At 35.5% G+C, this 57671-nt stretch carries 53 protein-coding genes, 1 tRNA gene and 1 pseudogene (1 of these 55 running past the window's edge); 37 read left to right on the forward strand and 18 right to left on the reverse strand.

Annotation, left to right across the window (positions count from 1 at the left end; genetic code table 11):
* The 5 genes and pseudogenes from DRF65_RS28825 to DRF65_RS09880 all read left to right on the forward strand — a co-directional run.
* A pseudogene (locus DRF65_RS28825) lies at positions 1-189 on the forward strand (methyltransferase type 11); the annotation flags it as partial.
* Positions 190-306: 117 nt separating this feature from the next.
* Positions 307-867, forward strand: a complete 561-nt coding sequence (locus tag DRF65_RS09865; protein WP_123947310.1) for a hypothetical protein — start codon at positions 307-309, stop codon at positions 865-867.
* Positions 868-950: 83 nt separating this feature from the next.
* Entirely contained in the window at positions 951-1448 is a 498-nt protein-coding gene (locus DRF65_RS09870; protein WP_115970593.1) for a hypothetical protein, read from the forward strand.
* Between the two features lie 90 nt (positions 1449-1538).
* Complete coding sequence (locus DRF65_RS09875) at positions 1539-2672, forward strand: Shedu immune nuclease family protein (protein WP_115970594.1); 1134 nt, start codon at positions 1539-1541, stop codon at positions 2670-2672.
* A 670-nt stretch (positions 2673-3342) separates the two neighbouring features.
* On the forward strand, positions 3343-3873 hold the full coding sequence (locus tag DRF65_RS09880; protein ID WP_115970595.1) for an antirestriction protein ArdA: 531 nt from the start codon (positions 3343-3345) through the stop codon (positions 3871-3873).
* A gap of 171 nt (positions 3874-4044) precedes the next feature.
* Here the strand turns inward: DRF65_RS09880 and DRF65_RS28420 are convergent.
* A tRNA-Ala gene (locus tag DRF65_RS28420) sits at positions 4045-4122 on the reverse strand.
* Positions 4123-4129: 7 nt separating this feature from the next.
* Positions 4130-4999: a helix-turn-helix domain-containing protein gene (locus DRF65_RS09885; protein ID WP_115970596.1), complete on the reverse strand. Its 870-nt coding sequence runs from the start codon at positions 4997-4999 to the stop codon at positions 4130-4132.
* Between the two features lie 99 nt (positions 5000-5098).
* Here DRF65_RS09885 and DRF65_RS09890 point away from each other — a divergent pair, with 99 nt between their 5' ends.
* The 7 genes from DRF65_RS09890 (at position 5099) to DRF65_RS09920 (ending at position 13274) form a co-directional block, all read left to right on the forward strand.
* Positions 5099-6514 (forward strand): aldehyde dehydrogenase family protein, encoded by a 1416-nt coding sequence (locus tag DRF65_RS09890; RefSeq protein ID WP_115970597.1) that lies wholly within the window; start codon positions 5099-5101, stop codon positions 6512-6514.
* A gap of 10 nt (positions 6515-6524) precedes the next feature.
* The gene (locus DRF65_RS09895) at positions 6525-8075 is read left to right on the forward strand and encodes a GMC family oxidoreductase (RefSeq protein ID WP_115970598.1); all 1551 of its coding nucleotides are present in this window, start codon (positions 6525-6527) and stop codon (positions 8073-8075) included.
* Between the two features lie 163 nt (positions 8076-8238).
* On the forward strand, positions 8239-8661 hold the full coding sequence (locus DRF65_RS09900) for a PaaI family thioesterase (protein WP_115970599.1): 423 nt from the start codon (positions 8239-8241) through the stop codon (positions 8659-8661).
* Positions 8662-8780: 119 nt separating this feature from the next.
* The gene (locus DRF65_RS09905; RefSeq protein WP_068944002.1) at positions 8781-9125 is read left to right on the forward strand and encodes a phage holin family protein; all 345 of its coding nucleotides are present in this window, start codon (positions 8781-8783) and stop codon (positions 9123-9125) included.
* Positions 9126-9403: 278 nt separating this feature from the next.
* A complete protein-coding gene (locus DRF65_RS09910) occupies positions 9404-11398 on the forward strand; it encodes a S9 family peptidase (protein ID WP_115970600.1) in 1995 nt (664 codons plus the stop codon).
* 196 nt (positions 11399-11594) lie between these two features.
* Complete coding sequence (locus tag DRF65_RS09915; protein WP_228438609.1) at positions 11595-12650, forward strand: poly(ethylene terephthalate) hydrolase family protein; 1056 nt, start codon at positions 11595-11597, stop codon at positions 12648-12650.
* Between the two features lie 123 nt (positions 12651-12773).
* The gene (locus tag DRF65_RS09920; RefSeq protein ID WP_115970601.1) at positions 12774-13274 is read left to right on the forward strand and encodes a DNA-deoxyinosine glycosylase; all 501 of its coding nucleotides are present in this window, start codon (positions 12774-12776) and stop codon (positions 13272-13274) included.
* A gap of 171 nt (positions 13275-13445) precedes the next feature.
* Here DRF65_RS09920 and DRF65_RS09925 read toward each other — a convergent pair whose 3' ends face one another.
* The 7 genes from DRF65_RS09925 to DRF65_RS09955 form a co-directional block, all read right to left on the reverse strand.
* Positions 13446-14477 carry a phosphotransferase enzyme family protein gene (locus tag DRF65_RS09925; protein WP_115970602.1) on the reverse strand — a complete coding sequence of 344 codons (1032 nt, stop codon included), beginning with the start codon at positions 14475-14477 and terminating at the stop codon, positions 13446-13448.
* Positions 14468-15373: a sugar phosphate nucleotidyltransferase gene (locus DRF65_RS09930; protein WP_115970603.1), complete on the reverse strand. Its 906-nt coding sequence runs from the start codon at positions 15371-15373 to the stop codon at positions 14468-14470. The genes DRF65_RS09925 and DRF65_RS09930 overlap by 10 nt, the downstream gene beginning before the upstream one ends.
* Positions 15363-16760: a Gfo/Idh/MocA family protein gene (locus DRF65_RS09935; RefSeq protein WP_115970604.1), complete on the reverse strand. Its 1398-nt coding sequence runs from the start codon at positions 16758-16760 to the stop codon at positions 15363-15365. The genes DRF65_RS09930 and DRF65_RS09935 overlap by 11 nt, the downstream gene beginning before the upstream one ends.
* Before the next feature lie 233 nt (positions 16761-16993).
* Positions 16994-18067, reverse strand: a complete 1074-nt coding sequence (locus DRF65_RS09940; RefSeq protein WP_185018699.1) for a serine hydrolase domain-containing protein — start codon at positions 18065-18067, stop codon at positions 16994-16996.
* 49 nt (positions 18068-18116) lie between these two features.
* Positions 18117-19652: a M61 family metallopeptidase gene (locus DRF65_RS09945; RefSeq protein ID WP_115970605.1), complete on the reverse strand. Its 1536-nt coding sequence runs from the start codon at positions 19650-19652 to the stop codon at positions 18117-18119.
* Positions 19653-19707: 55 nt separating this feature from the next.
* Positions 19708-20400: an AIM24 family protein gene (locus tag DRF65_RS09950; protein WP_115970606.1), complete on the reverse strand. Its 693-nt coding sequence runs from the start codon at positions 20398-20400 to the stop codon at positions 19708-19710.
* Between the two features lie 29 nt (positions 20401-20429).
* Complete coding sequence (locus tag DRF65_RS09955) at positions 20430-21134, reverse strand: hypothetical protein (RefSeq protein ID WP_115970607.1); 705 nt, start codon at positions 21132-21134, stop codon at positions 20430-20432.
* Positions 21135-21310: 176 nt separating this feature from the next.
* On the opposite strand from DRF65_RS09955, the gene queA reads away from it, so the two are divergent.
* The 6 genes from queA to DRF65_RS09985 all read left to right on the forward strand — a co-directional run bounded on the left by queA (position 21311) and on the right by DRF65_RS09985 (position 27058).
* The gene (gene queA, locus DRF65_RS09960) at positions 21311-22360 is read left to right on the forward strand and encodes a tRNA preQ1(34) S-adenosylmethionine ribosyltransferase-isomerase QueA (RefSeq protein ID WP_115970608.1); all 1050 of its coding nucleotides are present in this window, start codon (positions 21311-21313) and stop codon (positions 22358-22360) included.
* A 38-nt stretch (positions 22361-22398) separates the two neighbouring features.
* Complete coding sequence (locus DRF65_RS09965; protein WP_115970609.1) at positions 22399-22746, forward strand: four helix bundle protein; 348 nt, start codon at positions 22399-22401, stop codon at positions 22744-22746.
* Between the two features lie 33 nt (positions 22747-22779).
* The gene (gene rlmN / locus DRF65_RS09970) at positions 22780-23814 is read left to right on the forward strand and encodes a 23S rRNA (adenine(2503)-C(2))-methyltransferase RlmN (protein WP_115970610.1); all 1035 of its coding nucleotides are present in this window, start codon (positions 22780-22782) and stop codon (positions 23812-23814) included.
* 78 nt (positions 23815-23892) lie between these two features.
* On the forward strand, positions 23893-24837 hold the full coding sequence (locus tag DRF65_RS09975; protein WP_394337816.1) for a sterol desaturase family protein: 945 nt from the start codon (positions 23893-23895) through the stop codon (positions 24835-24837).
* A 291-nt stretch (positions 24838-25128) separates the two neighbouring features.
* Positions 25129-26007, forward strand: coding sequence for a hypothetical protein (locus DRF65_RS09980; RefSeq protein ID WP_115970612.1), 879 nt, complete (start codon positions 25129-25131; stop codon positions 26005-26007).
* A gap of 73 nt (positions 26008-26080) precedes the next feature.
* Positions 26081-27058, forward strand: a complete 978-nt coding sequence (locus tag DRF65_RS09985) for a polyprenyl synthetase family protein (RefSeq protein WP_115970613.1) — start codon at positions 26081-26083, stop codon at positions 27056-27058.
* Between the two features lie 51 nt (positions 27059-27109).
* On the opposite strand, the gene DRF65_RS09990 is transcribed toward DRF65_RS09985, so the two are convergent.
* Together DRF65_RS09990 and DRF65_RS09995 are read right to left on the reverse strand one after the other, a co-directional pair.
* Entirely contained in the window at positions 27110-27901 is a 792-nt protein-coding gene (locus DRF65_RS09990; RefSeq protein WP_115970614.1) for a hypothetical protein, read from the reverse strand.
* A gap of 182 nt (positions 27902-28083) precedes the next feature.
* A complete protein-coding gene (locus tag DRF65_RS09995; RefSeq protein WP_115970767.1) occupies positions 28084-28377 on the reverse strand; it encodes a hypothetical protein in 294 nt (97 codons plus the stop codon).
* A gap of 136 nt (positions 28378-28513) precedes the next feature.
* Here DRF65_RS09995 and DRF65_RS10000 point away from each other — a divergent pair, with 136 nt between their 5' ends.
* On the forward strand, positions 28514-30946 hold the full coding sequence (locus DRF65_RS10000; protein ID WP_115970615.1) for an alpha-ketoacid dehydrogenase subunit alpha/beta: 2433 nt from the start codon (positions 28514-28516) through the stop codon (positions 30944-30946).
* A gap of 116 nt (positions 30947-31062) precedes the next feature.
* Here the strand turns inward: DRF65_RS10000 and DRF65_RS10005 are convergent, their stop codons facing one another.
* Positions 31063-31479, reverse strand: a complete 417-nt coding sequence (locus DRF65_RS10005; RefSeq protein ID WP_115970616.1) for a carboxymuconolactone decarboxylase family protein — start codon at positions 31477-31479, stop codon at positions 31063-31065.
* Positions 31480-31583: 104 nt separating this feature from the next.
* Here DRF65_RS10005 and DRF65_RS10010 point away from each other — a divergent pair, with 104 nt between their 5' ends.
* Positions 31584-31871 carry a hypothetical protein gene (locus DRF65_RS10010; protein ID WP_115970617.1) on the forward strand — a complete coding sequence of 96 codons (288 nt, stop codon included), beginning with the start codon at positions 31584-31586 and terminating at the stop codon, positions 31869-31871.
* Between the two features lie 37 nt (positions 31872-31908).
* Here the strand turns inward: DRF65_RS10010 and DRF65_RS10015 are convergent, their stop codons facing one another.
* Entirely contained in the window at positions 31909-32301 is a 393-nt protein-coding gene (locus tag DRF65_RS10015; protein ID WP_115970618.1) for a winged helix-turn-helix transcriptional regulator, read from the reverse strand.
* Between the two features lie 122 nt (positions 32302-32423).
* On the opposite strand from DRF65_RS10015, the gene DRF65_RS10020 reads away from it, so the two are divergent.
* Positions 32424-33485, forward strand: a complete 1062-nt coding sequence (locus DRF65_RS10020) for an NADH:flavin oxidoreductase (RefSeq protein ID WP_115970619.1) — start codon at positions 32424-32426, stop codon at positions 33483-33485.
* A 194-nt stretch (positions 33486-33679) separates the two neighbouring features.
* Here DRF65_RS10020 and DRF65_RS28425 read toward each other — a convergent pair whose 3' ends face one another.
* Both DRF65_RS28425 and DRF65_RS10025 read right to left on the reverse strand, forming a co-directional pair.
* The gene (locus DRF65_RS28425; RefSeq protein WP_165852200.1) at positions 33680-33835 is read right to left on the reverse strand and encodes a bacteriocin-like protein; all 156 of its coding nucleotides are present in this window, start codon (positions 33833-33835) and stop codon (positions 33680-33682) included.
* Positions 33836-33893: 58 nt separating this feature from the next.
* A complete protein-coding gene (locus DRF65_RS10025) occupies positions 33894-34169 on the reverse strand; it encodes a bacteriocin-like protein (protein ID WP_123947311.1) in 276 nt (91 codons plus the stop codon).
* A 38-nt stretch (positions 34170-34207) separates the two neighbouring features.
* On the opposite strand from DRF65_RS10025, the gene DRF65_RS10030 reads away from it, so the two are divergent.
* Both DRF65_RS10030 and DRF65_RS10035 read left to right on the forward strand, forming a co-directional pair.
* Complete coding sequence (locus DRF65_RS10030) at positions 34208-34687, forward strand: hypothetical protein (RefSeq protein WP_115970621.1); 480 nt, start codon at positions 34208-34210, stop codon at positions 34685-34687.
* Between the two features lie 4 nt (positions 34688-34691).
* Entirely contained in the window at positions 34692-35141 is a 450-nt protein-coding gene (locus DRF65_RS10035) for a hypothetical protein (RefSeq protein ID WP_123947312.1), read from the forward strand.
* A gap of 106 nt (positions 35142-35247) precedes the next feature.
* On the opposite strand, the gene DRF65_RS10040 is transcribed toward DRF65_RS10035, so the two are convergent.
* Complete coding sequence (locus DRF65_RS10040) at positions 35248-36450, reverse strand: C1 family peptidase (protein ID WP_115970623.1); 1203 nt, start codon at positions 36448-36450, stop codon at positions 35248-35250.
* A 197-nt stretch (positions 36451-36647) separates the two neighbouring features.
* Between DRF65_RS10040 and DRF65_RS10045 the strand changes: the two genes are divergently transcribed.
* The 12 genes from DRF65_RS10045 (at position 36648) to DRF65_RS10100 (ending at position 54223) form a co-directional block, all read left to right on the forward strand.
* Positions 36648-37166, forward strand: a complete 519-nt coding sequence (locus DRF65_RS10045; protein WP_115970624.1) for an RNA polymerase sigma factor — start codon at positions 36648-36650, stop codon at positions 37164-37166.
* A 12-nt stretch (positions 37167-37178) separates the two neighbouring features.
* On the forward strand, positions 37179-39647 hold the full coding sequence (locus DRF65_RS10050) for a vWA domain-containing protein (RefSeq protein ID WP_115970625.1): 2469 nt from the start codon (positions 37179-37181) through the stop codon (positions 39645-39647).
* 58 nt (positions 39648-39705) lie between these two features.
* Positions 39706-42477, forward strand: coding sequence for a hypothetical protein (locus DRF65_RS10055; RefSeq protein ID WP_115970626.1), 2772 nt, complete (start codon positions 39706-39708; stop codon positions 42475-42477).
* Positions 42478-42482: 5 nt separating this feature from the next.
* Positions 42483-47000, forward strand: coding sequence for a TonB-dependent receptor plug domain-containing protein (locus DRF65_RS10060; protein ID WP_115970627.1), 4518 nt, complete (start codon positions 42483-42485; stop codon positions 46998-47000).
* Between the two features lie 195 nt (positions 47001-47195).
* Complete coding sequence (locus DRF65_RS10065; RefSeq protein WP_115970628.1) at positions 47196-49196, forward strand: YfbK domain-containing protein; 2001 nt, start codon at positions 47196-47198, stop codon at positions 49194-49196.
* Between the two features lie 251 nt (positions 49197-49447).
* Entirely contained in the window at positions 49448-49951 is a 504-nt protein-coding gene (locus DRF65_RS10070) for a GbsR/MarR family transcriptional regulator (RefSeq protein WP_115970629.1), read from the forward strand.
* A 426-nt stretch (positions 49952-50377) separates the two neighbouring features.
* Positions 50378-50779, forward strand: a complete 402-nt coding sequence (locus DRF65_RS10075; protein WP_115970630.1) for a hypothetical protein — start codon at positions 50378-50380, stop codon at positions 50777-50779.
* A 78-nt stretch (positions 50780-50857) separates the two neighbouring features.
* Positions 50858-51229: a hypothetical protein gene (locus tag DRF65_RS10080; RefSeq protein WP_115970631.1), complete on the forward strand. Its 372-nt coding sequence runs from the start codon at positions 50858-50860 to the stop codon at positions 51227-51229.
* A gap of 5 nt (positions 51230-51234) precedes the next feature.
* The gene (locus DRF65_RS10085) at positions 51235-52047 is read left to right on the forward strand and encodes a DCC1-like thiol-disulfide oxidoreductase family protein (protein ID WP_115970632.1); all 813 of its coding nucleotides are present in this window, start codon (positions 51235-51237) and stop codon (positions 52045-52047) included.
* An 11-nt stretch (positions 52048-52058) separates the two neighbouring features.
* On the forward strand, positions 52059-52520 hold the full coding sequence (locus DRF65_RS10090; protein WP_115970633.1) for an SRPBCC family protein: 462 nt from the start codon (positions 52059-52061) through the stop codon (positions 52518-52520).
* A gap of 33 nt (positions 52521-52553) precedes the next feature.
* Positions 52554-53258, forward strand: coding sequence for a YqjF family protein (locus DRF65_RS10095; protein ID WP_115970634.1), 705 nt, complete (start codon positions 52554-52556; stop codon positions 53256-53258).
* A gap of 65 nt (positions 53259-53323) precedes the next feature.
* A complete protein-coding gene (locus DRF65_RS10100) occupies positions 53324-54223 on the forward strand; it encodes a TIGR01777 family oxidoreductase (RefSeq protein ID WP_115970635.1) in 900 nt (299 codons plus the stop codon).
* 20 nt (positions 54224-54243) lie between these two features.
* Here DRF65_RS10100 and DRF65_RS10105 read toward each other — a convergent pair whose 3' ends face one another.
* Together DRF65_RS10105 and DRF65_RS10110 are read right to left on the reverse strand one after the other, a co-directional pair.
* Positions 54244-54618, reverse strand: a complete 375-nt coding sequence (locus DRF65_RS10105; protein ID WP_115970636.1) for a hypothetical protein — start codon at positions 54616-54618, stop codon at positions 54244-54246.
* Between the two features lie 188 nt (positions 54619-54806).
* A complete protein-coding gene (locus DRF65_RS10110) occupies positions 54807-55697 on the reverse strand; it encodes a hypothetical protein (protein ID WP_115970637.1) in 891 nt (296 codons plus the stop codon).
* Positions 55698-56098: 401 nt separating this feature from the next.
* Here DRF65_RS10110 and DRF65_RS10115 point away from each other — a divergent pair, with 401 nt between their 5' ends.
* On the forward strand, positions 56099-56362 hold the full coding sequence (locus tag DRF65_RS10115; protein ID WP_228438611.1) for a hypothetical protein: 264 nt from the start codon (positions 56099-56101) through the stop codon (positions 56360-56362).
* A 227-nt stretch (positions 56363-56589) separates the two neighbouring features.
* On the forward strand, positions 56590-57671 hold the 5' portion of the coding sequence (lpdA, locus tag DRF65_RS10120) for a dihydrolipoyl dehydrogenase (protein WP_115970638.1). The gene runs 307 nt beyond the window's last position; only the first 1082 of its 1389 coding nucleotides appear in the window; it begins with the start codon at positions 56590-56592; the stop codon falls past the right edge of the window.

Below are 57671 nucleotides of genomic sequence, written 5' to 3' on the forward strand. Positions count from 1 at the left end.
CTGAAGCATAATGGTACAATAATTATATCAGAACAATTTAGAGATTTTACCAATTTTATTTTCTTTAATATTGGGGCATTCCACTTTATAAGTCAAAAGAAATGGAAACAAGCAATTAATAATGCTGATTTGAATATTTTAAAAAATATAAAAATTACTCCATTTGCAAATATGTTAGTTGTAAAATAACGATATGCCATTGGAGAAATATATCATAAGAATATTGTTGGGAAGTGGAGTTAATAGCTATTTGCATGAAAAAAAATATTACTCTTTACTATTATGAATAAAAGAAATATTTAAGTTGTGAAAACTCCACCCCAGAAACATGATTATCTTAGAATTTTATTCCTAGTATTATTTTTACTAGGATTAACTTTGTTTGGGTTAGTTGAGGATAGCCTTAAAATTCTTTATATTGCCATTCCTTTTATACTACCTTATATTTTTGTCGTTATTTATGAATATTTCAGAGATACGAATAGCCCACAAGAAGATTTTCAATGTAATGAAATTCAGGTTGAAGAACTTCTAAAAACTGGCATTCCTATTACAATTAATTTTGAAAAAGCAATAAAAGACATTACTGAATTAAGTTCTCAAAGAAACGAAGATATTGAAATACTTCAGCAGTATTTTTTTCCATTTAAAGAACTTGTTAGTAAAAGTGGTGAGGAAACATTTACCTTGATTCAGTTAAAATACAAAATAGGAAGAAAGTCTTTTCAAAAAAAGATTATTTTTCCTTTCTCAAAGCAAAGTACAATTTATATCTTAAAGATGAATAAGAGTACGATTTTATATTATAATGAAGAGTCTCCTCATGAATCTATTATTGATCTAGGTTTTTTAGAGAGTTATATTTAATTGATACTTTATTACAGTTATTGTACAGTTTGCTCAGAATTTTGTTGAAGAACAAAGGATCTTAATTTTTTATAAGATATAAAATGTACACATTTAGAATTGATAAAAGGGATTTTACAGTTGGTGATAAAATATTACCACAAAATGTCTATCAAAATAGATTAGATGCTAAGAGAAGATTAGTAGAAGATATTCTTGAGCAATTTCGACCAGAAAATAAGCCAGCTAGAAATTCAATCTTGATGGTTTTCGAATTGCTTAATGATGCAAAAGAATTATGGTGGAAAATAAGCGATTCCAAATTATATAAAACTGAAATTTTAGAAACTGAAATTCTTCATATTGGTGATTATAATAAAGTTGAAGAACTTTATAAATGTATTTTAGAAGGTAGAAATGGAGATCTTATAGCACAAGAATATTGGAATAGTATATTAACAGAAAATCCAATAATAGAGATTTTTGTTAATCAAGCAACTGTTAGTGAGGTTTTTTCTAATCCTGTACAAGAACGACATAGTATTTTAGCAAAAAAAATTGGAACCTCTATTTCTGATATCCAAATTATCGAAGATGATTAAAATGGATATTTGTATCAATTTAAAATAACTATTTAATTTAAATATTGAACTGATTATTTAAATGTGGAAATAATCTAAAATTTATTTAACATGAAACTTATATATGAAGATAGAACTCCAATTTTAGTACTCGATCAATACGTAATAGAAGGATGGGATTCTATGCCAAGAAAATACCCCAATCAAAATGCTATAGTATTTTCAAATGATGTAGATGATGATTTTCTGCAATATAATTTATTTGATTTAATAAAAAAGTATAGAATTAATGATTTTCCAGATCACAGAATAGAAATAATAATTGAGAATATAAAAGCAAAATCAGAACCCAAAATACTTGAGTCAATTCCATATCCTTTTTGGGGAATTAAAATTGGTGTTTCTGATAATGAATTTGTTATCACTTTTGAAATGATACAGAATATTAATCATTATGAAGAAGAATGGGATAAAAAATGGACAAATGAGTTCTATTTTGACAATATTTCCAGAATGCTTGAAAAAGAAGATGACTTGGAGGTATTATATGAAAAAGATGATTACTTGATTCTGGATTTAAGTGTAAAATTAATAGCTGTAAATATTGAATCTGCAGTAGAAAAAGCAATAATTAGGATTAAAGAAGTGATAATGAAGGTTGAAGCCTCAATTAATGGATTGGGAGGTTTTTTTGAAGTTATAGAAATATGGAATAACAAAAAAATAAATAAAAGTGAAATATTCTGGCATAGATTGTTAAAAAAATATTCATGGCTTCTTTCATTAATAATTAATGAGCCTGTCATTATAGTGGAAGATGAAGCATACATTGGGGGCAAATCAATTCAAAATAAGAAAGGTAATGTTATAGACTTTATTTATCAAAATAGACTTTCTGAAAATTTAGCGCTTATAGAAATTAAGACACCTCAAACAAAAATAATTGGTAAGGGATATCGAAACACATTTTGCTTAACAAATGATTTAACAGGCTCAATTAACCAATTATTAAATTATAAAGAACATTTTCAAAAAAACTATTACTCTTTAAATAAAACATCTGAATTAAGTTTTAATCTAATTTCTCCGAACTCGTATTTAATTATTGGAAATCAAGAAAATTTAAGAAAGGAAGAAAAGGAATGCTTTGAGCTTTATCGCAAAAACCTCAATGGTATTACGATAATAACATTTGATGAACTTTTTGAGAAAGCATTCTTTGTCTTAACAATGATGAATAAGTAGTTATATAAATCTATAAATTAAGATTGACTTTGAAAGTTTAAGACTCCTATAAGCACTCACAAACCTTGCTCTACCTATAAGTCTTAATAAATCAACTTTCAAAAAGATATTTTATGGAATTTTCAATGTAAAAGGACAATGGTAAATCCTCACCCATAAAAATTCCCCAACCAATTTCTCTCAAAAATTCAAATCAGCTTTAAGTAGATTTTGTGTCAATTTAATACCAAAACTTATTTTTGAATGTAAGGACAGAAGGTACTAAGGATAAGGAAGGGGGATATCGAGAAACTTTTTTTTGCTACCCCCACCAATCTGTAAAGTTTTTTCTCATACAGTAGTTTTTGTTGTATGTGGTTTATGTAGATCTAATTTTATTTTCCACTTATTCTTTTGTAATAGTTATACTCTTTAAACTATATGTTTATTATTGTTTTGTTGGACAGTTTTTGTTGGTGTGGTTTGTAGTTAAAAATATTTTAAAAACTTTAATTTTAAAGTTAAAATCTTTGTCAAATGGCATGAATATTGACTTTATTAATATATCTAAGAACTGATTTAGGTTCTTTTTTCTACATAGAATTTCACAATACAACATAAAAATGCCTAAAGTGCTACGAACACGATAGGCAAGTCAATAAATTTTAAAACCAACTTAAAACTTATCAACATGGCAAATTTAACAAATTGTCCTGATACTATGTGTATCTATGTAGGAACTTACAAAAAGTATAATGAAGGCTCATTATTTGGGAAATGGCTTAATTTAGCTGATTATTCAAGCTATGACGAGCTAATTAAAGTAATGAAAAAACTTCATAATGATGAAGATGATCCCGAATTTATGTTGCAGGATTATGAAAACTGCTCTTTTTTTGAAAAATTAGGGTTAATAGGAGAAAGTTATATATCAGATGAAACGTTTGAGATAGTACACCAAATAAACGATTCTGGACACGATTTAGAAGTTTTTGAAGCTTATGTCGACTGTGTTGGGAAAATGGATTTTCAGAGTATTTATGAAGGTGTAGTAGATTATTACATGGGAGAGTATTCAGACAATGAAGCATTTGCTCAATATTTATTAGAAATGGATATTCCTGAAAGTCTACCCAACTATATTTATATTGACTGGGAAACCACTGCAAGAAATCTTATGTTTGATTATTTTGAGAGTAACGGACATTATTTTAAATCGTAGTATATTTGCATTATAATGAACTCAGTTTTAACTCTTAAAGTTCAAATAAGTTTAATTAGATTCAAACAGATTCAAAAAAGCATTTTTCAAAAGTTTGGGTACAAAAACAAAAAAGATAAAATGTAATTATTTATTTTTCAATAATTTACAAATTATCTTTTATTTGAAAAGTGGAGAGTACGGGATTCGAACCCGTGACCTTTTGACTGCCAGTCAAACGCGCTCCTTATAAAGTAATATTCAGCTCTCAAAGGTATTAATTTATGGTAAACTTCTTCGGCGATTTTCCGGTGATCTGGGTGAACTTTCTGTAAAAATATTCCAGGGTATTAAATCCGGATTCAAAACATATATTTTTAATTCCTATTTCCGGATTGTTGATCAAGAGCTGTTTGGCATGTTCTATCCTTAACTGAATAATATATTCGACCGGAGTACAGTGGTAAGAATGCTTAAACTTTTTAAACAGATTGGCTTCACTCATTCCTGCTAAGGTTGACAGTTTCTTTATGGTAATGGGTTCTCTGTAGTTGTGTTTGATAAAATAAACCACTTCCTGAAGTCCGTTTTGTGGATCATCTGTCTTATCAGAATGGAGCAGGATATGCTTTGCGTTGGTTTTCATCAGTTCGTAAATCAATTCCTTAAGGCTTAAACTCAAAAGAAAATCTGACGTATTATAAATACTTTCATCCACTCTTCTGTTGTAAAGATTGGTGAGGCATCTCCATAAAGATTCATCAGAGCTTACAAACTTTTTCACAGTATTTTCCTTCATCATGATTCCTGTTCTGTCCCAGTCAGGGTGCCAGTTTTCAATAACTTCATGGAAAACACTGTCGATATATTCCTGTTCTATATTCAAGACCAGGCATTTGGTAGGTTCCCGGAAAACAGGATGGATATCAATACTCAATTCTTTATTGCAGGGTGGGATGAATACACTTCTTTCATTAAACTCAAAAGTTTCCTCCTCACTTCGGATGATTTTATTGCCACTCAGCATAAGGGTGATGACAGGCTTTTCAAAAAAGAAAGGAAAATCATGGCACACTACATTCGTTTCAAATACATTCAGTTCACCAAAAGGAATGCTGAAAACGGTTCTTTCTTCGATCTTTTCCATAAGATAGAGTTTAGGTTAAAAAAAATAGAGAATAGGTAAATGAATTACATCATGTTTTCGCCATTTTCGAATTGTGTAAAATACAAAATATTTAAAATAATGGAAAAAACATCGTTAGAAAAAGAAAACAATACATTAAATACTGATTTTTTATCTCTGAATCCCTCTACATTAGAGGTTATTGGCAAAGTAGAAAATACATCCAGTGAAGAAATAGACGCTATCATTGTGAAAGCAAAAAAAGCCCAAAAATTATGGGCAGCAAGACCCGATGCTGAAAGAAAAGAAATTTTATTGAAAGTAGCAGAAGCTTTGCAGACTCATTCAAAACATCTTGCAGAATGGATTACCAAAGAACAGGGAAAGCCACTTAACGGGCCGGGTGCTCATTTTGAAATGCAGGCTTGTGTTGGTTGGACCCAAGTGCCGGCATCACTGGATCTGCCTGAAGAAATAGTCTTTGAAGATGAAACCCGAAAAGATATCCTGTACAGAAATCCGATTGGGGTAGTTGCTGCAATTGCCCCCTGGAACTGGCCATTAATGATTGCTATCTGGCAGATTATTCCATCATTGAGAATGGGAAATGCTGTTGTCATAAAACCTTCAGAATATACAACTTTCTGTAGCCTGGAGATGATAAAAGTAATCAATAGTGTACTTCCTGAGGATATTTTGCAGGTAGTTACAGGAAAAGGAGAAGTAGGAGCTTATCTTACAGGCCATCCGGAAATAGGAAAAATTATGTTTACAGGCTCCATTGCAACAGGAAAAAAAGTCATTGAAGCTTCTGCTAACAATATGGCACGTCTGACACTGGAATGTGGTGGAAATGATGCTGGAATCATTTTACCTGGCTTAGATGTTGCCAAACACATAGAAAGCATTTTCTGGGGCGCTTTTCTGAATATGGGACAAACCTGTGCCTGTTTGAAAAGATTATATGTACATGAAGATGATTACGAAAAAGTAGTTCAGGCTTTGGCTGGATATTCCTCGAATATTCCAATGGGGAACGGAGCTGATGAAACTATTGTCCTGGGACCTATACAGAATAAAATGCAATACGATAAAATTCAGGATCTGATTCATGATGCTGAAAATACTGGAGCAGAATTTCTATTCAAAGGACAAAAGCCTGATCTGAAAGGATACTTTATTCCCGTAACCCTTATCGGAAATGTTGATAACGGTGATAGAATTGTTGACGAAGAACAGTTTGGACCTGTCTTACCAATTATTAAATATAAAACAGTGGAAGAAGCCATCTGGAAAGCTAACGATTCAGAAAACGGACTGGGCGCTTCAGTATGGAGTGATAATTCTGATGAGGCAGAAAAAGTAGCTGCACAGTTGGAGGCAGGAACAGTTTGGATCAATCAACATGGAGCTATTCATCCGTTCGTTCCTTTTGGCGGTGCAAAACAATCCGGGTATGGTGTAGAATTCGGTATCGAAGGGTTGAAAGCAGTAACCACACCTAAAGTAATCAGTATCAAAAAGCAAACATCTTAAATTAAAACTCATGAAATACGATTTTATAATAGTTGGGTCTGGCTCTGCAGGAGCTGTTATTGCCAACAGATTAAGTGAAAATAATAATATAAGTGTTCTCCTGTTAGAAGCAGGACCGAATGATAAAGTTAATGAAGTACAGGACCAAGCCGGCTGGCCAGCCATATGGAATACTGAAAGGGATTGGGCTTATCATACCGTTGCTCAGGAAAATGCGGGCGGAAATACACGATATTGGCCACGTGGAAAAACATTAGGAGGTTCAAGCTCTATTAATGGGATGATCTATATCAGAGGGCATCAGCAGGATTATGATCATTGGGCGTATAATGGATGTGTGGGCTGGGACTGGGAAAGCGTTCTGCCTTACTTTAAGAAATCCGAGAATCATGAAGATGGAGAGGATGATATGCATGGAGGAGAAGGTCCCCTTTTTGTAAGCCGTATCAAGCGTCCGAATGCCATTTCAGCAAGTGCTATTGAAGCATGTAAAGAATTAGGATATCCATTGACAGATGACTTTAGCAAGGAAATTTGGGGTGCGGGTCTGAATCACCTTAGTGTAGGTAAGGATGGTAAAAGATGTTCTACTGCCAAAGCATTTTTAGACCCTGTCTCATCACGTTCCAATCTGCATATACAAACAGATGCGCTAGCTCAGAAGCTAATTTTTGAAGGAGATCAGTGTGTAGGGGTTCAGTATGTAAAGAATGGAGAATTATTAGAAGTCAGAGCAGGCAAAGAAGTGATTGTATCCTGTGGAACTATAGAATCTGCGAAACTTCTGATGATTTCCGGAATTGGGGATAAAGAAGAATTGGAATCTGTTGGGATTTCAGTGATAAAAGACCTGAAAGGAGTAGGGAAAAACCTTCAGGATCATCTTTTGACAAGTGTTATTTTTAAAGCGAAAAAAGAAATTCCAGCACCCCAAGCCAACTTATTGGAAGCACAGCTTTTCTGGAAAAGTAAAGAAGAAATGGTTTTCCCTGATTTACAACCTTTGTTTATGGGGCTTCCTTATTACAGTCCAGGATTTACGGGTCCCGAAAATGCATTCACATTCTGTGCTGGATTTATCAGACCTCAGAGTAAAGGGTATATCAAATTAACAGCTTCAGATCCGGCTTCACCGCTGGAAATCAATCCAAGATATTTATCCGAAGAATCTGATTTGGAAGCGCTGTACAAATGTGTGGAAATTTGCCGTGAAATGGGTCGTACAGAAGCAATGAAAGAATGGAATGATGGCGAAATCTATCCAGGTGAAGGGAAAACAAAAGAAGAAGTGATAGATTATATCAAAAAATCATGCTCCACTTATCATCACATGACGGGAACCTGTAAAATGGGAATAGACAGCCTTTCTGTGGTTGATCCAAGATTAAGAGTATATGGAATAAAAGGTCTTCGTGTAGCAGATGCTTCCATCATGCCGGATGTAGTTTCCGGAAATACCAATGCTCCTACTATCATGATCGGCGAAAAAGCAGCAGATATGATTAAAGAAGATCATCATATGAAAGAATCAGGAGTAGAAGGAAAGTTATCGTTCGTTTAAATAGAGTTTGAAACTCAGAAACAGTCACTTCTTCAATGTTGAAGTGGCTGTTTTCTTTTCTGTTGAAAGATGTGAATGAATACAGTAGATTAATCTGGTGAAAATTATCCGTGTATCCATGGCTGAGTACAGCAATCTCTTATCTTTGTTTAAAATAAAATTCATGACCCCAGAGAAAAAGAAACTCATGACCGATAGCTTCGGCCGTTCGGAAACCCTGAAATTCTATAAAGCGGAACTGTTGGAAGTTGAAACGGACTTTGTTTCCATTAAAATTCCCAAAATGGAAATGATGACCAGAAAAGCAGGAATGTTCAATGGAGCGATGATTGCTTCCCTGGTAGATGTTTCCGCAGGGTATGCTGCAGTGAGCCATTATCCGGAAGACTGTTATGTGGTGACGGTTGAATTAAAAGTGAACTATCTTCGCCCGGCCATGGGAGATGCGTTGGTTTCAAAAGCTTATGTTATTAAAGGAGGTTCCAGGATCAGCGTTATCAGGGTAGAAATCTATATTCAGAATGAAGGCTCCGGATCAGAAAGCCACGTAGCGACTTCATTAGTAACCATGATGAAGATTAAATAACACATTTTTTGAAGTGATTGAGTAAAATCTTCCCTGAATAAAGGGTTTAATGAAATTTTTTTCCCAAAAATGGAATGGCTTTTGCTCCTTACACCCCATAACTATTAAAAAATAACGAAATGAACTTAATTATCCGTTTGTTCGTCACAGCAATAGTGGCGTATCTTTTAACTAAAATTTTACCAGGAGTACAGTTTGAAAGTTTTTCTACAGCAATTATCTTCGCCATTGTACTTGGGGTTTTGAACATATTTGTAAAGCCTATTTTAAGTCTGTTCGGGCTTCCGCTTACCATTCTTACCTTAGGGTTCTTTGCATTGGTGATTAATGCAGGTATTATCCTGATTGCTGATTATTTTATAGACAGTATGGTGGTAGACGGTTTCTGGTGGGCATTTATCTTCAGTATATTACTATCAATCGTGACATCTCTGGCGAACTCAATGTTCTCTGATGGAGATTAATCGATAAAAATAAAAATTGAAAAGTCCGTTGGTGTTATGCTGGCGGACTTTTTTATTGGGTTTGAAAGTAAGAATGTTTTAGGGACTGGAGTGAAGTGCTCTTTATTTTGTGATCAACCTTCTCTGCTTTTCAATATTTTGTTTTAAAGCTTCAATTTTAATGTTAATTCTTTCGGTAATTTTTATTTTAAATACTAACTTTGGCAATCTTTGAATTTAATGAAAGGATTTGATGAAATCACTACGGTTTCTTAGATCTGCTAAAAAAGAATGAACATATGAAACTTAAGTACAGTCTGCTGGCTCTGGCAGCTCCGCTTTTAATGAATGCACAACAATTAATGACGCCTGAAATTCTTTGGACTTTGAAAAAAGTAGGAGTACAGGCAGTTTCGCCGGATCAGGCATCCCTTATTTACAAAGTAGGACAGGTAGATCTGAAAACAGAAAAAACAAAAAACGAGAACTACTTTCTGAATGTTCTTAATCACCAGGCTTCCAAAATCGATTTCGGTAAAAAAGCATTAATCCAGTGGGATAAAAACGGGATCTATGCTCAGGAAGGAGATAAAATTTATCTTTCAAAAGACGCCGGGAAAACATGGGCAGAATTCTATACCATTGGAGAGGCTGACAATATCGTTATTTCTCCTGATGGGAAGAGAATTGCTTTCAGTAAGCAGGTTTTGGTAGAAAAATTAATGGGGAAAGACAAATACAGTGATACTCCTAAAACTACCGCTCAGGTATATACAGACCTAAACCACAGACACTGGGATTATTTCAATGAAGGGAAATATAACCACGTATTTGTAGTGAATACTTCAGATAAAGCAGAAGCAGCTAAAGATTTATTGGAAGGAAAAACATGGGATTCTCCTCAAAGACCTTTCGGAGGTGCCGAAGACTTTGTATGGAGCCCGGATTCTGCACAGCTTTTATATGTTACCAAACCGAAAAGCGGTAAAGAGTACTCTACCAGTACCAATACAGATATCTTTGCTTATGATTTAGCTACAGGAACTACTAAAAACCTTACAGAATCAAACAAAGGATATGATGTCAATCCAAAATTCAGCCCGGATGGAAAATCTTTGATCTGGCAGAGTATGGCCAGAGACGGATATGAAGCGGATAAAAATGATGTGAAAATCCTGGACTGGAAATCAGGAAAGACTACAAACCTTACAGCAGGTTGGGATGACAGCGTTTCCGGAGATGTACTTTGGGGTGCAGATTCAAAAACAATCTATTTCACAGCGGCTTACAGAGGTACAAAACAGTTGTTCTCTTTAGATTCAAAGTCTGCAAAAGTACAGCAGATCACCAAAGGAGATTTTGATGTGAATGAAATTTTCACAGACAACAAAACTTCAGTATTAGTAGGAAGAACAGATGTAAACCATGCTACAGAATTATTCTCTGTAAACCTTAAAAACGGGGAAATGAAGCAGGTTACTGAAGCAAATAAAGATACCTATGCTAAGCTAGCACAAGGAAAATCTGAACTTAAAATGGTGAAAACTTCGGATGGTAAAGAAATGGGCGTATGGTTCCACTATCCACCGAACTTTGATCCCAATAAAAAATATCCGACACTGGTATACTGTCAGGGAGGACCACAATCTGCATTAACACAATATTTCAGCGTAAGATGGAACTTTGCCCTGATGACAGCCAACGATTATATCGTAGTAGCTCCAAACAGAAGAGGTATGCCGGGCTGGGGAACAAAATGGAATGAAGACATCTCAAGAGACTGGGGTGGACAACCAATGAGAGATTATCTTGCAGCCACAGATTATGCCAAAACATTACCGTATGTAGATGGGGAAAGAGTTGGAGCGGTTGGAGCAAGTTATGGAGGATACAGTGTATTTATGCTGGCTGGAATCCACGAAAACAGATTCAAAACATTCATTGCTCATGACGGATTATTCGATATGAAATCATGGTATCTGACGACTGAAGAACTTTGGTTTGCGAACTGGGATCTTGGTTCTCCATGGGAAAAACCATTGCCAAAAGCATATACAGAGTTCAATCCAAGCAACTTCGTAGAAAAATGGAACAAGCCAATCATGATCATTCAGGGAGGAATTGATTTCCGTGTACCTTATGAGCAGGGGCAGGAAGCCTTCCAGGCAGCGAAATTAAGAGGACTAAAATCTAAAATGGTTTACTTCCCGAATGAAAATCACTGGGTACTTCATCCACAAAACGGATTGGTATGGCAGAGAGAATTCTTTGACTGGTTAAAGGAAACTTTGTAATACAGAATTATTTCTCGATATAAAAAAACGGACTTGTTCCGTTTTTTTTATGCCTGATTGGCAAATGATTATAATGATGAACTCATTATGAAACCCATAACAAATAAAACATAATGCGTTTCTTTTTTCTTTATATTTGGAAAGATTGTTCCGTTGGTGTTTAAAATCAATACATTGAATTTAAATCCAAAAAAATATGAAGAAAAGTATTGTAACTACAGTATTGATCTCTTTACTTATGGCTTCCTGCCAAAGAGAAGAGGAAGTGTTTAAAAGTGATCCGGCCGGAAAGATCAGTGAAGTTTCAGCAGATAAATCTGTCCTTTTCCCTTCCAAAGGCACTGCCAATATCCAATATGGAAAGCCTGGGCCTCATCAGGTAAGTACGAATGCTGTTGTAGGAGACTGTAATCAGCTTGCAGGTCTTGTGATTCCTATCTTACAGACGATAGGGATATTGGATCAGAGTATTAAATGCAGTAACAATTTTCCGTATGGTTTCGAAAGTCCAATTTCTACCGCTGTTTATTATCCGTCAGATATTGCAAATATGAATAAGCTTCCCGTTGTCAATTTTGTAGGCGGTATTCTTTCCAGTCAGGGGAATTATGACCAGATGGTCAGATTATGGGCTAGCTATGGTTTTATTGTTGTGATCTCTTCCAATTTTATCAATAGTATGCCGGATATGCATATTTTGGGAGCGGCTAATGTTGCTAAATTAAACAAAGATCCACAATCTCCCCTTTTCGGAAAAGCAGACCTCTCAAAAATGATTATTGCAGGTCATTCTGCAGGAGGAGGAGCTACTCTTTTAACATCCAGTATTTCAGAAACGGCTGTGAAACTGATTGATCCTGATCTGAAAATTGTAGCTGCTTTACCTATTGAGCCGGGGCCTGTGGCTATAGGGTCAACAGTGAAAGTTCCCACTTTTACGCTTACGGGAAGACTGGATTTTGTAGTTCCGGCAGATACCTGGCCGAATCTTTGGCAAAGTAATTTGATTAAAAATGTACCAGCCTGGTCGGCTACAGCCACTACAGCCACTCATTTCAGTCCAACGATGGATATTACAAAGAATGAATTTGCAGGTATTTCTGTAGCATGGTTAAAATATATGGGCTATAATGATGGTGAGGCCAAATCTTATTTTGTAGGACCACAGTATAAACTGAAAGATGATGTTCAATTTATAGGTCTTCTGACTCCACCGGTAAAACGAAATGCAAAAGCAGATCTCCTTCAGTAATGGTGTCAAAATATTTAACAGCCGGTTTTTCCGGCTTTTTTAATAATGAAAAATTCAATAGAAGCCCGCTTTATTCATAATGGTTAATTCCAACGGCTTTAGCCAAAATGTATATATTTGAATATGCAAAACCGTATTTCTTCTTTCCCACCACTCATTGATGATCAGTCTGAAATTTTAATTCTGGGTTCTATTCCCGGAGTAAAATCCCTGGAAATGCAGCAGTATTATGCCCATCCGCAAAACAAATTCTGGAAAATCATCCTTGAATTGCTGAATGAAGAATTTACCGAAGATTATTCCAAAAGAATTGAAATCTTAAAGAAACATCACATTGCCCTTTGGGATGTCATCGATTCCTGTGAAAGAAAAGGGAGTCTGGATTCAGAGATTAAAAACGAAGAAGCCAATCAGATTGCTGAACTGCTGGAAGAGTATCCGAATGTGAAAGCCATCTTCTGTAACGGTGGGAAATCGTATAAAAACTTGCAAAAGCTTTTAGGAAAAAACTATAAGCTTCCCATTTTATTAATGCCATCCACAAGTCCGCTTCATACCATTTCCTTTGAAAAGAAGTTTGAAGAATGGAAGAAGGTTCTGGAGTTTTTGAGTGGGAGAGGCTGAGCATTATAGAGGGGAAAAGGGCTTCTAATTTTTTTGTAAAACTATATTTACCTGATAAAACAGAGGTTTCTACGGAATGACAAAGTGTATGAATAACTAAAACGTTCTGTTTGTCATTCCGCAGGGAATCTCAATATTGTATTTTACTTTTTTAGTAAGAAAAGAATAAAATTAACATTCCAAATAAGCTCTCAAGCCTTTCAGTAATTCCAGTTGATTTCTCGTTCTGTCCAGATTATGGTCAGGATATTTCGTAGAATAATAAACACTTCCATTGAGGTAATCAGTTAAAAAACGAACCTCCTGAATATAAATGGCGACTTGTGCAGCATAATCAAGGTGAGAAGCCTCTTCCTGAGTCAGTTTTTCCTTTAGATAGAAAAGAAATCCTTCTTTTACAACCTTATACATTTCAGGATTGAAATTGTTTTTAGCACTTCCGTCATCTTCATGGGTTGTATTGGTATAGGACTGAATCATCGTTCCGAAATCATATAAAATAGTGGAAATCATTACGGTATCCAGATCGATTACAGCTAACGGATGATGATTTTGATCAAAGAGGATATTGCTGATTTTTACATCAGCATGGATGATTCTTTTAGGAATCTGATTGGTTTTCTCCATTTCTATCCATTGATCAGGTAAGGAAATAAGCTGGTTGGTGATTTCTATTTCAGCCTTTGCATTTTCCTTTAACTGTGGAGCTGCATTTTCTAATGCCTTTTTATAATCTGCAATTCTTTTTTCGAAATTGAGGAAATTAGGAAGAGTGTCTTCAATAGCTGGCAGCTTTTCAGTATTTACGATACTAAGGAAATAACTGAAGGTTTTAGCTGCCTCAAAAGCCGTCTGTAAAGATGGAGCGGTAAGAAAGGTAATGCTGTTTTCTACAAAACTTAACATCCGCCATGGTTCATCATTTGCATCTTTTACCAGAAGTTTATGGGTAAGAGAATGAATAGGTTCTATAACTTGAAATTGATAATTATTGGACCTGAGAAGTTCATTAATCATTAAATGATTGTTGACAATAACTTCCGGCTGTCTGAAGACATGATGATTGATCTTTTGCAGAATAAACTTTTCATTCCGGTCCCTATCTTCCAAAAGATAAGTTGTATTAATCAGTCCATCTGTAATAGGGGAAAGATTGTAATTCTCTGTACCGATGAATTGCATTACGATATCGTTTATTTCCATAAATCTTCCGGGTATCTGTTCTTTTGAATTTCTGACATCAGAAAGTCCTTAATATTGTTTTTATCATCAGCATAGGTTACACCCATCCACTGAGAAGGGGATGCTTTTACCATTACTTTCACCTTTTTTTCATCAATCATTCTCTGAACAGCAGAAGGAATATAAAATTCCTGAGTAGATCCAGGTTTTGATGCGATAAAATCATAAAAATATTTCTCTAACGAATTAAAAATACTGGGATGAAAAATGAAAAAATTCATGGAAACCAAGGTGTCTGGTGCTATTTCTATATTTCCCCCATTTTCAGTATAAATAATAGTGTCATTTATCTTTTGTATGGAAGTTTGCTCTTCCACATGAACCAGATAATTTTCTGAGTCTAATGTACAGATTCCTCTTGCGACAGTTCCGTTACCGCTTAATGTTGTATCCACAGGATAAGCAGCCAGCCCAAACTGTGTTTCCGAAATATAGGGAGCGAATCCTTCTGCGGTCAGTTGATAAACCTCTTTTCCATAGAAATCATCCGCATTAATCATAACGAAGGGTTCCTGAATAACATCTTTAGCACAAAGTACAGCATGTCCCGTTCCCCAAGGTTTCTGACGTTCTGAATAATCAAAATCAGAGATAGAAATACTATCCATTTCCTGATATACCCAATGGAGTTCAAAACCTTTGGCTTCAGAAACTGCATTGAGGCGCTCAATATAACTTTGAGGAATCAATCGGTTAACGATAATAACCACTTTGGAAAAATCGGCTGCCAGAGCATCATAGACAGAATACTCCAGAATGGGAGAACCATTGTCAAGTATTCCATCCACTTGCTTAAGTCCTTTGTAACGGCTTCCTAATCCACCTGCCAGGATGAGTAATGTTTTCTTAGAATTCATCAGTCATTCCGAATACAGGTTTACGGGTTTTCCATTTACCGTTGGTGAAATCAGGAATATCAACCGCCTGACCTCCTTTGGCAATAGACTCTTCACTCAATGGTGTGATCGAATACCATAAGGCCAGATCATAAACATCCATTGGGAATTCTATATTTCGTTTGATACATTCAATAAAAGTATTCATCACAAAGAAGTCCATTCCGCCATGTCCTGCTCCTGCAGCAGTGCTTTCAAATTTCTTCCACATCGGATGATCATATTCTTTCATCCACTTTTCCGTGTTATCCCAACGGTGCGTGTGATTCATTGTTTTTTCAAAATAAATGTGTCCCTGGTTGAAATCTCCCCAACCAAAGTCCTGCCATAATCCCTCAGTTCCCTGTACACGGAATCCAAGGTCATAAGGTCTCTGTAAGCTGGTATCATGGGTTAAAAGAATGGTTTCTCCGTTTTCGCAGGCAATTTGTGTGGTCACAACATCTCCCTGATTGAACTTTACTTTAGCATTCGGATGATTTTCTCCACCTTTTGCATGTTCTGTAATATATTTATGCAGTCCTACAGATTTGGATGAGAATGAAGAAAGTCTCGTTAAACGGTTTCCACGGTTGATGTCCATCATCATGGCAATTGGGCCTAATCCATGGGTAGGATACAGCTCTCCATTGCGTTTTACATAATGTTCTGTTCTCCATTTAGCCTCACTGAAGCCTTTTTCACCAAACTCAGCTCCTGAATTGTAAGGAGTAACCCCATCATTGAAAAGTACGCCTCTCAGGTCATGCTGATAACCACCTCTTCCGTGAACCAATTCTCCAAACATCCCCTTACGGACCATATTCAGAATAGCCATCACATCTCTTCGGTAGCATACATTTTCCATCATGAAAATAGGAACTTTTGTTTCCTCATATACTTTCACAAATTCCCAGCAGTCCTGAAGCTTTATCGCTCCGGAAACTTCCATCCCTACAATCTTTTTAGCACGCATGGCTTCTACCCCTTGAGGAAGATGCCATTCCCATGGAGTTGCAATGACTACAGCATCTATCGTTTTCAATTTTAAAAGATTTCGGTAATCATATTCGCCGTTGGAAAACTCCTGAGCTGCTGCTTTATTGTTTTCTTTTAATATCTTTTGAGAGGCTGCCAGCATTCTTTTATCAGGGTCAGCAAAAGCAACGATTTCTACATCACTGCGTTTGGCCAATAGTTTCACATGTTCCTGACCACGAAGTCCTACACCAATAAATCCTACACGGACTTTCTTATCTGTTTTAAAATCACTTGAATAGGCAAATAAGGAATTGGGTACAACCAATGCACCAAAACTTGCCAAAGCTGCTGTTTTGATAAAATTTCTGCGGGAAGTGCTATTGTCCATTTATTTTTTTTCTAAATATATTAAAACTTTTGCAAACGGCGATGGAGTGGGAGTTGTTGGGTTTGAGGGTTTGAGAGTTTTGGAGTGTGTGGGTTTCGGGATGTAGGTGTAAGAAGTTAAATGCTTACATTTCTCAGTCTATCATCTATCCATCTATCATCTATCCATCTATTATCTATCCATCTATTATCTTCAAGTCTTACTTCATTATTAAGATCAAATTTCACAAAAAATCATTGCCCATAATAAGCTGTAATTAATCTTTCTCTCATTTTATTCAGGTACTTGATGTCTTTGGTATTGGATAATATGATAATACTAAGATTTTTATCAACCAGATGTACCCAATTGGCACTGTGTCCGTAACCTTCTCCCTGACGTTCTGCAAATAACGTATTAACCGTTCCGAATTTTTTAGGATAAACCCAAAAACCAAGTGCAGTATCTTCAAGTTTTTTATCCGGTGTAAGCATAGTCTCCAATGTAGCCTTATTAAACAGCTTATGATTAAATACGGCCTGATCAAAAATAAGAAGGTCTTTAGGAGTAGAATACATAGCTCCGGCAGAGTAGAAATTATCAATATAAGTATTGGTAGGCGTGTGAAGAGCAAATGGATCAGAAGGATCAGCTGAATACCCTTCATCTATGTTTTGAATGATATCATTGTGATGAAGAAATCCGGTGTTCTCCATTTTGAGAGGAACTAAGATCTGTTCTTTTAATACCTCTTCAAAAGGTTGATGATATATTTTCTCAATGATCTTTCCCAATAGTATAAAATCACCATTGTTATAACTGAACTTTGTTCCGGGTACATCTATCAGTTTTTCAGAAAGAAAAGTGGTAATGAAATCATCCAGGTTCCAGATAGTGTTGTCATAAGCCTCATGAATGAGTTCCGGGGAACTGATATCCTTGTTTTCACGGCCACTGCTGTAAGTAAGAAGATTTCTTATAGTTGCTTTTTTTGCAGCTTCGCCTTTATATTCCGGATAATAAGTGGAAATAGGAGCGTCCAGATTAATTTTACCTTTTTCATAAAGCTGCATGATCAATACAGCTGTAAAGGTCTTAGTAAGCGAGAAAATATGAAACCGGGTTTCATCTGAAAATGGAATGTTATAATGCCTGTTGGATAAACCTGTATAAGTAAGTAATTCGGTCTTGCCATTTTGAGCAACTAAGACGGCACCGTTGAAATTATCTTTTTTTATGCATGAATGAATCACTTGTTCCACCTTCTGTACTTGCGGATAAGCAAAATGAATCATGATCATAAACAATCCTGAAAGTTTTATTTTCATAGTAATAATTTTATTATGGATATTGAGGTAAGGATAATTTTAATCAAAGTTACTGGCCAATCCAGGCTTTCCTTAAAGCTATTTGTTTTGAATCAGGATTGGGCAAAAGACTTATTTTTCCAGTATTTTCATCATAAGTAAAACCAACTTTTGCCAGATATTCTTTCAAAGGAACGGGCTGTGTACCTTCAATATAATCACTGAAAAATGTACGTATTTCCGGGAAAGTCAATTTTGTAATTTCATCAAATAAATCAAGGTCATTAAAATACTTACCGGATCCATATTTTTTCATCAGCTCCAGCATCAGGTTCTGAGTGCCGGTTTTTCCTCCGGAAAGTTCTCTTAATCTGATATCCAGGCACATTCCCAGTAATGGTCCTTTTTGGTAAAAGTTCATATACTGATCCTGTCTCTCCATCGCATTTTTACTGATCTCTGTAAAGGATAGTTTATTGTCAAATTCCTGCATCCCTTGTATTTTTTCTTCCAGGCTTTTTTCGAAATCTTCCAGGCTTATCATTTTTTGTTTTATGGGCATATGAATGGTGGCGTACTCCGTCATTCCTTCATAGAGCCACAGATGCTGAGACATTGAAGGGTTCAGAAAATCATAATGCTGAATTTCCTCCGAGTGAATATTAAGAGGGGTAACAATATGAAAAAACTCGTGGGAAGCCACTCTGTTTAAGGCATTGGAGAGATAATCCATACTTCCGGAATAGTACAGGCAGACTGTTGATTGTGAGTGCTCCAGTCCGTCTCCCATAAATCCCTTTTCATTTGAATCCTCGTAATAAATCAAAAAAGCATATTTGTTTACCGGTAAAGTTCCACCCAGATAAGCTTGCTGATTCTTTAAAATATTTTCAATTTCAAGTGCTATTTTTTTTGAATAATGTCGTTCTTTTTTATTGTAGAATGATACGAGAACCTCAGTATGTCCGATTTTTAACGAGGTTGTATCTGGAATACAGTATAAAACCGGAGAATCTACCAATTGACGGTAATCTTTTGCCCAGACAACATCTGTGTTTTGGTCCTTCTGTTTGTAATCTAAGGCAGAAGAAGCATAAAAATCTTTATTTTTTGTAACTTTAATCTGATAAGGAATATCCTGCATTTCTTGAAAATACCCCACTAACGAATTATAGTTGATGACAAAAACACTGTCTTTATTAAACATACTTCCGGCAGATTTGGCCTCATGACTGTCTTTTTCTAAAGAATCCCAGCCATCAGCTACCTGATATGATATTGAGCTGACATGCTTAAGGTCATGTACCATCCAGCTGTTTTGATCCAGACGTTCGATGGTAACTTTTTTTCCGTTTTTATCAGTGGCAACAAGATTTGAAACATACTGCCCGAAATTCATAGGTTGATAAAAGCCGGGAACTAGCTTGGGAATAATGAATTTTCCTTGTTTAAGATTGTTTTTGGGTGGCGTAAAAGAAACTTTAACTTCGTCACCGGACAGATGAAGAAGGTCTATGTTATATTGATAAGTTTTCTTTGAGACTTGGGCAATAATTGTATTTGGAAATATAAACAGTACAAAAACTAATTTGATCAGGTTATTCATCTGCTTTTATTTTAGTTAGTACTAAATTACAAAAATTGCCCAAGCTTAAGTTTTTTTATTTTTCCATAAAATATACTTCTTCATAAGGCTGAATCAAAACCCATCCGTGTCCTGAGAATTTCATCTGGAATTCTTCACCACTTCCTCTTCCGATAAGGCTTTTAAATGAAACGTTGGTCTTCAGTTCCGGGCTCAGGTTTCCGGACCAGGCAACGGTAGCATTCGGATCTGTGAAAACCGGAGTGTCAGGAGTTACAAGCAGGGTTAAAGGATCACCATGAGTGGTAATTGCAATATGGCCCGTTCCTGAAAGTTTTACCTGGAAAAGACCTCCGGACATCATTCCAGCAATACTTTTCAGCATGGTAATATCACTTTTCACACTTTGTTCATGAGCCAGAACATCATTACCGTTCACACAAACCGATTCATTATTCAGGTAAAGAATACGAACTTTCTTACCAGAATCTGCAACATATAATTTTCCGGTCCCTTCAGCTTTCATCAGTTTGCTTCCTTCTCCACTGATGGCTTTTTTCAGAAGATTTCCGATACCGCCGGCCAGCATTCCCTGTCTTTCAAAATTAATATTTCCCACGTAGCTCACCATGCTTCCTTTTTTAGTCCATACTGCCTGATTGTTAAGATTAATTTCTAAAAGGTGCTTGGTTTCCAGTTCAAAATAGTCCCTTTTCTGTGGATTCTCTTTTGTTTCATTAATAAATGCTTCAATTGAATATTTGCTCATATTGGATAGTTTTTAGATTTGTTCTAATGTTATTTGTTGATTTTATTTAATTTATATTCTCGCTTATTGCTTTTAGGATTAAGATCTACAAACTCATAGTCTTCAAAATAAGCAAGTTTGGATTGAAATACTTCGGTTGCTTTTTCTACAGACCAGGTTTTAGGATAATGAAAGCCATCAAATTCTGCATTTTTAATAGATGCTGTAAACTCATGGGAAAACTCATCGTCACCGGAATAAGTTAAAGCAATTTTACCGGTCCATTCAATATCATATAAATGGTTCTCCTTTTTTGAAAACTTTATTCTATGATTGGCACAGCTGTCGTGGCCAAGCAGATAAATACCAAAAGCAAGATCATCTTCATCAAAATCATTTTCAGAGGGAAGATCATTGGTATACAGATCATTTTGAATCACCTTGTCCAGATCTATTTTTTCACCCGGATTATCAATTCTGATTCCGCCTCCTTCACCCCAATAGATTGATGACAGTGTACAGGCTTGGTAATTGTCCCATACTATTTTGGAATCCCAACTGGAGATATCTTCATTTTCACTCTCATTGAAGTTGTCATTATTCTCTTCTTCTGCATAATAATTTTCAGATTTTAAGTGAAAATCAAACCAGACAGATTCATCTTCGTCAATTCTCCCTCTCCAGATAAATGCTGTAAGGTGATGCCCATTAGGATAAGGACTGTTGAGAAAGTGAATTTTGTTGACGGATTCCATTAATCTATTTTATTTTTGACTAAAATAAACTTTTTTTACTAGAAAAACTCCCATCTAATCACGGTTTTACATTTGATTGAAAATAATACTTGACAAAGGGGTATTCAATGTCGTATATTTGCACTCCGAAAATTACACCTTGTAATTTCAATAATTTTTAAACCGTAATTTAAAAAATGAAAACATCAGATTTTAATTTTGATCTTCCTGCGGAATTATTGGCAGAACACCCATCAGAGCACAGAGACGAAGCTAGATTAATGGTTCTTGATAGAAAAACACAAACTATCGAGCACAAATTATTCAAAGATGTAGTGGATTATTTTGATGAGAAAGATTTATTTATCTTCAACAATACTAAGGTTTTCCCTGCTCGTCTTTATGGAAATAAAGAAAAAACAGGTGCTAAAATTGAAGTTTTCCTTTTAAGAGAGCTTGATAAGGAAACAAGAGTTTGGGATGTTTTGGTAGATCCGGCAAGAAAAATCAGAATTGGTAACAAATTATTCTTCACAGAAGATGAGTCTTTGGTAGCTGAGGTTATTGATAACACTACATCAAGAGGAAGAACATTAAGATTCTTATTCGATGGTTCTTACGATGAATTCAGAACGAAATTGAAGGAATTAGGAGAAACTCCACTTCCAAAATATATCAAAAGAGCAGTAGAACCGGAAGATGCAGAAAGATATCAGACGATTTATGCTAAAATAGAAGGAGCAGTAGCTGCCCCTACAGCAGGTCTTCACTTCTCTAAGCATTTAATGAAAAGATTAGAGATTAAAGGAATCGATTTTGCTGAAGTTACACTTCACGTAGGATTGGGAACTTTTAACCCAATTGAGGTAGAAGATCTTTCTAAGCACAAAATGGAATCTGAAGAGATCATCATTGACGAAAAAAATGCTGATATCATCAACAAGGCAGTAGAATCTCACAGAAGAGTTTGTGCAGTAGGAACTACTACCATGAGAGCATTGGAAACTTCTGTTTCTTCAAACAAAAAAATCTCCGCTTTCAACGGCTGGACGAATAAATTCATTTATCCACCTCACGATTTCGGAGTGGCTAATTCAATGATCACGAACTTCCACACACCGAAGTCTACATTGATTATGATGATTGCTGCATTTGCTGGAAGAGATTTCATCATGCAGGCTTATGAAGAAGCTGTAAAAGAAAAGTACAAGTTCTATTCTTACGGTGACGCAATGTTAATTCTATAAAAAGTAAAAAGAGCCAAGTTAAAAGTAATACAAGTGGGATGAGACAAAATGATTTGCTTACAAGAACTTTTACATTTGGAGTTAATTGTCTTAAATTTTTAAGAAAACTTCCAAATGATGCTGAAAGTAAATTAATAAGGTTTCAACTTGGAAAATCAGCTACTTCAATAGGTGCTAATTATGAAGAATCACAAGCCGGATCTTCTAAAGCAGATTTTAAAAATAAAGTAAAAATTGCTTTAAGAGAGGCCAGAGAAAGTAATTTTTGGCTTCGAGTTTTAGAAAAATTAGATGGCTATGATTCTGAAGAATTTAAATACTTATTGAATGAGAGTAACGAATTGAAAAACATTTTGGCTACAATAGTTAACAATACTAAACTTTAGAACTTTTTACTTTTAACTTGGCTCTTTAATATTATGAAAGATATCCGTATATTATCACTAGACCAGCTTAAAGAATACTTTGTATCTTTAGGGGAGAAGCCGTTTCGTGCGAAACAGGTCTATGACTGGCTATGGAGTAAAAACCTCCATTCGATTGATGAAATGACGAATCTTTCGAAATCTCTTCGTGAAAAAATTTCAGAAGAATATACCATTAATCCTGTTTCCGTAGATCTTCTTCAGAAAAGTACCGACGGGACTATCAAAAACGGAGTGAAACTTCATGATGGATTATTGGTAGAATCTGTTCTTATTCCAACAGAAACAAGAACAACAGCCTGTGTCTCTTCACAGGTAGGCTGCTCATTAAACTGCGAATTCTGTGCTACTGCAAAACTGAAAAGGATGAGAAACCTTGAAGTGGCGGAAATTGTAGACCAGGTTGCCCTTATTGACAGCCAAAGCAGAATGTATTTTGACAGACCGCTTTCCAATATCGTATTCATGGGAATGGGAGAACCAATGATGAACTACAAAAACGTAGTGGAAGCCATCAGAAAGATTACCCAGCCGGAAGGATTAGGAATGTCTCCAAGAAGAATCACTGTTTCTACGTCAGGAATTCCAAAGATGATCAAAATGCTTGCTGATGATGAATTGCGTGTGAAATTAGCACTTTCTCTTCACTCAGCGATTGAAGCAAAGCGTAATGAAATTATGCCTTTCTCTGATAAATTCCCGTTAACGGATATTATGGAGGCACTTCAGTACTGGTATCAGAAAACGGGTTCAGTAATCACTTTCGAATACTGTGTATGGAAAGGAATTAATGACGGTGACGAGGATATCAAAGCTTTAATCAAATACTGTAAGCAGGTTCCTTCAAAAGTAAACCTTATTCAATACAACCCAATCGGGGACGGAAAATATGACCAATGTAACAAGCAGGCTGAAGAAAATTATATCCGTCAGCTTGAAAATGCTGGCATAACTGTAATGGTAAGAAGAAGCCGTGGAGGGGATATTGATGCTGCCTGTGGGCAATTAGCCAATAAAAATGCTGATTAAAATTTTCCTGAAAAAATCTTAAAATTTTCTTAAATCATCGTCTAAAATCCTACCTTTGCATAAAATTATTTTGTGATGATGGAGTATTTTATGAGCGAGAATGGGCTAGAAAATGTATATGCGTGGTCAATTCCTTTGCACGCCACTGTTATTTTAGCTGAGATGATTTACAGCCACGTTTCAGAGGCGAAGTTATACAGTGGAAAAGACCTTGCTACAAATGTTTATCTTGCTTTGATGAACTTTGGTCTTGACCTGATTATGAAGGCGTTTGCGATGGGGGTAATGTTTTTCTTTTACAACCACAAACTTCTTTCATGGGATCTTAGCATCTGGTATTTACTGGCCTGCTTTATAATCACAGATTTTGCTTACTATGTCCTGCATTATGTGGATCACCGTTCAAGAGCATTCTGGGCAGTTCACATTACACACCATAGTTCAGAATTTTTCAACCTTACAACCGGTTTCAGAAGCCCGGTTTTACAACCGCTTTACAGATATTTATATTTTTCACCACTCGCATTCTTAGGGTTCAATCCGTGGCATATTATGGTAGCTTATGCTATTGGTCAGGTATATGGAACATGGGTGCACACACAGACGGTAAAAAGTATGGGATTCTTAGAATATATTCTGGTAACCCCTTCTCACCACCGTGTACACCATGCCTGTAATATCAAGTATCTGGATAAAAACATGGGAATGTGTCTCATTATCTGGGATAAAATATTTGGAACCTTCCAGAAAGAGGACCCGAATATTCCTGTAAAATATGGAATCTATCCAAAAATGCCTGATAACAGGCCTGATACAGTACTCTTCTATGAATGGAGAAAAATTTGGAAAGACCTTAAGCAGCCAGGATTAAAATTTACCGACAGGATCAATTATATTTTCAACTCACCGGGATGGAGACATGACGGAACTGGAAAAACAGTAAGACAATATCAGAAAGAATACTTTGCCAAGCAGACACAAAAAGAGCAGGTAAAGAATCAGGAGCAGCAGAAATCTGCTTAATTATCAATAGAAATCTATAGAAAGACGGGCTTTTGGGCTCGTTTTTCTTTTTTCGTTAAGTAGCAGAGTAGAGGTTCAGATAAATAATCACTTAATTAATAACAAATAACCTCTATCATTCCCATTCTCTGGAGAGACGGTGGAAATTCAAAGAAATGGTGTATAAAGCTAATTTGTAAAACCGCTTTGACTTCTATTTTCACGTCTCATCTCTTTTTTATTTATTCTTTCATACTCAAACTCTCCATTCAGCAGTCCGTCATTTAAACTAAAAATCCTATTTTTGTCCTTATGAAAAGAACACTTCTGCTATTGGCTTTTCTTGCCTTTCAAACAGCATTTTCTCAACAGACAGATTTCCTGAAAATTAAAAAGTATAGAATCAATTATTTGGATAATAAGATCCAGGAGACTTCCGGACTGAATTTTTTTAATGGAAAGCTGTACACTTTTAATGACAGCGGAAATGCTCCGGAATTGTTTGAAATCAATAAAACCTCAGGAGAAGTGGTGAAAACCTTAAAGGTAAATGCCAGAAATACAGATTGGGAAGCGCTTACAAATGATGGTGATCATTTTTATATTGGTGATTTCGGGAATAATGACGGGAGCAGAAGGCATCTTACCATTTATAAAGTTCCTTTTCAGGGAGATAGTCTGCAAAATAATCAGGTAAAGGAAATTAAATTCCATTATCCTGAGCAGACTGATTATATATCGAGCTATTTTAAGACAGATTTTGATGCAGAAGCGATGGTGTATGCTCATGGAAAGCTTCATGTCTTTACCAAAGAATGGGTGTCAAAATCAACAGTCCATTATGTCATTGATCCTGAAAAAAATGAAAAACAGGATGCTGTAAAGACAGAAAGCTATAAAACCAATTTTATGGTAACCGATGCTGCCTATTTTGATAAAAAGCTTTATTTGGTAGGGTACAGTAAGAAAACAGAAGTGTTTTTGGATGTTTTTACAGAAACTGAACCGGGAATATTTTTTAAGGAAAGTCCGAAACACTATTATTTAGGAAGTGCTTTATCTGTGGGGCAGATTGAAGGGATCGCAGTAGACGAAACAGGGATTTCTATTTCAGGAGAAAAATTTAAATCTCCATTGGGAAAGACCAAGCCTTCTCTTTATTTTATCCCAAAAGACCAACTCAGAGATTAATTTTCGCTTAAAATTGAGCGAAAAAAATTATCTTTGTGAGAATTAATGATTATTCACCCAGCATTCGCAGATTTTGGCAAATACAGTAGAAGAAATTAAACGACCGATCAATGATGAAATGAAGCTTTTTGAACAGAAGTTTTATGAATCAATGCAGAGTAAAGTAGCTTTATTGGATAAAGTAACCCGTTTTATTGTTACTACCAAAGGAAAGCAGATGCGTCCTATGTTTGTCTTTCTTTGTGCCAAGCTGGTAGGAAATGTTACCGAAAAAACCTATCGTGGAGCCTCCATGATTGAGCTGATTCATACGGCTACTTTGGTACATGATGATGTGGTGGATGAAAGTTTTAAGCGTCGTAATTTCTTTTCTATTAATGCGTTATGGAAGAATAAAATTGCTGTTTTGGTAGGGGATTATCTGCTGTCAAAATCAGTATTATTATCTACAGACCATAAAGATTATGATCTATTAGGAGTGATTTCTAGAACAATCCGAGAAATGTCTGAGGGTGAGCTTCTTCAATTGGAGAAAGCCAGAAAACTGGATATTACAGAAGATGTTTATTACGAAATTATCCGTCAGAAAACAGCCACTTTAATAGCTGCCTGCTGTGAGATTGGAGTATTGTCTAACAGTACGGATGAAGTGCTGGCCAAGAAAATGCAGGACTTTGGTACTTATACAGGAATGGCTTTCCAGATCAAAGATGACCTTTTTGATTATTTAAGCTCCAATGTAATCGGTAAGCCGGTAGGAATTGATATTAAAGAACAGAAAATGACCCTGCCTTTAATTCATACCCTGAAAATAGCAAATGAAAAGGACAGAAAATACTATTTCGATACCATCAAGCGCTATAATAACAATCCCAAGAGAGTAAAAGAACTTATTGAGTTCGTTAAAAATTCCGGTGGTTTGGAATACTCGATCACTGTGATGAAAGACTTCCTGCAAAAAGCCAAAGATATTCTTAATGAATTTCCAGACTCTGAAGTGCGAAGCTCTTTACATAGTATGCTGAGCTATGTGATTGAAAGGAAATTTTAAGAATAAAACATAATAAAAATCGGAATACTATAAGCATTCCGATTTTTTCTTTTAAATTTTCTGAATTGTTACATTGGTTACATTTCCGCTTCCGGTACTTCCGGTTTCTGTCGCAAGAACTGTACAGTTTTGATTTGGTGCGGCTGTAAAACGGATTTGATAACCGGCAGCAGGAATGACCAGCATGGTGGTATAATTCATGAGTTCTCCTACGGTTCCTGAAGTTGCTGTAGCATTATAATGACTTCCCCTTCCCAGATAATTGGCATCAGGAACAGGACGTATTCCCAGAAGTAGCTGGGTTCCGGCTGCTGCATTTGAGAAACTGGCTTGCAGGGTAATCAGGTAGTTTCCCGGCTGGTTGAACGTTAAAATTCCCGTACTTGTATTATAGGAATAAAATGGCGAAGTTGCTAATGGAGTAGAAAACAGTAATGTGGTAATAGAAATAGTCGTAAGATTTTGGCTGGCTGTAAGACGGGCATGAAATAACGAATAATCTGTAAAATTAATGGTCTTTAGTACTCCGTTTGCATCAGCCACCACAACTCTGTCATTTCCTCCTACCCCAATATTTGAGTTAATATTTCGAATTCTGACATTTCCTGAACTAACATCCAGTTTGTCCGTAGGTACAGTAGTTCCAATGCCCATATTTCCTGTTCCTGTTACAACAAAATCATTGGCCTGCTGTAATACGGAAGGGATTCCGGTTGTTGGATTATCTTTTGCTGCATCAACGTGGAATGCAGCTTGGGGATTACTCGTGTTTATCCCTACCTGCGCGATTGTAAGCATAGGAAATGCCAAAGCATTTACCACCGCCAATAATTTAATTTTCATCTGTTTTTTTTTTTTGAGATATGCAAGGGTAAAATTACAACTATGACGGCAAATAGACAAATATTTCATTCATTTGTGATTTATTTGCTTATTTAAGTATTTTTTATTTGTTAATTTTAATATTTACTTGCTTAATCTGTAATTTTAAATGGTTTTTAAAGCGATTAATAGGATAATATTAATTAAATTATTTTCATAGTTACAATAATAACAGCTAGAACTATACAAAATAAAGCGATTAAAAATAAATAATCCGCAATACTCTCAAACGTGTATTCCCTCTTTTTATTTCCCGTTCTGATGGCCAGAAAGGAAAAGAAGCAGCTACAGGCAAAAAGAATACAGGCAAAGCCTGCAAATTCGTCTAAATATGTATTGTGACTGATCTTAGCGATTTTCAGAGAGGTAATAATAATCAATGAAAATCCTAGAAGATTGCTCGATGCATTCAGAATATGGGGTGATTTTTTTTCCATCTTTACAATTTTTTTCAAAATAAAGCACAATTTTTTTTATTATCAAATTTTTAAAAAAGATTATTAAAAATTAAAATTAATTTAAAAAGTGTATATTAGCGAAATACTTGAAGAACAAAAACTTTTTTACTTAGCTATGCAAACAACCTATATTGAAACACAGCAAATATCCTTTCAAGATTTTAAAAATCAGATACTTGAAGACTACAGGTTAGGGAGGATTTCTCGTGAAATGTCTTATCTCGGAAGGAGAGAAGTACTTACCGGAAAAGCTAAATTCGGAATTTTTGGGGATGGTAAGGAACTTCCTCAGCTTGCAATGGCGAAGGTTTTCAGAAATGGAGACTTCCGTTCAGGGTATTATAGAGATCAGACTTTTGCATTGGCAATAAATGCTTTAACGGCAGAAAGTTTCTTTGCGCAGATGTACGCGGATACAAGCGTAGAAAGAGAGCCGGCTTCAGCAGGAAGACAGATGAACGGACACTTTGCAACAAGAAGTTTAAATGAAGACGGAAGCTGGAAAGATTTAACAGCACAGAAGAATATTTCTTCGGATATTTCACCTACAGCAGGACAAATGCCAAGACTATTAGGATTGGCTCAAGCTTCTACTATATATAAAAACGTAAAATTTGACGGTTCTGAGAAGTTTTCAAGAGAAGGAAATGAGATTGCTTTCGGAACAATTGGTGATGCTTCTACCGCTGAAGGTCACTTCTGGGAAACACTGAATGCTGCATGTGCACTTCAGGTTCCTATGATCGTATCAATCTGGGATGACGGATATGGAATTTCAGTTCCTACCAAAAACCAGAGAGCAAAAGCTGATATCAGTGAAATGCTAAGCGGTTTCCAAAGAAAAGAAGGAGAAAATCAAGGTTGTGAAATCATTCAGGTGAAAGCTTGGGATTATGCAGCATTATTGGATGCTTATGCTAAAGCAGAGCATTTTGCGAGAACAGAAAGTGTTCCTGTAGTAGTACATGTGGTAGATGTTACCCAGCCTCAAGGGCACTCTACATCAGGATCTCACGAAAGATATAAAAACGAAGAGCGTTTAGCCTGGGAAGCTGAGTTTGACGGATTGGTGAAATTCAAAGAGTGGATTCTGAACTATTCTATCGAAATTGATGGAAAAGAAGAAGTAATTGCAACTGCTGAAGAATTGGAAGCAATTGATGAAGATGCTAAAAAAACAGCTAAAGCAGGGCAAAAAACAGCTTGGGATAGCTACCAGACTGCCATCAAAGAATTAATTCAGTCTGTTGTTCCTTTGGTAGAAAATATTAAAGGTCAGAATGCTGAAGTAGAAGCAGCACTTACTCACTTCAATAAATTGGTTTCAAAAGCTAAGAAAGATGTATTCCATTTAGCAAGAAAAACTTTACTGGCTACAAGAGGTACTAATTCTGCAGAAAGAAATCAATTGATGCAGAAGTACAATGAAGTTTCTGAAATTGAAAAAGACAATTATTCATCTCACTTATATTCTCAGTCTGAATGGAAAGCTGAAAACATCCAGGAAATTAAGCCTGTTTACTCAGACAGTTCTGAAGACGTTGATGGAAGAGTAGTGATCAGAAATAATTTTGATAAAATCTTTGAAAAATATCCAGAAACCCTAATCTTTGGTGAAGATACCGGAAACATTGGTGACGTAAATCAGGGATTGGAAGGGATGCAGGAGAAATACGGAGCATTACGTATCGCTGATACAGGAATTCGTGAAGCTACCATTCTTGGACAGGGAATTGGTATGGCAATGAGAGGTTTAAGACCAATTGCTGAAATTCAGTACTTAGACTATGTTCTTTACTGTTTACAGGGAATGAGTGATGATCTGGCAACAGTGCATTACAGAACCAAAGGTGGTCAGAAGGCTCCACTAATCATCAGAACTAGAGGTCACAGATTGGAAGGAATCTGGCATTCAGGTTCTCCGATGGCGGGAATTCTTAACCTTTCAAAAGGTATTTTAGTATTGGTACCAAGAAACCTTACTAAAGCTGCCGGATTCTACAATACAATGCTTCAGGCGGACGAACCTGCGATTATTGTAGAATGCCTGAACGGATACAGATTAAAAGAAAAGCAACCAGATAACTTAGGGGAATTCACTGTTCCTGTAGGTAAAATTGAAGTAACGAAAGAAGGTAAAGACGTTACTCTGGTAACTTACGGTTCTACATGGAGAATTGTAACAGAAGCAGCTAACGAGTTAGAAAAATTAGGAATCTCTGCAGAAGTGATCGATATCCAGTCGTTAATTCCTTTCGATTTATCTCACGAGATTGCTGAAAGTGTTAAGAAAACTAACAGGTTAGTAGTAATCGATGAAGATGTTGAAGGTGGAACTACAGGATTTATCCTACAGCAGATCTTAGAAAAGCAGAAAGCTTTCAGATACCTGGATTCAGATCCGTTGACGATCTCTGCAAATGATCACAGACCAGCATATGCAAGTGATGGTGATTATTTCAGTAAGCCGTCTACAGACGATATGGTAGAAAAGATCTACGCTATGTTTAATGAAACCAATCCTCAGAAATATCCTGCGATATTCTAATTAGGATTAAAGATAAATTAAACCGCTTTCATTATCTGAAAGCGGTTTTTTGTTTTGATGCTGTAAATCTGACCTTGAATTAATAATTGATACCTCTTGTTAATTTGTTTTTCAGTTTAATCCCCTTCAGCCAAAGTAATGCGCAGCTTATTCAAAGTATTCATTAAAGTAATACTCGATGTCAGTTCAATAATTTCTCTTTCTGTAAAATGTTGAAATATTTTTTCCCTGGCTTCTTGCCAGTCATTATTGTTATAAGTTACGGCTTCTGCCCAGCTCAAAACAAGCTTCTGCTTTACATCAAAAACTTTGGTATGTCTCCAGCCTGGTAATCGGTTAATGATATCCTGTTCAAAGCCAAAATTAAGAAGTTCTTTAGCATGATAACTGCAGCAGTAAGCGCAGCCATTGATTTGAGATACACGTAATTCTGCCAGTGCAATCAGTTTTTCATCAATACCAGACTTTCGGATGCTGGAGTGGGCTTTATACAGGTAACCAATGGTTTCTTTTGCTATTTCTTTGTAATTCATAATGAAATATTTTCTGCAAATTTGCATCAGAAATAGTTGAGAAACTATATACTTACTTTTTCGTGCTATACTAACCTTTTTGAAAGCATCTTCACAAAACAACAATGGAAGGAATTATATCATTTTTAAAAACAAGAAAAATAGCTCTGGTTATTTCTATACTATATGTTGGTATAGGAACCATAGGGGTTTGCTCAGCCTATAGAAGTGATCTTTTATATGGTGAATGGACTTTATATGCTTTATTAATAACATTACCTGTATCAATTTTGAGTTTTGCGTACAGATATGCTGACCCGAACATATTTCCTGTTTTATTTATTCAGTTTATTATGTTTTTGATTACATTTTTTATCTTGTCTTTATTTATAAAAAGTAAGCCTAAAAATTAATAGATGACTTTCAGAGTTATTTTAAAACAAAAAGATATCAAACATTGACAGCCTTTTTATTTTTTATATCTTCATTCAAAAAAGCACAGTCTTTGTCTTCATGTTGTCCTTTCACCTGATATTTCGCTTCCCATTCTTCCAACAGATATAGAATAGGCAATAGGGCTAACCCTTTTTCGGTAAGTGAATATTCTACTCTTGGAGGGAGCTCTTTAAACTCTTCTCGGATCACCAGACCATCAGTTTCCATTTCACGAAGCTGGTCTGTCAATACTTTTCTCGAGATCACATTAATACGTACGGCAAGCTCTCCAAAACGTAACTTTCGGTCTTTAATTACCAATACAATAATTGGTTTCCATTTGCTTCCCAAAGCAGCCATTGCTTTACCTAAAGGACAGCTGTACTGCATTAATTCATTCTTTTTCATACGTTACTTTAATGTTACTAATGTAAGTTACTGCGAAGTTACCACTATTTTTTTAATGAAAGATACAAAAACGAACTATTATTAGTTACTTTGTGTAACAATTATAAAACAAGATTTTAAATATGAGTACATCATCATTATTTAAACCGTTTCAATACAAAAATTTACAGCTTAAAAATAGAATTGTAATGGCTCCAATGACCAGAGCACAATCTGACAATGGAGTTCCTACGCAAAAAATAGCTGATTATTATGGAAGAAGAGCCGCTTCAGAAGTAGGACTGATTCTTTCAGAAGGAACTGTTATCAACAGACCTGCATCGAAAAACGTGCAGAATATTCCGGATTTTTATGGAAGTGAAGCTTTGAACGGCTGGAAAAACGTAATCGATACCGTACATCAGAATGGCGGTAAAATGGGACCTCAGATCTGGCATGTAGGAGATACCAGAATGTCTGAAGATTATCCGCTATTGCCAATGGAAAAAGTATCTACAATGACCATTGAAGATATTCAGGATACTATTGCACAGTTTGCTGCTTCTGCAAAATCAGCGAAAGATCTTGGCTTCGACTGTCTTGAAATTCATGGAGCACATGGCTATCTTATCGATCAGTTTTTCTGGGAAGTAACCAATACAAGAACAGACGAGTATGGTGGTAAGACCTTAAAGGAAAGAAGCAGATTTGCCATTGAAGTGGTGAAAGCCATAAGATTGGCAGTGGGAGAGGATTTTACAATAATTCTTCGCCTATCTCAATGGAAGCAGCAGGATTATAAAACCAAATTAGCCCTTACTCCCAACGAAATGGAAGACTGGCTATTACCGCTAAAAGAAGCCGGAGTAGATATTTTCCATTGCTCACAACGCCGTTTCTGGGAACCGGAATTTGATGGATCAGATTTGAACTTTGCAGGCTGGGCAAAAAAGATTACAGGGCAACCAACGATTACCGTAGGTTCTGTTGGCCTAAACGGAGATTTCCTGAATGCATTTGCAGGACAGGGAACGGAAAAAACTGATCTTACAGAACTGATAAGAAGGTTAGACAATGAAGAATTTGACCTTGTGGCAGTAGGGCGTGCTATCTTACAGGATTACCAGTGGGTAAAGAAGATCAAAGACGGAAATACAGAAGAAATTCTGGACTTTACAGCAGAAAGTATGAGCGTATTATTTTAATAAGTATGGTGGATAGTTAATAAGCTTCGCTGTCAATTTTTAACAGCATATTTTATTTACCTGCGGAGAATTGATTGTTCACCATCCATATTAATCATCATAATTCACTTTATTTTATATTTAATTTCACCTATTTATTAAAGAAACCGGCTTTCAGAATCTTCTGAAAGCCGGTTTTATTATATTTCATAAAATCAACATGCGTATTCATCTCCTACACAGCTCCAGTAGGCCGGATGTCCATTTTCTGCTTTATAACGGCAAGGTCTTGCCCCAGGCTCGCAGACAGGAGCATTTCCTCCATTGATTTTCTTTAATTCTGATTTTGCTAATTTTTTTAAATTTTTCATAGTGTAATGTGTTGATTAGTATTGAACTGATTTTGTTTTGTGAGAAATACAGAATGAATTAATCACATTCCTCAGTCACTAAAATACATCTCCAGCGGGCACGTCCGTCAGAAAAATATAAACAAGGAGTGGTATCCGGAGGACAGTTCGGAGCATTTCCACCATTAATTTTTTTTAACTCTACTTTTGCTAATTTTCTTAAATTTTTCATAGGTAATAATTTGTTGATGGTTACAAATGTAATATTTTTTATGAATACCGCAAGGTTTTTCTTTAAGTTGTGAGATAAATATAAATTCATATTTGTTGTTTCATTTTTTCTTTTCTTTGCCAATCTATTTATCCTTACAATAAGGACTTTAAAAAAGCACTGTGTCATATAAATATTTATTACCCACAATAGCGTTTCTGTTTCTTTCCTGCAAACAGGAAACAATAAAATCCGAATCCAAAGTTGCGGATAGCCATATTCTTGAACAGGAAAAAGCAGCCCCGGATTCACTTCGCAAAGAAGTAACAGAACAGAAAGCTATTCCTTTCAATCTCTATGCTGAATGGGAAGGAGTATACAGCTATTGTAAGCCGGATGAAAGATCTGATGGATTCAAGTCAGTGACTTGCTTTGAAATTTCCATATCTAAAAATGAAGTTACCGTTGATGGAAATACTCTTCTTTGTATAGGAACTTATAGCATCAAAGGTAATAAAGATGAAGCAGAACTGAGATATGCCGGAGATGAAAATGTCTGTGAAGATCATTTTTTCAGATTGAAAAGAGAAGGCAAAAAGATTGTCCTGTATGATTTTATGAACCCTGATCAGGAAAGAGAAGTAAAGATAAAGAAAAATTGAAATTATGATATTAAAAATGAAAGCCGTTAAATGGGTAGGAATATTCTCTTTTGCAGTGCTAATGAGTATATACTCATGTACAAAAGGAGAAAATAAACCTGCTGAGCAAACGTCGGATCAGCATCAGAAAACAAAGGCAGATACTGTTATTACAAAATCGACGATATTACTGCTGGGACCTGATGAAGAGGAGATAGACGAAATTAAAAAAAGACAGGGGGAAGATAATTTCTATACCATTGCTGATGATGCTAATTATTATTCAGCAGAAATATTTGAAGCTGCGCCTGCAACCATTTATACAGGTTATAGAATCATCGGTTTTCCCAAAGAAAATTATGTATTTGATAAAAATAAATCTGAAGATAAATGGCTGGTCATTGATTATAAAGCAGGTTCTCAACCTAAAATATATTCATTGGTAGATTATTATCGTCATATAACTGAAAAATAATCCTTAGATAGATAAAAGATAAACGCGCTCCCATCATGATGGGAGCGCGTTTTTTAACAGATTTAAATATCTAAAACCGTCATATCAAAATGACAGAAGTGATTTCTTATAAACCAATGTTTTTAGTAGGTTTCAACTGCTTTAAGATATTCTTTGGAATCGCTTTTTTGTGAACCAAAATAGCAGTCGATTTATATTCAACATAAGGTCTTGTTACATAAAGATATCCTGCGAAGTCATTCGTTACTCCCCAAGAGTTCTTCACCATATAATATTCCTTACCGGTCTGGTCTTTTGCCAATCCTACGATATGCATACCGTGGTCATCCGTTGTAGAAAGATTGTTAAGTGCTTTCTGACGCATATCCTCAGTGATGGCCTTATCCTTTTTAGGCTCTGTAAACAAAGTCTGTTTGTTCTCTGCAGTAATCTGACCTAAGTCCATGTCCGGAACATAAGCCACTCCATTTTTATAAGAGAAATAAGGCTCGGAAACATCAGTAGCCCAACCTACAGAATATCCTTTTGTTACAGCATTATCGATGATTGTTGTAAGATCTTTCATCGGAACATTCCAGTCAGAATCGTGGCTCCAGTTATCAGGAATCGGAACTACAAATTTCTGGTAGTAAGGATAATCTTTGTAAGAAGATAATTCTACATAATCCTCAGCATTGATTCCCACTACTTCTGAAGCAAAAGTTTTAGGGGTGTAGTTCTTCCCTTCATACGTGAAGTTCGCAGGTACTTTTCCTAAATATTCATCAAGAATAGTATCTACAGAATCCATCCAGTTGTCCGTAAGCTTTCCTTTAGAAGAAGCCTGAACAAGGCTGTCAAGAACCGGCTTTAATTTTCCCTGCATTTCCTTGAAATTGTTGGTTGTCTGTCCAGCTTTTAATCCTGAATAAACATCCTGTGGAACAGCTCCGTACTTTTTGTACATATTGATTACATCGTGAAGTTCTCCACCGTCACCCCAGCTGATCGCACCGTTATTTAAAACATATAACTTCGCTTTATCATGATAAGAGTTTCTGGCTGTAAAGATTTCAGCAAGATCTACAGGTTTTTTGCCCATTCTCTGCATTTCAGATTCAAGGAAAGAGTTTCCTGAGTAGCTCCAGCAGGTTCCTGACGAACCCTGGTTCTTTACAGAAGTAGCTCCAACGTCTTTTAACGTTGTAAACTGAAAATTAGCATTTTGTGAGTGGTTGTTTTTTAACTTATTGATTAAGTCATCTTGGGCAAACATCATACTTCCTGCAGACAAAACAAAAAGTAATGATGCAATTTTGGCTTTTTTCATTACTATAAAAAGATTATTTACATTAATAGTCGTTAATAATAGAGATTTGTTACAAAGGGAAAAGTTAAATTTGAAATTAAAAATAATACAGAAATAGAACGTAAATAAGATAATTTACCTTTTTACCTCCAAAAAAGTTGATCATGTTTCCAACCCCAGCTAAAGTTCCTGCATCTATACTAATATAACTCCTGACTATGGAACGAGAATTATTATTGGAATGCCAGCGTAACAGCCGCAATGCACAGCGGCAGATTTACGAGAAAATGGCGGGCAGGCTGTACTCTGTTTGCAGACGCTATTTGAAAAACGATGAAGATATAGAAGAAGTATTGGCTGATACCTTCTATAAGATTTTTACGAAGATCAGCCAACTCCAGAACCCCGATACCTTTGAAGCATGGGCTAAAAAAATTGCGGTGAATGAATGCCTTCAGAAATTAAGAACTGATAAAGCTCTGTTTATTTCCCTGGAAGAAACATTGGTGGAACCTTCAAAAGGATCTGAGGAACATCTTTCCTTCGAAAAAGACATTCTGAACCTGCTGAGCTTTCTTCCTGAAGGTTGCAGAGCTATTTTTAATCTTTTTGCGATTGAAGGATATCCGCATAAAGAAATAGCTTCCATGCTTTCTATCAGTGAAGGAACCTCAAAATCCCAGCTCAATTTTGCAAGAAAAAAACTTCAGGAACTTTTGGTGAATCAAAACATTTAAACTTTTACAACAATGGAAAATAATCATATAGATCAACAATTCAATGAAGCTTCCAGGCTTTCAGAAGAACCAACGGTTTTTCCTGGTTTTGAAAAAGTATGGACAAAAGTTGAAGAAAAACTGGATCTGAAAAAAGAAAAAAAGAGAATGATTCCTCTTTGGCTGCCTTATGGTATCGCTGCAAGTCTGGTGATTGGCATGGGGGCTTTTTACTTCATGAATAAAAAAGAATCCGTGGACTCCTTTAAACCTGTAATCGCAGAGGATACAAATTTAAGAGGTCCGGTAAGCAAAACGGATATTGCAAAAATAGACAGTACAATAACAAATAATATCAAAAAAGAGAAAAATACTGTTAAACCAATAGAAAAACTGGCTGCCAATGCAACACCTGAACCAGCTAAGTCTTCTGATCAGGTACATCAACCGGTAATTTCTGAATATCAATCGGAGAAGGACAAAAACGATGCTATATTTAGTAGTAGAAAAGCAGGTCATCAAACGGATATTAATTTTATTAAAAAGAAAGATACTAGTGAGTCCACTAAGGAAATTGAGGAAATTGTTGTCACAGCATTAGGGATTAAAAGGATTGAAAAATCGGTGTCTTCTTCAAATACAATTACAACTACAACTTTAAATGGTTTACCACAGTCTATGGTTTATTCTTCATTGCAGGGAACTGTCCAAGGGTTGCAAATCACTGCTTCCGGAAGTGGATCGGTAAGAAACCAGGGGGACAATATAATGAATAACAATAGTGTGGGGTATCTTAATGAGAATAAGATCATGATCAGAGGAATATCATCTGTTACAGCAGAGAATAAAGCATTGTATGTTATTAATGGAGTAGTGGCGGAAGAGGAAGTGTTCAAAAGTTTAGATCCAAACAAAATTGAAAGCATGAATGTTTTAAAAGGGAATTCAGCTGTAGCAATGTATGGAAATAAGGCTGCCAATGGAGTGATTGTGGTGACTACCAAAAGTCTTTCAGGAAAGGAAAAAAGAAAATTGAAGAAACTTCAGAAAGAAATTGATAAACAAAAACAGATTTCACCAGTTACTCATTATGATGAAAGTTATGATGCCTTTGTTGAAAATCCTTTTGAACTGACCCACAGCCAACCCTTATCTACTTTTTCAATTGATGTTGATAATGCCTCGTATTCCAATGTAAGAAGGATGGTTAATAATGGACAGGTTGTTGATAAAAATGCAGTAAGAATCGAAGAAATGGTCAATTATTTTAAATATGACTATCCACAACCTAAAAATGGGGAACCTTTTTCAATAAATACCGAATACAATGACTCCCCATGGAATCCGAAGCACAAGTTGCTTAGAATAGGACTTCAGGGAAAAAATATTCCGATGGATCAGTTACCTGCTTCAAACCTTGTTTTTCTTATTGATGTTTCGGGTTCAATGGATGCTGAAAATAAATTGCCATTATTGAAGTCTTCCTTCAAGGTTCTGCTGAATCAGCTGAGGCCTGTAGATAAAGTAGGAATCGTAGTGTATGCGGGTAATGCGGGAATGGTTTTACCTCCTACATCTGCATTCGAAAAGGATAAAATTATTGAAGCACTGGATCATCTTCAGGCAGGAGGAAGTACAGCAGGAGGAGCAGGAATTGAACTGGCTTATAAATTGGCACAGGAAAATTTTGTAAAAGAGGGCAACAACCGTGTTATTATTGCAACAGATGGTGATTTCAACGTAGGAATATCTTCCACCTCAGATCTTAAAACATTGATTGAAGATAAAAGAAAATCCGGTGTTTTCCTGACCTGTTTAGGTTTCGGAATGGGGAATTATAAAGACAATACCCTGGAAACTCTTGCAGATAAAGGAAATGGAAATTACGCCTATATTGATAATATGCAGGAAGCCAATAAGTTTCTGGGGAAAGAATTTGCAGGAAGTATGTATGCCATAGCCAAAGATGTGAAAATCCAGATTGAATTTAACCCGGAATATGTAAAATCATACCGTCTTATTGGTTATGAGAATAGAAAACTGAAAAATGAGGACTTTGTCAACGATAAGATAGATGCTGGAGAATTGGGAAGCGGACATACCGTTACAGCTTTGTACGAGATAATTCCTGCAGATGTAAAATCAGACTTTATTCCCAAAGAAAATGATCTGAAGTACACCAAGAGTAGATCTTCAAAAGAATTTGGAGATGAGCTGGCTACTATAAAATTCAGATATAAAAGACCGGATGGAGATACCAGCCGTGAAATCAGTCAGATTGTTAAAAACGTTGATGACAGAATATCTTCTGCCAGTCCGGATTTTAAATTTGCCTCTTCAGTGGCCTGGTTTGGTTTGGTGGTGAGAAACTCCGGGCTGATCACGAAAAAAGATCTTTCTGATATTGAAAATCTGGCCAAACAGGGTAAAAATAAAGATGAAGAAGGCTATCGGTCAGAATTTATAAGATTGATAGAGAGTTATAAAACAATTCAAAAATAATTTGTAAAAAAGAAATTTCCCCGGAAATTTCTTTTTCTTTATTTTAGTACCTATTACCATGAAGATGAGAAAAAACTATTTACTGCTGCTGTTGCCGTTTACTGTTACGGTACTGAAGGCACAGGATTCAAGCCTATATTATTCAGGAAAATTTTTAAATCATAAAGATAAACCACAGAATTTCTTAAAAGTATACAATAAAAATAATGGTATCTACGAACTGACAGATGCCGAAGGAACAGCTGTCATTGCAGCTAAACCTTATGATACCTTAGTGTGGAATCAGGGGAAAAACAGGACTGTAGTTAGATCTTTTGAACTCAAAGAACTGAAAAAAATTCTGGAGGAGCAGGTAGAGAAAAAATATGTTCAGGAGATTTACAGTAAGGCTTATGACAGTTTAATTTCTGGGAAAAATAATTTCAGCATAGATAATGTACAAACCAATCTAAAGATTATTTCTGACAGATATTTTAGCAGGGTAAGAAAGCTGAAACAGAAAAAAGATAGTACTTATATTCTGAAGGATCAAAGCACTTGGACATTGCTGTTGAATGGTAACTTTAGTACTTCTTTGGATGTGAAAAGCCATAACGCCCTTCCTACTACTCAAAGCAAATACGTACAGGGAGGATCAAATGGAGGAAATCTGATATGGAACGGTCCTGAAACCAATGAAATGTTCAGTTTCGGACCGGATATTTCTACATTGGCTTTTGATGGTCAGCCTTATCAGTATGATGAGAATGGCAGACTGGTTCCGTCAGCAGGAGGATTTAAGCAGGCAAAATCTTATAATAACAGTCTGTTTAAAACTATGTTTGGCTACAATAATCAGCTTAACATCAATACAGTGATAAGACAGGGATATAAAGACCGGTTTCGTCTCTCACTGGATCTGAAACAGCAGAAAAATCAATTGTACTTTATCAATCAGTTTAATCTTAACAATGCTATCAAAGCAAAGCTGACTACAGATCTGGGTGGATATCTGGTGAAGTTTTCATTTAATTATGAAGAAGACAAAGCCACCAATACCAATAGAATCGGACTTTTCAATAGAGCCTATCAAAATTCCCTATTAACTCCCATTTCATTTTCGAATGCTCAGCAGACCTTTTTGGATAATGGAAGTCAACGAAGCTACAGCCAGTATGCTGATAATCCTGAATTTCTTTTTGTACAGGATGAAAAGTACCGTTACCAGAGTCGTCAGAGACAATTGGGTTTTAGTGCAGATAAAGCATTTGGGGATTTTAAACTCAATATCGTTCAGTCTTACGAGAATAATTTCCTTTGGAACCAGGATCAATATCTGCCATCTACTTATGGTTTCAAAGACGGGATAACGAATGAAAGAGAACAAAATAACAGGTTGTACCATTCTAATATTCAGGGGAAGTATCAATTGGGGGAGTATAGATTTAAGAATGTTTTTAGTCTTAATTTTATTCTGAATGATATAAAATCTGATGTTTACAATAGCCTGGTAGATAAAAAGTATACCTATCAAAGAACCTCTCAGGATTATATTTTTAATTATAATATGGAAATCCAGTCTGGTGATTTTGAGGGTGATTTTAACCTTGGAAATTCATTTTATATCTCCAATACATCCGCTAAAAACAGCTATTGGCTTCCAAAAGCTACGGGGTATCTTCGGTTTAGAGATATTTTTAACTGGGATAATTATGATTTTAAAGTTTCAGGAAGCTACAGCCATCTGAGTTCAGAACCTGAAATTACCAGATCTTATGCTTCCTATGCTACTACTTTACTGAAGGCAGAAAATTATTATAGATATTTTCCCGTACATGAAGTTGAAGGCTTCAAAGGTTTATCCAATATCAATACAAAAGAATGGAAAATAGGTGGGAAGATAAATTATGGATATAACATTAGTCTTGAAGGGGAATATTTTAACAGAAAAAGCGAAAATGATATTTTTCCGGTATTTGAGAACAACCAGCTAAAGCTAAAAAATATGGCAGATCATACCTATAGCGGGTATGAAGTTAATTTTGCCTACGAAAGACTCTACCTGACCTATAATTTTTTTACCACCAATAAAATTTCATTTTTCAAATATAAAGATATTGTGGATCGTGTGATACCAGGTTATAACAACAGTGCTGTCGCTGGATTTCAGGATGTTTATAAAACTTTGACGGAAGGGCAAGTTCTAGGAGCAGTAATAGGAAGTTATTTTGAAAGGAATGCCGATGGACAGTTGATTATTGATGATTCAGGTTTTCCTGAAAAAGCTGATGGTATGAAGATCATTGCGGATCCAACTCCGGATTTTGTCATGAAATTCAATCATAACTTAACCTATAAGAGATGGACTCTGGATATCAATTGGGAATGGAAAAAAGGCGGCCAGATCTGGAATGGAACTCAGGCTGTTTTGGATTATTATGGACGTTCCTATGACTCAGGAGAAGAACGGAATATTAAAAATTATGTTTTTCAAGGAGTATTAGCTAATGGGAACAGCAATCAGACTCCTGTTGATTTTTATAATCCTTCTCAAAATGTCCAGGAAAACAGATGGTCGAGATATGGATATCTCGGCGTGGCAGAGAATTATGTTCAGAAAGCAGATCATATAAGGATCAATAATATTTCACTATCTACCTATTTCCCACTGAATGATAGTCAGCGGTCTGTGAAACTTACCTTCTATGTAAATAATATAATGCTTTGGCAGGCTAATAAAGGAGTAGATCCCAATCAGAATTTCTATGATACCAATAATGGAAGAGGGTTGGATTTCTTTAATCTTCCATCTTTTAAAACATTTGGCTGTATTGTTTCATTCAAATTTTAACCCCCATGAATTTTAAATTTACATCATATATCATACTGCTGACTCTGTTGTTTTCCTCCGTATTTCTGAAGGCACAGAACACATTTCAGGATTTTGGAAAAGAAAAAACGTATATACAGACCAACCATGTTTTCTATAAACCGGGAGAGGAAATGTATTTTAAAATATATGTAGTACAGGGAAAAAATAACCTTCCGGCTGAGAACAGTAAAGTGGTCAATTGGGAAATTATAGATCCCGCAGGAAGTGTCCTTACAAAATCAAAATATGAAGTCAACAATGGCTATGCGGAAGGGTATTTTTCCTTTGCTAATGACATGAAGGGGGGAATTTACAAGATTAGAGCCTACACCAACTGGATGCAGAATGAAGAAGGAAAAAATGCTTTTGAAAAAGAAATTACCCTGCAGAAAATAGTGTCTCCGAGAATTTTAATGAAGCTTGATTTTCCTAAGAAAGGATATGGTCCAGGCGATGAGGTAACTGCTGATTTTTCGATGAGAAGCCTGGGTAACTTGCCCATTCCTTTTTATGAAGCTGATTATGTGGTGACGCATAACGGAGAGACTGTTACAGAAGGCAAACTTGCAACAGATAAAGAAGGAAAAAAACTTTTGAAGTTCAGGCTACCGCAGATTTTGAAATCCTCTGACGCCCTTTTGAATATCAAAGTGAATTTTGATGGGTTTACAGAATCTATTTCCCGGAATATTCCTATTGTTCTGAATCATCTGGATGTGAAATTTTTGCCGGAAGGAGGAACTTTTATCAGTGGAGTAGAGCAGAATATTGCTTTTAAAATACTGGATGAATATGAAAAACCTGTAGACGCAGTTTTGAATATTTACAATCAGAGAGATGAAAAAATAACTGAAGTTTCCACGTATAATTTCGGAATGGGAAGCTTCCTTTTCAGCCCGAAAACAGGAGAAACGTACTATGCAAAAGTAGTAAATCCGGAAAAAATTACCCGGATTTATCATCTGCCAGTCCCTAAAAATGAAGGGTTGGTGCTGAATATCAAAAAAGAAAATGAAAAGCTTTCATTTAAAACAGCTTCTACCCAGGAAAGGGATATCATTTTGAAAGGTTTTTTCCGTGAAAAAGAAATATACAGCAAAGAGCTCTCTTTGAAAAACGGGATCAGCCTATTTGAACTGCCGGAAAAAAACTTCCCGGTTGGAATCTGTCGGTTTACACTGTTTGAAAATAATGTTCCCATTGCAGAACGTATTGTTTTTACCAATAAAGATCAGCAGCTGAATATAAAGGTAAAGCCTGTGAAAGATTACTACCAGCCCAGAGAAAAAGTAGTTCTGAATATTGAAACTACAGACGGGTACAATAATCCTATACCGGCGAACCTGGCAATAAGTGTTGTGGATGATAAACTTTGGACTTATGCTGATGATAAACAGAACCATATCATTTCATGGCTCCTGATGGATTCTGAACTGAAAGGAAAGATTGAAAAGCCTCAGTTTTATTTCGACACAAAAGAAGAAAAAGCAGATAAAAGTCTGGATCTTGTGATGCTGACCAACGGATACCGGTATTTTGAACCCATTCCGGAGATTATTAAAACAGGTAAATACAAGTACCTTCCGGAAAAGAAAGGTACCATATACGGTGTGGTAGAAGATGAGAATAAAAATCCCGTAAAAGCCGATGTTTTTCTGGTCGAAATAAATGATATGCAGATTCTTAAGCAAACAACAGCAGAAAACGGAAAGTTTTATTTTTCAGGAATGAAATACAGCGATTCATACAGAGTCATTGCAAAATCCCTTAAACCACGACATAAAGTAAAGATCAGAGTTTTGGCCTATAAACTGGAGATTAATCCGCTGGCTGAGCAAAAATTAAAGAATATAGACTTAGAAGAGATCATAAAGGAGTCTGAAATCAAAGAAACACCGAAAAAGACGACGCCTGTAACACAATCCGTAAGACCTGAAGATTTTATTTCATCTGATAGCAGTAAAAGTAATAAGAACATTGAAGAAGTTATTCTTGTAGGATATGGAACTGCAATGAATAAAAAGACAAATACTTCCTCAGTAAGCATTACAGCCAATTCTGAAATTAAAGATTCTAATTATGGATCAGTATTGCAGGGAAAAGTAGCAGGATTGTACGTTATCCCGGCAGGAGACCAGCAGAAAGGAAATATAGTGATCAGAGGAGCCTCTTCCATCCCAAACAAAAGCCCTTTGTTTGTGGTAGACGGAGTTCCGGTAGAAAATTTTAATACAGCAATTAATCCAAACGATGCTAACAGTATCACTGTACTTAAAGATGCCGCAGCAACTGCTATTTATGGGAGCAGAGCTGCTAATGGTGTCGTTATTATTAATTCTTATACTGGTAGTACTACCCAGAATAAGTTTGATATTACCCCTCAGTCTTATTTTGCGGTAATGACTATTCCCAGTACAGCTCTTACCCATTATTCTGAAAGTAAACATTTTGCTTATCCCGAATATAAAACAACCAATACTCCTTATAGATTTGACTACAGAGAAGCACTTTACTGGAATCCTGTAGTAGAAACAGATAAAAACGGAAAAGCAAAAATAGAGTTTTATAATTCTGATGCCACTTCCACATTCAGAGCAATAACAGAAGGTATTTCAGCCTCCGGACTTATAGGAAGAGATGAAACTACGTATGCAGCGCAAAGTCTGATCTCTATTGATGCTAAGATTCCACAGTATCTGACAAGAACAGATGAGATGCTTATTCCTGTGGTGATTAAAAACAATTCTAAGGAGATCAGGAAAATGACTATGGATGTTATTGTCCCTAATCACGTAAAACTCATTTCTTCTGACAGCCTGATTACTTTAAAGCCGCTGGAGTCGGGGAGATTATATGCTAAAATACAAACTGATGAGGTTGTGAATTCAAATATTCAGTTCATTATAAGATCAGGAGATTTCAGGGAAACAATGATTCTACCTTTTAAAGTTGAAGAAAAAGGGTTTCTGCATCAGTTTTCCGTAATAGATAATAAAGCACAGGAAATTCAGTTGGATATTCCTGAATATATCAATGGCAGTCTGTTTTCATCTTATAATCTTTTTGAAAATACAGCACTGAAGATGTTTAATGATCTTGAAAGGCTGAAGAAGGAACCTCACGGATGTTTTGAACAGCTGTCTTCAACGGTGTATCCCAATATTTTTATTCTGGATTATTTAAAATCAAGCCAAAGGATAGACAGCTCTACAGAAAGTCTGGTCATCAGAAACCTGAAAAAAGGCTTTCAAAAAATGCTGAGCTATAAAAATAAAGACGGTGGAGTAGGTTATTTTAACACTACTGAATCAGATGTATCTCTTTCTGCATTTGCCTTACTGGAGTTTACAGACCTGAAAAAGCATATAGCTGTAGATCCTAAATTGATCCAGGAACTTTCATCATTTATTTTATCAAAGAAAAGCGGAAACGGACTTTTTGAAGTAAGGAAATTTTACGAATCAAAATCAGCAACATATTCAGAATACTACTGGTCCAGAAATATGTATGTTCTCTATGCATTGTCTAAGCTAGGTTTTAAGACAGAAATTGAGGATTCCTACCAGGTATTGCTGAACAGAGCTTTATTGAAAAACGACGCATATCAATTAGCTTTACTGGCAAATATATCTGCTAATCTCGGAAAATCTAAAGAATATGATACTTTGGTATTTACTTTAAATAAGCAATTTGAAGATCTGAAATTTAAAGCTGAAACAACCTTTACCGGCTCCGGGGGAATTTCTGCTGATGCAGAAGCACTTTCCCTGTATATAATGGCGCTTCAGAAAGATGAAAAGCATAATCAGAAAGCCATTGTAAAAGTAGCAGATATGCTGATGAGCTATAATGGAGTTTATGGATTTGGTTCTACTCAGGCAACAAGTCTGGCACTGCAGGCCCTGTCTCAGGTTTTTATAAAAAACGAACAACTATATAGCAATGATGTTCCTGTTATTAAAGTAAATAATGCATCAGTATCATCCGGTATAAACGTTTCATCAGCTTATAAAACCGGAAATAATAAGATCAGTATCAGTTACCCGGCACAAGCAGGACTCTTCTATAACTTAGAATATCAATATTATACCTTACAGGCTCCGAAAAATGTTGATATACCTTTAATGATGGATACAAAATTAAAGTCTGAAAATTCCAGGGTAGGAGAAACCAGTCGGATGACCATTACAATTAAAAATAAAATAAATAATCAGTTACCGATGACCGTTGCTAAAATTGGTATTCCTGCAGGACTGACTCTGCAAAGTGCTTTAATGAAGGATTTAATAGATAAAAAACAGATTTCTTATTATGAGATTTTTGATAATTATCTGGTATTGTATTGGGAGCATTTCGGTGCAGAAGAAACGAAAACCATCAACCTTGATCTGAAAGTAGAATTTGCAGGAACCTATACAGGAAAATCAAGCAATGTATATCTCTATTATATGCCGGAAGCAAAATACTGGAACCAGGGAATAAAGGCTGAAGTTCTGCCGTAGAAGGAGAGACAGAGGGCTGGAAGTTATGGAGATCATAAAGAATGACTATTATGTTTATTTGCCACTTTTTAAAGTGACTTTTATGACTTCCAATGTTCATCCAACCTTAAAGTAACCTCCCTCTTCCCATCTTCCAGCCTTTACTCCTGTCCATTTGAAATAATTTTAATAATTTCCCACAGAAATTGATAACACATGAAAAAAAAGATTATAACCATATTAGGACTTTCTTTATTGGTAAGCTGTAAAACTCAACAGGCTTCGGACCCGTCAAAAGAAAACAAAACATACAGTATCAGAAAAGATAAAGATCAGGATGGTATTCCTAATAAGGAAGATCAATGTCCTGAAATAGCAGGGTTAGCTGAATTTAAGGGCTGTCCTGATACTGATGGAGATGGAATGACTGATAAAGAGGATGCTTGTCCGAATGTGGCAGGGCCAATTGAAAATAATGGCTGTCCGTGGCCTGATGCTGATGGGGACGGAGTCATTGATAAAGATGATGCCTGCCCAACTGTAACTGGACCTCCTGAGAATAAGGGCTGCCCATGGCCTGATACAGATGGAGATGGAGTTCTGGATAAAGATGATGCATGTCCTACTGTTCCGGGAGCACCAGAATATAATGGATGCCCAAAACCTAAAAGTTTGATAGCATATGAAGTAGTATCTTCAACAGGTCGAAGACCGTATACTGCTCGTCAAAAGACCAACAATACTCATGCTGTAATAAAAGAAATTAAAAAGCCTGGCATAAAGACCCTGAAGCCTGTTAATTATAATGATGAAGAATATGGCAAATTAGTGGAAAATCCATTCGAATTAACAAAGAAGCAGCCATTATCAACTTTTTCTATAGATGTAGACAATGCCTCTTATTCCAATATCAGGAGAATGATTAATTATGGAGATAAAGTAGATAAGGATGCAGTAAGAGTAGAAGAAATGCTCAATTATTTTAAATATGATTATCCACAGCCTCAAAAGAACCAGCCATTTTCTATTAATACTGAATATGGAAACGCTTCATGGAATTCTAAACATAAATTACTTAAAATAGGATTACAGGGAGAAAATATTCCGATGAATAACTTACCTGCATCCAACATTGTTTTTCTGATTGATGTTTCAGGATCTATGGATGAAGCCAATAAATTACCATTATTAAAATCCTCTCTTAAAGTTTTATTGGATCAGTTAAGGCCTCAGGACAAAGTAGGAATTGTGGTATATGCGGGAAATGCAGGAGTAGTATTACCTTCTACTTCAGCCGGAGAAAAAGCCCAAATCATTAAAGCCTTAGATAATCTTCAGGCAGGTGGAAGTACAGCAGGCGGACAGGGAATTGAACTTGCTTACAAACTAGCCCAGGAAAACTTTATAAAAGATGGAAATAATAGAGTAGTATTAGCAACAGATGGTGATTTTAACGTGGGAGTATCTTCTACAGGAGGACTTGAGACGTTGATTGAAGAAAAAAGAAAGACTGGAATTTTTCTTACCTGCTTAGGGTATGGTATGGGGAATTATAAAGACAATAAAATGGAGACCTTGGCAGACAAGGGTAATGGAAATTACGCCTATATTGATAATATGCAGGAAGCCAATAAATTTTTGGGGCGTGAGTTTGCAGGAAGTATATACACTATAGCAAAAGATGTAAAGATCCAGATAGAGTTTAATCCGGAATTTGTACAGTCTTACCGTTTGATTGGATATGAAAACAGAAAGTTAAGGAATGAAGATTTTATAGATGATAAAATAGATGCTGGAGAATTAGGAAGCGGGCATACCGTTACTGCTTTATACGAGATTATACCGATTGGCGCGCAGTCTGAGTTTATTCCAAAAGATACAAAACTGAAATATTCATCTTCTTCTAATGCAAAAAACTTCGACAATGAATTGGCAACTGTTAAATTTCGTTATAAAAAACCGAATGAAGATAAAAGTCAGGAAATAACCAAAGTTATTGAAAAAGAGTCTTTATCTGAATCAAAAGTAAGTCCGGATTTTAAATTTGCTTCTTCCGTGGCATGGTTCGGGTTGGTTTTAAGAGAGTCTAAATTCATTAAAAATAAAGATCTGAAAGAGATTGGAAACCTCGCAAAAGAGGGAAGAAGTACAGATACAGAAGGGTACAGAGCAGAATTTATAAGATTGGTTGAAAGCTATAAAGCAATTAAGCAATAATATATTTACTAAGGGATAGATTTTTAATTTATTCAATGATCTTTACTTTGATCTCAAAATCCGTTTCATTCATTATGAAGCGGATTTTTACTTCTAAGCATTTCTGAAAATTTAATGCTTAGAAATAAAACTACACTGTAAAACAGTTTGTTAAGTAATGTGAGGCGGTTTTTTATATTTTATTTTCAATAATTATTGAAAATTCAAAAAATATAATTACATTTGTATCAGAAATTTAAAGTACAGACAAAATGCAACTTTCAGAAGCTAAAGAAAAATACATTCAGACCTGGGGAACTTTTGCAACCAACTGGGGAATCAACAGAACGATGGCACAGGTGCATGCATTGCTTTTGGCGAGTGGTAAACCATTGTCTACCGATGAGGTGATGCAAGAACTGGAAATTTCAAGAGGGAACGCCAATATGAACCTTCGTGCTTTGATAGACTGGGGCATTGTAAGAAAAGAATTCATAAAAGGAGATCGTAAAGAATACTTCGTTGCGGAGAAAGATGTATGGTATCTTTTCAAACAAATTACCAAAGAAAGAAGAAAAAGAGAGATTGAGCCGGTCATTTCTTTTCTGGAAGAATTAAGGAATATTGAAGATAACGATTCGGAGGAAGCAAAGGAATTCATCAAGTTAATGGATGATTTCAGCTCTGTAACCGGTAAGATCAACAATATTATGGATCTGGCGATTAAAAGTGACGATCACTGGCTGGTAGGCAAAATTACCAACCTGTTGAAATAAAATAGAAAGGGATGAAGATCCTTTTTTATTTTAATTAAATTTTCAGAAATTATTGAAAATATAATATTTTTAAAATATTCAATATTATTTCATATCTGATTTTCCTTAGCATCAGTTCCTATATTACGATTGACGTAGGAAGAAGATGTTATGAGGCAGGAAAAGGTTATTTAAAATATTTGCTTCATGATGAAAATCTCTGCCTGACTATTAACAGAATTCTTCTTGGATGTTATTATCTGTTGAATTTAGGTTATATCGCTATAAGCCTTACAAACTGGGAAAGAATAGGCAATATAGAAGAGATGATAAAAATAACTGCTGTACGAATTGGGGGAATTATCTTAATCTTATGTGGATTGCACTATACGAATATTTTCACCTTGTATTTTTTGAGAAAAAAACTAACATTTAAATAATACTATTATGGCACTTACAGTTTTAACTACCACGTATAATTTTTCCGCTTACATGATCTATTTACCTATTGTAATAACCCTTACAGTTCTGGTATCACAGTTTCTGTTCAAAAATTCAAAAGCATTTATGATTGATATTTTTCATCAGAAAAAAGACATCGCTATGGCAACAAATTCCCTTTTTAAGATTGGTTTTTACCTTCTGAATATAGGTTTTGCATTATGTATTATCGAGTTTTTTCAAATTGAGAGTATTGAAAGATTAGTGGTTGCCCTGAGCAAAAAGATTGGCGGTTTCTCCATTTATCTTGGAATAATGATGCTTTTAAACCTATTGTTATTCCTGAAAGGCCGTAAACACGCATTAAATAAAGAAAACCAGATTAAAAATGAAAACATTGATCTTTAAGATCTGGATGTATCTTACTTTCAGATCAAAACACAAACGAACCCGGGGAGATTTTCTTAACCTTTAAAATAAAACACGATGAAAAAGTTTATAAAATATGACCTTTATATACAGATATTCTTCATGATAACCGGAGTTCTTGTTGCGATCATTAAAGGTTGGAACGGATGGATATTCTTTTACTTTATTGTAGGGTTCCCTCAGTTAGTAAGTTTTCTAGTTAAAATTTTTCTTAAAGTCAAAATATCACCGCTCTTTCTGATCTATGGAATGGTAATACTGCCTGTGTGGATTTCTATAGTAATAATATTAATACTGAGAACAAGTGGGATTGATTATCAAATTACAGCTATTCCCATATGTATTGTAATAGCAGCATTTTTCTATAGCCCTTTTATGGCATTATTATATGTTTTTGAAAGCCATAATCTGTATAAATCTTTAAAATAAATATCATGAAAACGCTTAAAAACCACACCCTGATCTACGACAATGAATGTCCCATGTGCGCCATGTATTCCAAAGGTTTTACAAAATCTGGGATGCTGGATGCAGAAGGAAGAGAAGCCTTTACGGAGATATCAGTCAGAAATAAAAACCTGGTCGATTTTAACCGGGCAAAAAATGAGATTGCGCTGGTAGACCATGAAAATAATAAAGTGATTTACGGTCTGGATAGCCTGTTGCTGATCATTGGAAATTCATTTCCGTTATTAGTAAAGATTGCAAAATTGCAACCTCTGTATTGGTTCTTTAGGAAGTTATATTCCTTTGTATCCTATAACCGTAAACAGATCATTCCATCCAAAAATGATTATACAGAAAAGTCATGTGTTCCGACTTTTAATCTGAAATACAGATTGTCTTATATCGCTTTTGTGGCCATATTTTCAGCGTATATTTTAAGTTTATATTCAGGAAAGCTTGGTGTCAATCTAACGCCGAATTTCTTAAGAGAATTATCCGTATGCTTAGGTCAGATCCTTTGGCAAACCTTATTTTTAAAAAGCTATTTAAAAGATAAGATTTGGGACTACCTTGGAAATATGATGACCGTTTCCTTACTGGGAACCTTGCTCTTAATTCCTGCTTTGCTTGTTAGTTTTATGTCGATTTTCTATCTCATCTATTTCGGAGTTGTAGTATTCATCATGTTTATTGAACATCTGAGAAGATGCAGAATTTTAAAACTGAATTACTTTCCTACCATTTCATGGATGTTGTTCAGATTAACGGCACTGGCCATCATCATTTTGACCACCATTTGAAAATTATTGAGATGTCAAGAATTTATTTAGAAACCCTTATTGAAGCTGATATTCAAACTGTTTTTGATTTAGCAAGAAATATAGATTTACACCAGCAGTCAACCTCAAGAACCCACGAAAAAGCAATAGCAGGTCGCACATCCGGTCTGATTGAAGAAAATGAAACCGTAACCTGGAGAGCAAAACATTTGGGAGTGTACCAAACCCTTACCACAAAGATCATCAGTATGGAAAAACCCAATCAGTTTACCGATGAAATGCAGAAAGGTGCTTTCAAATCCCTACATCATCAGCATATTTTTAAAACAGTAAATGATAAAACAATGATGACAGATATCTTTGATTTCGAATCTCCACTGGGAATAATAGGAAAAATATTCAATAAGCTTTTCCTCAGAAATTACCTCAAAAAATTTCTGCTGGAAAGAAACCGATTAATTAAAACGATTGCAGAATCAAAACACAGACAGTAATACAAACAAATTAATCAAACAAGAAAACACATCATGAATTTTTTAAAAGCAGAATGGCGAAAGTTAGCCATCATCAATTACGAAATAAATCCGGATATAGTATTAAAATACCTTCCGAAAGGCACGGAACTGGATTTTTATAAAGGTAAATGTTATGTAAGTGTTGTCGGTTTTATGTTTTTAAATACAAAATTACTGGGCTTGCCTATTCCTTTTCACCGAAATTTTGAAGAGGTAAATCTCAGATTCTATGTAAAGAAATACGAAAATGGAGAATGGAAAAGAGGAGTTGTCTTTATTAAGGAGATTGTTCCGAAGCCGGCCTTAAGTTTTGTAGCGAATTCTCTCTACAAGGAAAACTATCATACCCTGCCGATGAAAAATCTGATTCATCATAAGGAAGATGAATTGCTGATCCGATATTCATGGAAAGACAAAATTTGGCATTCTATTCAGATTACAGCAGAGAACAAGGCACAGCCTATGGAAACTGATTCAGAATTTGAATTCATTACAGAACATTATTACGGTTTTACTAGGAAAGAAAATAAAACCTCAGAATATGAAGTCTGCCACCCCAAATGGGATTGTTATCAGGTGAGAGACTATCAGTTGGAAATTGATTTTAAGAAGATGTATGGGAGTGATTTTGAATGTCTTAATAATAAGGAGCCTATTTCAGTGATGTTGGCAGAAGGTTCTGAAATCCAGGTAAAAACCAAGAGATACATTATTTGACAATAATGATTTTCAATAAATTGTAACTTATATCAACGCACCTAATGAACCTTTAAAATACAGAAATGAAAATAATCATAGCAGCAGGAACCGGATTCCTCGGGAAAAATTTAGAAAAATATTTTACAGGAAAAGGAGATCAGGTCTATATCTTTACCCGTAATCCTAAACGTAAAAACGAGATCTATTGGGATGCTAAAACAATAGGAGAGTGGAGAAAGACTCTTGAGCAGGCTGATGTACTCATCAATCTTACGGGGAAATCTGTTGATTGCCGTTACCATGAAAAGAACAGAGCAGAAATTTATAATTCAAGAATTGAGAGTACAAGAGTATTACAGGAAGCTATTGATCATTGTATCCTAAAACCTAAAATCTGGCTCAATGCAGGCTCTGCAACGATCTATGTACATTCAGAAAAACATTTAAATACAGAAGAAAACGGAATTATTGGCGATGATTTTTCAATGAATATCTGCAAAAGCTGGGAAGAAGAATTTTTTAAAACCAAAAATAGCGGAATAAGAAAAGTGGCACTCCGTACTTCTATTGTATTGGGAAATAATGGAGGTGCATTTCCAAAACTGAAAATGATTACAAGGCTAGGCTTGGGCGGAAAACAGGGAAGAGGAAATCAAATGGTAAGCTGGATTCATATTGAAGATTTTTGTAAGGCTGTAGACTGGATCATTCAAAATGAAAATAGGGATGGAGCGGTAAACATAACAGCACCCGCCCCATTATCCAATGAAGCCATGATGAAAAAACTGAGAAAACAATTCAAAGCACCATTTGGATTGAATGCACCTGTCTGGCAGTTAGAAATTGCCTCTGTATTCCTGAATACAGAAACCGAACTCTTATTGAAAAGCCGTAACGTTTATCCCCAAAAATTAATGGAAAGTGGATTTCACTTCTCTTATCCAACCTTTGACGAAGCAATCCTTAATTTGCTGAAGTCATAAATTTTTGTGACAAAGTAAGTTTACACAAGCCTACAGGGAACTTCAAGATCCTCTGTCAGATAATAGCTGCAGCATAAGCGGTGATAACCGTCAGCAATGATCAGTTCATGTTCTCCTCTTACCAGCAGAATAGGAGAGAGCTTTTTATTCTTTTCTACTTTTTTCAGGTTCTCCTTAACATGAATATTGGTATCCGGAAGCAGAGCAAGTTTGCTGGCTCTGAGAATATCCTTAGATTTTTTGGTAACAGTTGTTGCTTCTTTTAATTTTTCTACAATTTTCCGAACTTTATCAGGGGGAAAAAGAAGTTCCAGATAATCTGCAGCTGCAGGAAAATCATGATCTTCAGGTTCCTTCATCCAAAGGCTGTCTCTGGTCAGTGTATTTTTTTTCATAGATATTTTTTGAATGGTGGCTAAATGGTCATTAAAGGTATAAAAAACTTCACAACCAGTGACTTAATATCAATGATTTCCAGACAGAATTTATGACTCAAAAACAAAAACTCCTTCAATGATATCATTGAAGGAGTAGAAATTTTGGAAGGCAAACCATTGGTTTTACGATTGCCTGTATCATAATTTTAATATTTTCTTGCTAACAAAACATTCAACAGGAATGTACCAGCCCAGTTACTGCTATTCCCTGCGTTAGTTCCCATAAAATCTACACGAGCCACGGATACTGTAAGCCTGGTTTTTCCACCTACATTGGCAAGACTTACAAAGGATGCTGTAAATACATCAGGATAACTTGAATTATTCCCTGCTGTAAGGATAGGATACATATTGTTTACGTTGAATGATGCGCCCTGATATTCATATACAAGAGTCATTCTGCTACTGTTCGTATAGCCCGTAGTAGCATTAGTTGTACCAAATGCAGAACTTACAGAGGATTTGCTGATAATCCACCAAGCATCAGCTCCTGTTCCTGTATCAAAGGATGTATTGGTGTGGTTTGTCCAGTCTGCAATCGGTGCACTTGACCCACTATGAGGAGGTATGGTAAGCTGCGCCCCATAAATCTCCACATTACTTGGCTTAGGAAGAACTGTGAAAGACAAATCCCATGTTCCGCCTGTAGTATTACCATTGTTCACTACTTCAGCATAAGCCCCTACAGGAATAACAAATGAAGCGACCGGAGTATTGTCAATTCTAAGAGTATTGCCGCTGGAAGCCTGAAGCGTAATCGTAGAAGAAGAAATATTTTTGATCTTGTAAATTCTTCCTGTATAACTTGCTGTTCCGGTTCCAATAACGGGAAGGGTAAATGTTGTATTAGCTGATCCATTGTAAGTAATATAATGGTCTGTAGCCAGAACAGCGTAACTCGTTACCGACACTTCTTTATAACCTGCTCTTAAAGATCCGTTAACAGCTAAAGTACTATTAGCATTTGGGGTATTGATGCCAACCTGTGCATTTAATACTGCAGCTCCAAATAAAAAAAGTAAAATGTATTTTTTCATGTTGATTTTTTTAAATGTTTTTACAAAAATATAGAAAATAATTACATTTGTGTTTTTTTGTTAATGAATTTTAATGTTTTTTAACGTAAATCTCTATACTGTGATATTTTGTAATTTTTATATTCGTTCTATTTTTAATTATAACTAATTGATAATATGTTATTTTTGTTTCTATTGATTAAATTGTTTTGTGTTGTTGTATAATTTTATATTTCGATATTTTTAGAGTAATGATAATATTTTGTCATTTTACTTAGAATAGATTCAAACAGGGAAAATATTGTTAAGCTATAGATATACTGCTTTTTAGAAGAAAATATTGGTACGATATATGTAAGATTAAAATGTAAACCTGGATGAATTTGAGTAAGTGATTGAATTCATTCAAAAATATAAGCATTATGAAAAAGTTATTGATTTCAACCCTGTTAGTATTTGGTTTATCGATGAATGTTTTCGGTCAGAAACATCCGCCGGCACCACCACACCCTTCAAAAAATGAATTGGTCAGTCTTAAGATGAAAGAACTGGATAAAAAATACAATACAGAAAAGAAACTGATACTGAATCATCCTTTAGCGACCAAACAGATGAAAAGGGATCAGATGAAGGCTTTAAATAAAAGATATCAGACAGAAAAACGATTGCTTAAACAAGTAAAATAATACGGATTTCTTGCACTTATTAAAATTTGATACGTAAAATTCTATAGAGGAAATTTTACGAAGTTTGTAGTTTGAAATAATTTTTGTTGAAAGAGAATGCTTTTAGTGTTCTCTTTTTTTGTTTAAAATTAAACGAAAATGGCTTATTGGTGCATTTTAAGATCAATTGGTGGAAACGTGAAACATCCAATATTTTTCCTTAAATTCGCATAAAAATTTTTAAAGTAATGAATTACGATATTATTGTCATTGGAAGTGGTCCTGGTGGATATGTTACTGCAATCAGAGCAGCACAATTGGGTTTCAAAACCGCAATTATCGAAAAAGAAAACTTAGGAGGAATTTGCCTTAACTGGGGATGTATTCCAACAAAAGCTTTATTGAAATCTGCTCAGGTTTTTCATTATATCAACCATGCTGAAGACTACGGATTAAATAAAGTAGAAGCAAGCTTCGAATTCCCGAATGTGATTCAGAGAAGCCGTGGCGTTGCCAGCAAAATGAGCAAAGGAATCGAGTTCTTGATGAAAAAGAACAAGATTGACGTAATTCTTGGTACTGCAAAAGTACAGAAAGGTAAAAAGGTTTCTGTAACAGATAAAGACGGTAAAGTAGTAGAATATACTGCTAACAACATTATCATTGCTACAGGAGCTCGTTCAAGAGAATTGCCAAACTTACCGCAGGATGGTAAAAAAGTAATCGGATACAGACAGGCATTATCTCTTCCTGAGCAGCCAAAATCTATGATCGTTGTAGGTTCTGGAGCCATCGGAGTAGAATTTGCTGATTTCTATAATACAATGGGAACTAAAGTAACTGTTGTTGAATTTATGCCAAACATCGTTCCTGTAGAAGATGAAGAAATCTCTAAACACTTAGAGAAATCTCTGAAAAAATCAGGAATCGAAATTATGACAAACGCTTCTGTAGAAAGTGTAGATACAACTGGTGAAGGAGTAAAAGCTAACGTTAAGACTGCTAACGGAAACATTACCCTTGAAGCTGATGTATTATTATCTGCTGTAGGTATCGCTGCTAACATCGAGAACATCGGTTTAGAAGAAGTAGGTATCCAGACAGATAAAGGTAGAGTTTTAGTAAACGAATGGTATGAAACTTCAGTACCGGGTTACTATGCAATCGGTGATATTATCCCAACTCAGGCTCTTGCTCACGTTGCATCTGCAGAAGGAATCACTTGTGTTGAGAAAATCAAAGGAATGCACGTTGAGAAAATCGACTATGGCAATATCCCTGGATGTACTTACTGTCACCCTGAAGTAGCTTCTGTAGGTCTTACTGAAAA

The sequence above is a fragment of the Chryseobacterium pennae genome, assembly GCF_003385515.1.
GTDB lineage: Bacteria > Bacteroidota > Bacteroidia > Flavobacteriales > Weeksellaceae > Chryseobacterium > Chryseobacterium pennae.

Bases quoted from the DNA above. Each gene is read 5' to 3' on its own strand.
- DRF65_RS09870 (WP_115970593.1), top strand. From the start codon at position 951: ATGTACACATTTAGAATTGATAAAAGGGATTTTACAGTTGGTGATAAA.
- DRF65_RS09875 (WP_115970594.1), top strand. From the start codon at position 1,539: ATGAAACTTATATATGAAGATAGAACTCCAATTTTAGTACTCGATCAA.
- DRF65_RS09880 (WP_115970595.1), top strand. From the start codon at position 3,343: ATGGCAAATTTAACAAATTGTCCTGATACTATGTGTATCTATGTAGGA.
- DRF65_RS09885 (WP_115970596.1), bottom strand. From the start codon at position 4,999: ATGGAAAAGATCGAAGAAAGAACCGTTTTCAGCATTCCTTTTGGTGAA.
- DRF65_RS09890 (WP_115970597.1), top strand. From the start codon at position 5,099: ATGGAAAAAACATCGTTAGAAAAAGAAAACAATACATTAAATACTGAT.
- DRF65_RS09895 (WP_115970598.1), top strand. From the start codon at position 6,525: ATGAAATACGATTTTATAATAGTTGGGTCTGGCTCTGCAGGAGCTGTT.
- DRF65_RS09900 (WP_115970599.1), top strand. From the start codon at position 8,239: ATGACCCCAGAGAAAAAGAAACTCATGACCGATAGCTTCGGCCGTTCG.
- DRF65_RS09905 (WP_068944002.1), top strand. From the start codon at position 8,781: ATGAACTTAATTATCCGTTTGTTCGTCACAGCAATAGTGGCGTATCTT.
- DRF65_RS09910 (WP_115970600.1), top strand. From the start codon at position 9,404: ATGAAACTTAAGTACAGTCTGCTGGCTCTGGCAGCTCCGCTTTTAATG.
- DRF65_RS09915 (WP_228438609.1), top strand. From the start codon at position 11,595: ATGAAGAAAAGTATTGTAACTACAGTATTGATCTCTTTACTTATGGCT.
- DRF65_RS09920 (WP_115970601.1), top strand. From the start codon at position 12,774: ATGCAAAACCGTATTTCTTCTTTCCCACCACTCATTGATGATCAGTCT.
- DRF65_RS09925 (WP_115970602.1), bottom strand. From the start codon at position 14,477: ATGGAAATAAACGATATCGTAATGCAATTCATCGGTACAGAGAATTAC.
- DRF65_RS09930 (WP_115970603.1), bottom strand. From the start codon at position 15,373: ATGAATTCTAAGAAAACATTACTCATCCTGGCAGGTGGATTAGGAAGC.
- DRF65_RS09935 (WP_115970604.1), bottom strand. From the start codon at position 16,760: ATGGACAATAGCACTTCCCGCAGAAATTTTATCAAAACAGCAGCTTTG.
- DRF65_RS09940 (WP_185018699.1), bottom strand. From the start codon at position 18,067: ATGAAAATAAAACTTTCAGGATTGTTTATGATCATGATTCATTTTGCT.
- DRF65_RS09945 (WP_115970605.1), bottom strand. From the start codon at position 19,652: ATGAATAACCTGATCAAATTAGTTTTTGTACTGTTTATATTTCCAAAT.
- DRF65_RS09950 (WP_115970606.1), bottom strand. From the start codon at position 20,400: ATGAGCAAATATTCAATTGAAGCATTTATTAATGAAACAAAAGAGAAT.
- DRF65_RS09955 (WP_115970607.1), bottom strand. From the start codon at position 21,134: ATGGAATCCGTCAACAAAATTCACTTTCTCAACAGTCCTTATCCTAAT.
- queA (WP_115970608.1), top strand. From the start codon at position 21,311: ATGAAAACATCAGATTTTAATTTTGATCTTCCTGCGGAATTATTGGCA.
- DRF65_RS09965 (WP_115970609.1), top strand. From the start codon at position 22,399: ATGAGACAAAATGATTTGCTTACAAGAACTTTTACATTTGGAGTTAAT.
- rlmN (WP_115970610.1), top strand. From the start codon at position 22,780: ATGAAAGATATCCGTATATTATCACTAGACCAGCTTAAAGAATACTTT.
- DRF65_RS09975 (WP_394337816.1), top strand. From the start codon at position 23,893: ATGGAGTATTTTATGAGCGAGAATGGGCTAGAAAATGTATATGCGTGG.
- DRF65_RS09980 (WP_115970612.1), top strand. From the start codon at position 25,129: ATGAAAAGAACACTTCTGCTATTGGCTTTTCTTGCCTTTCAAACAGCA.
- DRF65_RS09990 (WP_115970614.1), bottom strand. From the start codon at position 27,901: ATGAAAATTAAATTATTGGCGGTGGTAAATGCTTTGGCATTTCCTATG.
- DRF65_RS09995 (WP_115970767.1), bottom strand. From the start codon at position 28,377: ATGGAAAAAAAATCACCCCATATTCTGAATGCATCGAGCAATCTTCTA.
- DRF65_RS10000 (WP_115970615.1), top strand. From the start codon at position 28,514: ATGCAAACAACCTATATTGAAACACAGCAAATATCCTTTCAAGATTTT.
- DRF65_RS10005 (WP_115970616.1), bottom strand. From the start codon at position 31,479: ATGAATTACAAAGAAATAGCAAAAGAAACCATTGGTTACCTGTATAAA.
- DRF65_RS10010 (WP_115970617.1), top strand. From the start codon at position 31,584: ATGGAAGGAATTATATCATTTTTAAAAACAAGAAAAATAGCTCTGGTT.
- DRF65_RS10015 (WP_115970618.1), bottom strand. From the start codon at position 32,301: ATGAAAAAGAATGAATTAATGCAGTACAGCTGTCCTTTAGGTAAAGCA.
- DRF65_RS10020 (WP_115970619.1), top strand. From the start codon at position 32,424: ATGAGTACATCATCATTATTTAAACCGTTTCAATACAAAAATTTACAG.
- DRF65_RS28425 (WP_165852200.1), bottom strand. From the start codon at position 33,835: ATGAAAAATTTAAAAAAATTAGCAAAATCAGAATTAAAGAAAATCAAT.
- DRF65_RS10035 (WP_123947312.1), top strand. From the start codon at position 34,692: ATGATATTAAAAATGAAAGCCGTTAAATGGGTAGGAATATTCTCTTTT.
- DRF65_RS10040 (WP_115970623.1), bottom strand. From the start codon at position 36,450: ATGAAAAAAGCCAAAATTGCATCATTACTTTTTGTTTTGTCTGCAGGA.
- DRF65_RS10045 (WP_115970624.1), top strand. From the start codon at position 36,648: ATGGAACGAGAATTATTATTGGAATGCCAGCGTAACAGCCGCAATGCA.
- DRF65_RS10050 (WP_115970625.1), top strand. From the start codon at position 37,179: ATGGAAAATAATCATATAGATCAACAATTCAATGAAGCTTCCAGGCTT.
- DRF65_RS10055 (WP_115970626.1), top strand. From the start codon at position 39,706: ATGAAGATGAGAAAAAACTATTTACTGCTGCTGTTGCCGTTTACTGTT.
- DRF65_RS10060 (WP_115970627.1), top strand. From the start codon at position 42,483: ATGAATTTTAAATTTACATCATATATCATACTGCTGACTCTGTTGTTT.
- DRF65_RS10065 (WP_115970628.1), top strand. From the start codon at position 47,196: ATGAAAAAAAAGATTATAACCATATTAGGACTTTCTTTATTGGTAAGC.
- DRF65_RS10070 (WP_115970629.1), top strand. From the start codon at position 49,448: ATGCAACTTTCAGAAGCTAAAGAAAAATACATTCAGACCTGGGGAACT.
- DRF65_RS10075 (WP_115970630.1), top strand. From the start codon at position 50,378: ATGGCACTTACAGTTTTAACTACCACGTATAATTTTTCCGCTTACATG.
- DRF65_RS10080 (WP_115970631.1), top strand. From the start codon at position 50,858: ATGAAAAAGTTTATAAAATATGACCTTTATATACAGATATTCTTCATG.
- DRF65_RS10085 (WP_115970632.1), top strand. From the start codon at position 51,235: ATGAAAACGCTTAAAAACCACACCCTGATCTACGACAATGAATGTCCC.
- DRF65_RS10090 (WP_115970633.1), top strand. From the start codon at position 52,059: ATGTCAAGAATTTATTTAGAAACCCTTATTGAAGCTGATATTCAAACT.
- DRF65_RS10095 (WP_115970634.1), top strand. From the start codon at position 52,554: ATGAATTTTTTAAAAGCAGAATGGCGAAAGTTAGCCATCATCAATTAC.
- DRF65_RS10100 (WP_115970635.1), top strand. From the start codon at position 53,324: ATGAAAATAATCATAGCAGCAGGAACCGGATTCCTCGGGAAAAATTTA.
- DRF65_RS10105 (WP_115970636.1), bottom strand. From the start codon at position 54,618: ATGAAAAAAAATACACTGACCAGAGACAGCCTTTGGATGAAGGAACCT.
- DRF65_RS10110 (WP_115970637.1), bottom strand. From the start codon at position 55,697: ATGAAAAAATACATTTTACTTTTTTTATTTGGAGCTGCAGTATTAAAT.
- DRF65_RS10115 (WP_228438611.1), top strand. From the start codon at position 56,099: ATGAAAAAGTTATTGATTTCAACCCTGTTAGTATTTGGTTTATCGATG.